The 56,540-nt window shown below is 66.1% G+C and carries 51 protein-coding genes and 1 tRNA gene (1 of these 52 only partly in view); 30 read left to right on the top strand and 22 right to left on the bottom strand.

The genetic code is table 11. The annotated features are described in order from the left end of the window. Positions 1 to 293, top strand: partial view of a hypothetical protein gene (locus tag J2X21_RS00785; protein ID WP_310323681.1) — the final stretch only. 322 nt of this gene lie to the left of the window's left edge; the window shows 293 of its 615 coding nt (coding positions 323-615); the start codon falls outside the window, past its left edge; it ends in the stop codon at positions 291 to 293. On the opposite strand, the gene J2X21_RS00790 is transcribed toward J2X21_RS00785, so the two are convergent. Continuing rightward, on the bottom strand, positions 290 to 1,360 hold the full coding sequence (locus J2X21_RS00790; RefSeq protein ID WP_310323684.1) for a nicotinate-nucleotide--dimethylbenzimidazole phosphoribosyltransferase: 1,071 nt from the start codon (positions 1,358 to 1,360) through the stop codon (positions 290 to 292). The two genes, J2X21_RS00785 and J2X21_RS00790, sit on opposite strands and share 4 nt — an antisense overlap. 33 nt (positions 1,361 to 1,393) lie before the next feature. Then, positions 1,394 to 2,914 (bottom strand): threonine ammonia-lyase, biosynthetic, encoded by a 1,521-nt coding sequence (gene ilvA / locus J2X21_RS00795; protein ID WP_310325405.1) that lies wholly within the window; start codon positions 2,912 to 2,914, stop codon positions 1,394 to 1,396. Between the two features lie 314 nt (positions 2,915 to 3,228). Between ilvA and J2X21_RS00800 the strand changes: the two genes are divergently transcribed. Beyond that, a complete protein-coding gene (locus tag J2X21_RS00800) occupies positions 3,229 to 3,660 on the top strand; it encodes an OsmC family protein (protein ID WP_310323686.1) in 432 nt (143 codons plus the stop codon). Between the two features lie 7 nt (positions 3,661 to 3,667). Here J2X21_RS00800 and coq7 read toward each other — a convergent pair whose 3' ends face one another. Continuing rightward, positions 3,668 to 4,330 carry a 2-polyprenyl-3-methyl-6-methoxy-1,4-benzoquinone monooxygenase gene (gene coq7, locus J2X21_RS00805; protein ID WP_310323689.1) on the bottom strand — a complete coding sequence of 221 codons (663 nt, stop codon included), beginning with the start codon at positions 4,328 to 4,330 and terminating at the stop codon, positions 3,668 to 3,670. A 202-nt stretch (positions 4,331 to 4,532) separates the two neighbouring features. Here coq7 and J2X21_RS00810 point away from each other — a divergent pair, with 202 nt between their 5' ends. The 6 genes from J2X21_RS00810 (at position 4,533) to J2X21_RS00835 (ending at position 10,841) form a co-directional block, all read left to right on the top strand. After that, positions 4,533 to 5,546 carry a porin gene (locus J2X21_RS00810; protein ID WP_310323691.1) on the top strand — a complete coding sequence of 338 codons (1,014 nt, stop codon included), beginning with the start codon at positions 4,533 to 4,535 and terminating at the stop codon, positions 5,544 to 5,546. 176 nt (positions 5,547 to 5,722) lie between these two features. Continuing rightward, on the top strand, positions 5,723 to 6,787 hold the full coding sequence (locus J2X21_RS00815; protein WP_310323694.1) for a porin: 1,065 nt from the start codon (positions 5,723 to 5,725) through the stop codon (positions 6,785 to 6,787). Positions 6,788 to 6,960: 173 nt separating this feature from the next. Continuing rightward, on the top strand, positions 6,961 to 7,938 hold the full coding sequence (locus tag J2X21_RS00820; protein ID WP_310325406.1) for an ABC transporter permease: 978 nt from the start codon (positions 6,961 to 6,963) through the stop codon (positions 7,936 to 7,938). 7 nt (positions 7,939 to 7,945) lie between these two features. Then, on the top strand, positions 7,946 to 8,869 hold the full coding sequence (locus tag J2X21_RS00825; protein ID WP_310323696.1) for an ABC transporter permease: 924 nt from the start codon (positions 7,946 to 7,948) through the stop codon (positions 8,867 to 8,869). Next, entirely contained in the window at positions 8,866 to 9,846 is a 981-nt protein-coding gene (locus J2X21_RS00830) for an ABC transporter ATP-binding protein (protein WP_310323697.1), read from the top strand. The genes J2X21_RS00825 and J2X21_RS00830 overlap by 4 nt, the downstream gene beginning before the upstream one ends. Next, on the top strand, positions 9,843 to 10,841 hold the full coding sequence (locus J2X21_RS00835) for an ABC transporter ATP-binding protein (RefSeq protein WP_310323698.1): 999 nt from the start codon (positions 9,843 to 9,845) through the stop codon (positions 10,839 to 10,841). Before J2X21_RS00830 ends, J2X21_RS00835 begins: the two co-directional genes overlap by 4 nt. Here the strand turns inward: J2X21_RS00835 and lptM are convergent. Beyond that, positions 10,838 to 10,987, bottom strand: coding sequence for an LPS translocon maturation chaperone LptM (lptM, locus tag J2X21_RS27150; protein WP_404666543.1), 150 nt, complete (start codon positions 10,985 to 10,987; stop codon positions 10,838 to 10,840). The genes J2X21_RS00835 and lptM overlap by 4 nt on opposite strands. Before the next feature lie 11 nt (positions 10,988 to 10,998). Between lptM and cyaY the strand changes: the two genes are divergently transcribed. After that, positions 10,999 to 11,331, top strand: a complete 333-nt coding sequence (gene cyaY, locus J2X21_RS00840) for an iron donor protein CyaY (protein WP_310323701.1) — start codon at positions 10,999 to 11,001, stop codon at positions 11,329 to 11,331. 9 nt (positions 11,332 to 11,340) lie between these two features. Here the strand turns inward: cyaY and J2X21_RS00845 are convergent, their stop codons facing one another. Then, on the bottom strand, positions 11,341 to 13,731 hold the full coding sequence (locus tag J2X21_RS00845; RefSeq protein ID WP_310323702.1) for a penicillin-binding protein 1A: 2,391 nt from the start codon (positions 13,729 to 13,731) through the stop codon (positions 11,341 to 11,343). Between the two features lie 284 nt (positions 13,732 to 14,015). Between J2X21_RS00845 and J2X21_RS00850 the strand changes: the two genes are divergently transcribed. From J2X21_RS00850 to J2X21_RS00905, 12 genes are all read left to right on the top strand, one after another. Continuing rightward, entirely contained in the window at positions 14,016 to 15,095 is a 1,080-nt protein-coding gene (locus tag J2X21_RS00850) for a pilus assembly protein PilM (protein ID WP_310323704.1), read from the top strand. After that, entirely contained in the window at positions 15,092 to 15,694 is a 603-nt protein-coding gene (locus tag J2X21_RS00855) for a PilN domain-containing protein (protein ID WP_310323706.1), read from the top strand. The genes J2X21_RS00850 and J2X21_RS00855 overlap by 4 nt, the downstream gene beginning before the upstream one ends. Positions 15,695 to 15,699: 5 nt before the next feature. Continuing rightward, positions 15,700 to 16,377, top strand: a complete 678-nt coding sequence (locus tag J2X21_RS00860; RefSeq protein WP_310323708.1) for a type IV pilus inner membrane component PilO — start codon at positions 15,700 to 15,702, stop codon at positions 16,375 to 16,377. Continuing rightward, positions 16,374 to 16,898, top strand: a complete 525-nt coding sequence (locus J2X21_RS00865) for a pilus assembly protein PilP (RefSeq protein WP_310323711.1) — start codon at positions 16,374 to 16,376, stop codon at positions 16,896 to 16,898. The genes J2X21_RS00860 and J2X21_RS00865 overlap by 4 nt, the downstream gene beginning before the upstream one ends. Then, entirely contained in the window at positions 16,895 to 19,090 is a 2,196-nt protein-coding gene (locus tag J2X21_RS00870) for a type IV pilus secretin PilQ (protein WP_310323713.1), read from the top strand. Before J2X21_RS00865 ends, J2X21_RS00870 begins: the two co-directional genes overlap by 4 nt. Positions 19,091 to 19,119: 29 nt before the next feature. After that, positions 19,120 to 21,525, top strand: coding sequence for an Ig-like domain-containing protein (locus J2X21_RS00875; protein ID WP_310323714.1), 2,406 nt, complete (start codon positions 19,120 to 19,122; stop codon positions 21,523 to 21,525). A gap of 34 nt (positions 21,526 to 21,559) precedes the next feature. Beyond that, the gene (locus J2X21_RS00880; RefSeq protein WP_404666567.1) at positions 21,560 to 22,114 is read left to right on the top strand and encodes a shikimate kinase; all 555 of its coding nucleotides are present in this window, start codon (positions 21,560 to 21,562) and stop codon (positions 22,112 to 22,114) included. A gap of 56 nt (positions 22,115 to 22,170) precedes the next feature. Next, a complete protein-coding gene (gene aroB, locus J2X21_RS00885) occupies positions 22,171 to 23,265 on the top strand; it encodes a 3-dehydroquinate synthase (protein WP_310323719.1) in 1,095 nt (364 codons plus the stop codon). Beyond that, positions 23,265 to 24,401, top strand: a complete 1,137-nt coding sequence (locus tag J2X21_RS00890) for a deoxyguanosinetriphosphate triphosphohydrolase (RefSeq protein ID WP_310323722.1) — start codon at positions 23,265 to 23,267, stop codon at positions 24,399 to 24,401. Before aroB ends, J2X21_RS00890 begins: the two co-directional genes overlap by 1 nt. A gap of 59 nt (positions 24,402 to 24,460) precedes the next feature. Then, positions 24,461 to 25,180, top strand: coding sequence for an REP-associated tyrosine transposase (locus tag J2X21_RS00895; RefSeq protein WP_310323724.1), 720 nt, complete (start codon positions 24,461 to 24,463; stop codon positions 25,178 to 25,180). Between the two features lie 134 nt (positions 25,181 to 25,314). Continuing rightward, positions 25,315 to 30,072 (top strand): glutamate synthase-related protein, encoded by a 4,758-nt coding sequence (locus J2X21_RS00900; protein WP_310323727.1) that lies wholly within the window; start codon positions 25,315 to 25,317, stop codon positions 30,070 to 30,072. A gap of 11 nt (positions 30,073 to 30,083) precedes the next feature. Continuing rightward, the gene (locus tag J2X21_RS00905; protein WP_310323730.1) at positions 30,084 to 31,559 is read left to right on the top strand and encodes a glutamate synthase subunit beta; all 1,476 of its coding nucleotides are present in this window, start codon (positions 30,084 to 30,086) and stop codon (positions 31,557 to 31,559) included. Positions 31,560 to 31,571: 12 nt separating this feature from the next. Here the strand turns inward: J2X21_RS00905 and J2X21_RS00910 are convergent, their stop codons facing one another. From J2X21_RS00910 to J2X21_RS00940, 7 genes are all read right to left on the bottom strand, one after another. After that, positions 31,572 to 32,006 (bottom strand): hypothetical protein, encoded by a 435-nt coding sequence (locus J2X21_RS00910; protein ID WP_310323732.1) that lies wholly within the window; start codon positions 32,004 to 32,006, stop codon positions 31,572 to 31,574. A gap of 212 nt (positions 32,007 to 32,218) precedes the next feature. Then, positions 32,219 to 36,457 carry a pilus assembly protein gene (locus tag J2X21_RS00915; protein ID WP_310323735.1) on the bottom strand — a complete coding sequence of 1,413 codons (4,239 nt, stop codon included), beginning with the start codon at positions 36,455 to 36,457 and terminating at the stop codon, positions 32,219 to 32,221. Between the two features lie 29 nt (positions 36,458 to 36,486). After that, on the bottom strand, positions 36,487 to 37,131 hold the full coding sequence (locus tag J2X21_RS00920) for a PilX N-terminal domain-containing pilus assembly protein (RefSeq protein WP_310323737.1): 645 nt from the start codon (positions 37,129 to 37,131) through the stop codon (positions 36,487 to 36,489). Then, positions 37,128 to 38,186, bottom strand: coding sequence for a PilW family protein (locus J2X21_RS00925; protein WP_310323740.1), 1,059 nt, complete (start codon positions 38,184 to 38,186; stop codon positions 37,128 to 37,130). Before J2X21_RS00925 ends, J2X21_RS00920 begins: the two co-directional genes overlap by 4 nt. Beyond that, entirely contained in the window at positions 38,183 to 38,671 is a 489-nt protein-coding gene (gene pilV, locus J2X21_RS00930; protein ID WP_310323744.1) for a type IV pilus modification protein PilV, read from the bottom strand. Before pilV ends, J2X21_RS00925 begins: the two co-directional genes overlap by 4 nt. Further along, the gene (locus tag J2X21_RS00935) at positions 38,671 to 39,294 is read right to left on the bottom strand and encodes a pilus assembly FimT family protein (protein ID WP_310323745.1); all 624 of its coding nucleotides are present in this window, start codon (positions 39,292 to 39,294) and stop codon (positions 38,671 to 38,673) included. The genes pilV and J2X21_RS00935 overlap by 1 nt, the downstream gene beginning before the upstream one ends. Next, positions 39,288 to 39,719 carry a type IV pilin protein gene (locus tag J2X21_RS00940; protein ID WP_310323748.1) on the bottom strand — a complete coding sequence of 144 codons (432 nt, stop codon included), beginning with the start codon at positions 39,717 to 39,719 and terminating at the stop codon, positions 39,288 to 39,290. The genes J2X21_RS00935 and J2X21_RS00940 overlap by 7 nt, the downstream gene beginning before the upstream one ends. 299 nt (positions 39,720 to 40,018) lie before the next feature. Here J2X21_RS00940 and J2X21_RS00945 point away from each other — a divergent pair, with 299 nt between their 5' ends. The 6 genes from J2X21_RS00945 (at position 40,019) to J2X21_RS00970 (ending at position 44,082) form a co-directional block, all read left to right on the top strand. Then, positions 40,019 to 40,834: an ABC transporter ATP-binding protein gene (locus J2X21_RS00945; RefSeq protein ID WP_310323751.1), complete on the top strand. Its 816-nt coding sequence runs from the start codon at positions 40,019 to 40,021 to the stop codon at positions 40,832 to 40,834. A 73-nt stretch (positions 40,835 to 40,907) separates the two neighbouring features. Beyond that, positions 40,908 to 41,684 (top strand): lipid asymmetry maintenance ABC transporter permease subunit MlaE, encoded by a 777-nt coding sequence (mlaE, locus tag J2X21_RS00950; RefSeq protein ID WP_310323753.1) that lies wholly within the window; start codon positions 40,908 to 40,910, stop codon positions 41,682 to 41,684. Between the two features lie 19 nt (positions 41,685 to 41,703). Continuing rightward, positions 41,704 to 42,198, top strand: a complete 495-nt coding sequence (mlaD, locus tag J2X21_RS00955; RefSeq protein WP_310323756.1) for an outer membrane lipid asymmetry maintenance protein MlaD — start codon at positions 41,704 to 41,706, stop codon at positions 42,196 to 42,198. After that, positions 42,198 to 43,073 (top strand): MlaA family lipoprotein, encoded by an 876-nt coding sequence (locus J2X21_RS00960; protein ID WP_310323757.1) that lies wholly within the window; start codon positions 42,198 to 42,200, stop codon positions 43,071 to 43,073. Before mlaD ends, J2X21_RS00960 begins: the two co-directional genes overlap by 1 nt. Positions 43,074 to 43,129: 56 nt before the next feature. After that, on the top strand, positions 43,130 to 43,765 hold the full coding sequence (locus J2X21_RS00965; protein ID WP_310323760.1) for an MlaC/ttg2D family ABC transporter substrate-binding protein: 636 nt from the start codon (positions 43,130 to 43,132) through the stop codon (positions 43,763 to 43,765). 2 nt (positions 43,766 to 43,767) lie between these two features. Further along, positions 43,768 to 44,082: an STAS domain-containing protein gene (locus J2X21_RS00970; RefSeq protein ID WP_310323762.1), complete on the top strand. Its 315-nt coding sequence runs from the start codon at positions 43,768 to 43,770 to the stop codon at positions 44,080 to 44,082. Between the two features lie 56 nt (positions 44,083 to 44,138). On the opposite strand, the gene J2X21_RS00975 is transcribed toward J2X21_RS00970, so the two are convergent. Both J2X21_RS00975 and zwf read right to left on the bottom strand, forming a co-directional pair. Continuing rightward, on the bottom strand, positions 44,139 to 44,999 hold the full coding sequence (locus tag J2X21_RS00975; protein ID WP_310325409.1) for a MurR/RpiR family transcriptional regulator: 861 nt from the start codon (positions 44,997 to 44,999) through the stop codon (positions 44,139 to 44,141). 2 nt (positions 45,000 to 45,001) lie between these two features. Then, on the bottom strand, positions 45,002 to 46,447 hold the full coding sequence (zwf, locus tag J2X21_RS00980) for a glucose-6-phosphate dehydrogenase (RefSeq protein WP_310323764.1): 1,446 nt from the start codon (positions 46,445 to 46,447) through the stop codon (positions 45,002 to 45,004). A 120-nt stretch (positions 46,448 to 46,567) separates the two neighbouring features. Here zwf and tal point away from each other — a divergent pair, with 120 nt between their 5' ends. The 3 genes from tal to J2X21_RS00995 are packed head-to-tail and all read left to right on the top strand — an operon-like array spanning position 46,568 to position 49,750. Continuing rightward, a complete protein-coding gene (tal, locus tag J2X21_RS00985) occupies positions 46,568 to 47,509 on the top strand; it encodes a transaldolase (protein WP_310323767.1) in 942 nt (313 codons plus the stop codon). Between the two features lies 1 nt (position 47,510). Further along, the gene (gene pgi, locus J2X21_RS00990; RefSeq protein WP_310323769.1) at positions 47,511 to 49,133 is read left to right on the top strand and encodes a glucose-6-phosphate isomerase; all 1,623 of its coding nucleotides are present in this window, start codon (positions 47,511 to 47,513) and stop codon (positions 49,131 to 49,133) included. Next, complete coding sequence (locus J2X21_RS00995; RefSeq protein ID WP_310323771.1) at positions 49,130 to 49,750, top strand: HAD family hydrolase; 621 nt, start codon at positions 49,130 to 49,132, stop codon at positions 49,748 to 49,750. The genes pgi and J2X21_RS00995 overlap by 4 nt, the downstream gene beginning before the upstream one ends. On the opposite strand, the gene J2X21_RS01000 is transcribed toward J2X21_RS00995, so the two are convergent. The 8 genes from J2X21_RS01000 to J2X21_RS01035 all read right to left on the bottom strand — a co-directional run bounded on the left by J2X21_RS01000 (position 49,740) and on the right by J2X21_RS01035 (position 56,536). Further along, positions 49,740 to 49,949 (bottom strand): DNA gyrase inhibitor YacG, encoded by a 210-nt coding sequence (locus J2X21_RS01000; RefSeq protein WP_310323773.1) that lies wholly within the window; start codon positions 49,947 to 49,949, stop codon positions 49,740 to 49,742. The genes J2X21_RS00995 and J2X21_RS01000 overlap by 11 nt on opposite strands. After that, positions 49,946 to 50,701, bottom strand: coding sequence for a cell division protein ZapD (zapD, locus tag J2X21_RS01005; protein ID WP_310323775.1), 756 nt, complete (start codon positions 50,699 to 50,701; stop codon positions 49,946 to 49,948). Before zapD ends, J2X21_RS01000 begins: the two co-directional genes overlap by 4 nt. Before the next feature lie 24 nt (positions 50,702 to 50,725). Continuing rightward, positions 50,726 to 51,331, bottom strand: coding sequence for a dephospho-CoA kinase (gene coaE, locus J2X21_RS01010; RefSeq protein ID WP_310323777.1), 606 nt, complete (start codon positions 51,329 to 51,331; stop codon positions 50,726 to 50,728). Positions 51,332 to 51,335: 4 nt separating this feature from the next. Then, on the bottom strand, positions 51,336 to 52,274 hold the full coding sequence (locus J2X21_RS01015) for a prepilin peptidase (RefSeq protein ID WP_310323779.1): 939 nt from the start codon (positions 52,272 to 52,274) through the stop codon (positions 51,336 to 51,338). Between the two features lie 91 nt (positions 52,275 to 52,365). Next, entirely contained in the window at positions 52,366 to 53,589 is a 1,224-nt protein-coding gene (locus tag J2X21_RS01020) for a type II secretion system F family protein (RefSeq protein WP_310323781.1), read from the bottom strand. Positions 53,590 to 53,608: 19 nt separating this feature from the next. Next, positions 53,609 to 55,276, bottom strand: coding sequence for a type IV-A pilus assembly ATPase PilB (gene pilB, locus J2X21_RS01025; RefSeq protein ID WP_310325412.1), 1,668 nt, complete (start codon positions 55,274 to 55,276; stop codon positions 53,609 to 53,611). A gap of 222 nt (positions 55,277 to 55,498) precedes the next feature. After that, a tRNA-Pro gene (locus J2X21_RS01030) sits at positions 55,499 to 55,575 on the bottom strand. A 31-nt stretch (positions 55,576 to 55,606) separates the two neighbouring features. Beyond that, positions 55,607 to 56,536, bottom strand: coding sequence for a polyprenyl synthetase family protein (locus J2X21_RS01035; protein ID WP_310325415.1), 930 nt, complete (start codon positions 56,534 to 56,536; stop codon positions 55,607 to 55,609). Between the last annotated feature and the right edge of the window lie 4 nt (positions 56,537 to 56,540).

Consider the following 56,540-nt stretch of genomic DNA (forward strand, 5'->3'; position numbering starts at 1 on the left):
CCGTCGTCGACGGTGAACTGCGCCTGCTGCGCGTCGATGCGCGCAGCGCCAGCCTGGGTCGCCTCGGTGAGGCGGCCAGCCAGGTGCTGGAGATCAGTGCGCCGGCCGCGCCGTCCACCGGATCGCTGCCGCCGGCTGCGCCGTCGCCGGTCATTCTGGGCGGCAACCCGCCGGGAACGACGCAAGGCGCGGTCCCGCCACAGCCGGTCGCGCTGCCGGGCTTGCCGCTGGCCGCCTCGGCGGCCGGCCCGCAGCGGCCCGAAGGCCCGCCGCCCGCGTATCAGTCGCGTTAGGCGCCCAGCGTCGGCACCTGGGCGCTGGCCGGCGGCCGCGCCAGTCGAGCCTCGGCGACCTCGTGCAGGTCCGTCAGCAGCGCTGCCGCGGCGCGGATCATGGGCCAGGCCAGTGCGGCACCGGTGCCGTCGGCGCTGTCCATGCCCAGTTCCAGCAGCGCTGACGCGTGGAACAGCGCCAGCGCTTCATCCAGGCCGCGATGCACGTGGCTGCGGCAGAACACCGCGTAGTCGGTGACCGGTGCGCAGATCAGCGACGCCAGCTTCAGCGCCGCGCAGGCAGCGATGCCGTCCACGATGATGAGGCTGCGCTTGCTGGCGGCGACCAGCATCGCGCCCACCATGACCGACAGCTCATGGCCGCCGAACGACGCCAGCAGGTCCATCGGGTCGCGCACGTCGCGATGCCGCGACTGCGCGCCGTGCAGCACGTCCAGCAGGTGCACCAGTTCGTCCTGGCGCATCGTGGGGCCGGAGACGACGAAGTCGCGCACGGGTTGGTCGGCCAGGCGCGACAACACCAGCGCCGCGCATTCGGCCGAACCCTGGCCCATGGCGGCGCAGGCCAGCACGTTGCCAGGCAGGTTGTCGGCGATCTCCATGCCCACGCGCACGCCGGCATGGGCTTGCTCCAGGCTCATCGCATGCGCGGTGCGGGAATTGCGCGTGCCGTGCGCGACCTTGCGCGCCAGCAAGCGGGCGTGTGGCGGCAGGTTGTCGGCCACGCCGCAGTCCACCACGGTCAGGTGCAGGCCTTGCAGCCGCGCGAACACGGAGACCGGCAGCTGCGCATGCAGCGCCATCTGCACCTGATCGCGCGTGGCGCGGCCCCATTGGGCGCCCACGCCGTCGACGACGATGCCGTGGTCGGCTGCGAACAGGCCCAGCACCGGATCGCGGAAGCGCGGTGTCAGGCTGTTTTGTACGAGGCCCAGGCGCACGGCCAGGGGTTCCAGTTCACCGAGACCGCCGGCGATGGCCGACCGGCGGTCGACGCGGTCGCGCAGGGCCTTTTCCAGCTCGGGATTGGCGGTGGGGGAGATCAGCGACTGTTGGGCGACGGTCATGGCGCAAGCGGTGACGGATGCCCGGATTTCAACTCAACCGAGGAACAAGCGGTAGACCGGATTGCTGGTTTCGTCCTCAAATGGGTAATTCAACCCTTCGAGGAATTTGCGCAGCGCGCCCGCATCGCCCTTGGGCACCTGGATGCCGACGAGGATGCGGCCATAGTCGGCACCCTGATTGCGGTAGTGGAACAGGCTGATGTTCCAGTCGGGGTGCATGCTGGACAGGAACTTCATCAGCGCGCCGGGCCGCTCGGGGAACACGAAGCGGTACAGCCGCTCGTTGCGCGCCAGCTCGCTGCGCCCGCCCACCATATGGCGCACGTGCTGCTTGGCCATCTCGTTGTGCGTCAGGTCCAGCGTCTCGAAGCCAGCCTTGGTGAAGGTGCGGGCCAGCTTGGCGGCTTCGTCCGGCTTGGAGATGGCGATGCCCACGAAGACATGGGCCACGTCGGCGTCGGCGATGCGGTAGTTGAACTCGGTGACGCTGCGCGGGCCCAGCAACTCGCAGAAGCGCTTGAAGCTGCCGCGCGCCTCGGGAATGGTCACCGCGAACAAGGCTTCGCGCTGCTCGCCGACCTCGGCGCGCTCGGCGACGAAGCGCAGGCGGTCGAAGTTCATGTTGGCGCCGCAGGTCACGGCCACCAGCGTCTGGCCCTTGGCGCCGGTCTTGGCGGCATACTGCTTGACGGCGGCGACACCCATCGCGCCGGAGGGCTCCAGGATGGAGCGCGTGTCCTCGAACACATCCTTGATGGCGGCGCAGACGGCGTCGGTGTCGACGACGATGAAGTCGTCCACCAGTTCGCGGGCGATGCGGAAGGTTTCCTCGCCGACCAGCTTCACCGCCGTGCCGTCCGCGAACAAGCCCACGTCGGTCAGCGTCACGCGCTTGCCGGCCTTGACCGAGCGCAGCATCGCGTCGGAATCGGTGGTCTGCACGCCGATGATCTTGATCTCGGGGCGCAATGCCTTGACGTAGGCCGCCACGCCGGAGATCAGGCCGCCGCCGCCGATGGCGACGAAGATGGCATCGATGGGGCCGGGATGCTGGCGCAGCAGTTCCATCGCGATGGTGCCCTGGCCGGCGATGACGTCGGGGTCGTCGAAGGGGTGGACGAAGGTCAGGCCCTGTGCCGCCTCGAGTTCCTTCGCATGGCCATAGGCGTCGGTGAAGCTTTCGCCCTGCAGCACCACCTCGCCGCCCAGCGCCTTGACGGCGTCGACCTTGACTTGGGGCGTCGTCACCGGCATCACGATGACGGACCGGCAGCCCAGCTTGCGCGCCGACAGCGCCACGCCCTGGGCATGGTTGCCGGCCGACGCGCAGATGACGCCGGCGGCGCGCTGCTCGGCGCTCAGGTGGGCCATCTTGTTGTAGGCGCCGCGCAGCTTGAAGCTGAACACGTCCTGCTCGTCCTCGCGCTTGAGCCAGACCTTGTTGCCCAGCCGCTTGGACAGCTTGGTGGCGTGCGTGAGGTCGGTCTCGCGTGCCACGTCATAGACCCGGGCGTTCAGGATGCGCTGCAGATAGCTGCTGCCGGGCGGCAGCATCGCGGGCACCTGGGCCGAGACTTCGGACGGCGCCTTGGCAGCGGGCGGGCGGCGGCGCGAGGGGGCGCTCATCGGGTCTCCATGGGGATGTGTTGCGGCGCCGCATGATAGGGGAGACCCCTCGTGCAACGCCGCCTTCCGCCTTCGGCGAAAAAAAACCCGAGCTCTTGCAAGCTCGGGTTGAATCCACCATGGAGGCGGTGGAGGAGACAATCGGTGCGAAAACGTTTTCGCGTAGCTGCAGTGTAGCGCCGAGTTATGCTGCGCTGCAATATATTTCTGTGAACGATTTGGAGGCTGGCCCCTAAATGACGATGGAATGCACTGTCAGCTGGCTCGGACCCGAAGGTCCCAGCGGCATGAGCTTCGTGGCGGAGACCGGCAGCGGCCATGTGCTGTCCATGGACGGCGCCCCCGATGGCGGTGGCCGCAACCTCGCGCCGCGGCCCATGGAAACCGTGCTGGCCGGCACCGGCGGCTGCACCGCATATGACGTGGTGCTGATCCTGAAGCGCGGTCGGCACGATGTGCGCGGCTGCAAGGTCACGCTGAAAGCCGAGCGGGCGACCAGCGATCCCAAGGTGTTCACCAGCATCCACTTCCATTTCATCGTCAGCGGCAAGGGGCTTAAGCCGGAGATCGTCGAGCGGGCCGTCACGCTGTCGCACGAGAAGTACTGCTCCGCCACGGCCATGCTGGCCAAGACTTCGGCCATCAGCACGTCCTTCGAGGTCGTGGAGGCCTGACTCCCAGCTAGATGCGGTGCGCCACGGTCGTCATGACCTTGGCCGCGGCCCGCATCAGGTCCTGCACAGGCCGGGGCAGCGGGTGTCCTCCCGCTGCCAGCGCGGCGTCCGCGTGCTCGGCTTCTTCCCGCTTCATCTGCGCGACGATGGCGCGTGAGGCGCCGTCGTGCACCGGCAGCCGGTCGAGATGAGTGGCCAGATGGGCTTCGACCTGGCGTTCGGTTTCGACGACGAAGCCCAGGCTCCATTTGTCGCCGGCCAGGCCGGCGAGGCTGCCCCATGCGAAGGCGCCGCCCCACCACAGTGGTGCGAGATGACTGGTGTGCGTGCCCAGTTCGGTGACGCGCTCGGCGGTCCAGGCGAGATGATCCAGTTCCTCCTGGGCGGCGTGCTCGAAATGGCTTCTCAGCTCGGGTGTGCGGCTGAATAGCGCCTGGGACTGGTACAGGGCCTGGGCGCAGATTTCGCCGACGTGGTTCACGCGCATCAGGGCGCCGGCTTCCCGAGATTCGGCTGGGCTCAGCTCGGCGCTTGCCATTCCTTTCGCGGGTGAGGGGCGTGTCGCGCGGATGGGCACAAACACCGTCCGCAGCCCGTTGTCGAGCGCAGTCAGCAATCGGTCGCCGAAACTCGTTGCTGCACGTTGCTGAGCGCTTGCTGGCGGATGCATTCAGTTAAGCCTTGTTTCGATGAAAGAATCATGACATTGGTCATGCCGTTGTGGAGGGGCAACGACAACGGAGAATTTCATATCCGTGAATTCCCGAAGGGGTCGAACCTGTAGTGGAATACGCGCACTTCCTCACGGGAGGTGAGTCGTCGATCCCCGTTTTGCGGGATCGCTGGCTCGGATGAATATCTAGGAGTATCGAATGAAGAAAGCTCTGATTGCCCTGGCCGTCCTCGGTCTGACCGGTGGCGCCGCCATGGCGCAATCCTCGGTGACGCTGTTCGGCATCGTGGATGCCAACCTGCGCTACACCAAGGCCAGCGGCCAAACGCTGAAGCAGCTGGGCACCGATGGCCTGAACAGCAGCCGCCTGGGCGTGCGTGGCACGGAAGACCTCGGCGGCGGCCTGAAGGCCGGTTTCTGGCTGGAAGCCGCGCTGAACCCCGATACCGGTACGGCCGATGCAACCCGCTTCTGGGGCCGCCGCGCCAGCGTCAGCCTGCTGGGCGACTTCGGTGAAGTGCGCCTGGGCCGTGGCAAGACCTCGACCCGCCTGCACATCGACGACTTCGACCCGTACTCGACGACCGGTCTGGGCGACGTGTCCAAGGTCTACTCGGTGCTGGGCAGCGGTTCGGACACGCTGAACCGTTCGGACAACATGGTCCAGTACTTCCTGCCGACCAACCTGGGTGGCTTCTACGGCTCGGTTGACGTCGCTGCTGGCGAAGGCGCCTCGGGCAAGAAGATGATGGGTGGCCGTGCCGGCTACAAGCAGGGGCCGCTGAATGCCGCCGTTGCTTACGAGACGACCACCGGCCTGGCCAACGACAAGTACAAGCAGTTCAGCGTCGGCGCGGCCTACGACTTCGGCGTCGTGCGTCCCTCGTTCAACTACAGCGAGAACAAGTTCCGCGCTGCCAAGCAGACGATCTACACGATCGCCGCGACCGCTCCGCTGGGCCAAGGCCAGATCCTGGCGTCCTACACGGACTCCAAGGCCAACACTGCCGCTGAAGCCATCAGCGGCGTGGGCGATGCCAAGCTGCTGGCCGTGGGCTATGTCTACAACGTGTCCAAGCGCACCGCGCTGTACACGACGGCTGCCCAGATCAAGAACAACAAGCTGGGCCGCTTCGCCGTCGCCGGCTCGCCGACCGTGGTCAACGGTGCGAAGTCCAGCGGCTTCGACGTGGGCGTCCGCCACAGCTTCTGATGATTTGCGGCGTCAGCCGCAGCGATTCAGCCAAGCCGCCTTCGGGCGGCTTTTTCTTTGCCTTTGTCCGGCGCGCGACAGGGGAATCGCTGTGGAAAAGGAACAACAGCTCTCGTCTTGTGGCTGGGTTGTTGGCTGAGAATGGCCCGGTTCACCATACTTCGCAGGAGACAACCTTGATCAAAAAAGCGACCCTGGCCGTTGCCGTTCTGGCCGCCAGCACCTCTGCAGCCTGGGCTCAATCCAGCGTGACCCTGTACGGCATCGTGGACGCCGCCGTGCGATACACCAGCAACGCTTCCGCTGGCACGTCGACCAAGCAACTGATTCCTGGCGGCATGTCGCAAAGCCGGCTGGGTGTGAACATCACCGAAGACATGGGTGGCGGCCTGAAGGCGCTGGCCAACATGGAACACCGCCTGAATTCCGACACCGGCACCGTTGCCGCCGCTGACTTCTGGCGCCAAGCCTGGGTGGGTATCCAGTCCAGCGAATTCGGCCAGATCCGCCTGGGCCGCCAGTACAACATCATGTTCGACATCTACACGTCGACCTACGCTTCCTTCCGCTACTCGCCGTACATCGAGGCGTACAAGCCCGAGATCGGCCTGTCGCTGGGCGCTCGCCAGGACAACATGGTCAAGTACCTGGCCGAATTCGGCCCGGTGCGTGGCGAGATCCAGGTCTCCGCCGGCGAAGGCAACTCGCAGAACAAGTCCATCGGCGGCATGCTGCGCTACGCGCAAGGCGAATGGGCCTTCGGCGGCGCCTACCTGCAGGTCACCGACACGCTGGGCAAGAAGGTCAAGGGCACGACCATCGGCGGCTCCTACACCAGCGGCCCGTGGTACGTGAACCTGTCGTGGGCTCAGAACAAGTTCGACGCGGGCGGTCTGCTGGGCGCGGCCTACACGTCTGGCCTGCTGGGCAACGTGCTGAACGCCGCCGCCAACGACGTCAAGAAGCGCGACATGATCTCCGTCGGCGCAACCTACCAGCTGACGCCTCAGCTGAACTTCGGTGCCCACTACTGGCGCGCCGACCAGACGCACTACACGCCGGCTCTGGCCAACGTGAAGAGCAAGGGCGACTACTTCGCCGGCGTCCTGGACTATGCATTCTCCAAGCGCACCGACGCCTACCTGGAAGTGGACTACACCAAGTTCAACGGTGCCGTTCGCTTCTCGAACACCGCTGCCAAGCGTGGCGGCGCGATGGTCGGTCTGCGTCACCGCTTCTGAGCGACGCCGGGCAGACGCCCGGATCGTCCGAACGGGCCGCGTCAGCGGCCCGTTTTTCTTTGGTGGCATCTGTCTTGCGTTAGGACTTTCCCGGGAGCCTGAGGCTGCCGGCTTTGGCCATGATCGCGCCTTCGTGCGGCGCAGAGGCGCGGCCGCAGTTCTGCGAAATCTACATGCTGGTTTTCATACTTCGTCGCCTCGCGCAGGCCTTGATCGTCATGTTGTCGGTGGCCTTCATCGCCTTCATGCTGTTTCAGTACGTGGGCGATCCGGTCAACAACCTGCTGGGCCAGGATGCCACGGAAGACCAGCGCATCGCGCTGCGCAAGGATCTGGGCCTGGACCAGCCCTTCCCGGTGCAGTTCGCCCGCTTCGTCGGCAATGCCGTGCAGGGCGAATTCGGCATCAGCCTGCGCCAGGGGCGCAAGGTGTCGTCGCTGATCGTCGAGCGTTTGCCGGCGACGCTGGAACTGGCCCTGGTCGCCGGTCTCATCGCGCTGTCGCTGGGCATCCCGCTAGGTGTCTATGCGGCGCTGCGGCGTGGCAAGGCCAGCGCGCAGATCCTGATGACCGGCACGCTGTTCGGCGTCAGCCTGCCCAACTTCGTCATTGGCATCGTGCTGATCTGGATCTTCGCGGTCGAGCTGAAATGGCTGCCCAGTTTCGGCCGCGGTGAGGTCGTGACCTTCGGGTCGTGGACCTCGGGCCTGCTGACGCGCGACGGCCTGCTGCACCTGATCCTGCCCGCGTTCACTCTGTCGGCCTTCCAGCTGACGCTGATCATGCGGCTGGTGCGTGCCGAGATGCTGGAGGTGCTGCGCACCGACTACATCCGCTTCGCCCGCGCCCGCGGCCTGACGGACCGCAGCGTCTACTTCGGCCATGCGCTGAAGAACACGCTGGTGCCGGTCATCACCATCACCGGCCTGCAACTGGGCTCGCTGATCGCCTTCGCCATCATCACCGAGCAGGTCTTCCAGTGGCCCGGCATGGGGCTGCTGTTCATCCAGGCCGTGCAGTTCGCCGACATCCCCGTGATGGCGGCCTATCTCTGTCTGATCTCGCTGATCTTCGTCGTCATCAACCTCGGCGTCGATCTGCTCTATTTCGCCGTCGATCCGCGCCTGCGCATCGAAGGCAAGGCGCACTGAGTCCCTCATGAGTTCCGCCTCCCCCTCGGCGCTGCGGCGCTTCTTCGACGGCGACGTCTGGCATTCCTTTCGCACCTCGCCGGTCGCGATGCTGGCTGCCTTCATCGCCTCCATCTTCCTGGTCTGCGCGCTGTTCGCCGAAGTGGTCGCGCCGCACAACCCCTTTGACCTGGCGACGCTGGAGTTGATGGATTCGCTGAAGCCGCCCGCGTGGGTGGAAGGCGGCGAGTCCAAGTACCAGTTGGGCACCGACGGCCAGGGCCGCGACATCCTGTCCGCGCTGATGTACGGAACGCGCATCTCGCTGCTGGTGGGCATCGCGTCTGTGCTGCTGTCCATCCTGATCGGCGTGGGCCTGGGCCTGCTGGCGGGCTTCGTCGGCGGCCGCGTGGATGCCTTCATCATGCGCATCTGCGATGTGATGCTGTCCTTCCCGTCCATCCTGGTCGCGCTGATGATCAGCGGCGTCGCCCGCAGCATGTTCCCGCATGCGCCCGACATGCTGGCCTTCATCGTGCTGGTGCTGGCCATCGCGCTGACCGGCTGGGTGCAGTACGCGCGCACCGTGCGCGGCTCCACGCTGGTGGAGCGCAACAAGGAGTATGTGCAGGCTGCGCGCGTCATCGGCGTGGGCTCGCTGCGCATCATGCGCCGCCACGTGTTGCCCAACGTGCTGGGGCCTGTGCTGGTGCTGGCCACCATCCAGGTCGCGTCGGCCATCATCACCGAGGCCACGCTGTCCTTCCTGGGTGTGGGCGTGCCGCCCACGAGTCCGTCGCTGGGCACGTTGATCCGCAATGGCAACGACTACCTGTTCTCGGGCGAGTGGTGGATCACCGCCTTCCCCAGCCTGACGCTGGTGCTCATCACCCTCAGCGTGAACCTGCTCGGCGACTGGCTGCGCGACGCCTTGAATCCCCGCCTGCGATGACTGCACCGTTGCTCGAAGTCAACCACCTGCGGGTGGAGTTCCCGACCCGCCGTGGCACGCTGCTGGCGCTGGACGACATCTCATTCGCCATCGCACCGGGCGAGATCCTGGGCGTTGTCGGCGAGTCCGGTGCCGGCAAGTCGCTGACCGGCGCGGCCATCATCGGCCTGCTGGACCCGCCGGGCCGCATCGCCGCCGGCGAGATCAAGCTGGCCGGCAAGCGCATCGACAACCTGCCCTATGACCAGATGCGCCGCGTGCGCGGCAAGGAGATCGGCGCGGTGTTCCAGGACCCGCTGACGTCGCTGAACCCGCTGTACACCGTGGGCCGCCAGCTGACCGAGACCGTCACGACTCACCTCGGCCTGTCGGCCGCACAGGCGCGCGCGCGGGCCATCGAGCTGTTGGCGTCCACCGGCATCCCGGCGCCGGAGGCGCGCGTGGACCACTATCCGCACCAGTTCTCCGGCGGCATGCGCCAGCGGGTGGTCATTGCGCTGGCGCTGGCGGCCAACCCCAAGCTCATCGTCGCCGACGAGCCGACGACGGCGCTGGATGTGTCCATCCAGGCGCAGATCATTGCGCTGTTGAAGAAAGTCTGCAAAGAGCAGGGCGCGGCCGTCATGCTCGTCACGCACGACATGGGCGTCATCGCCGAGACCTGCGATCGCGTGGCCGTCATGTACGCCGGCCGGGTGGCGGAGATCGGCCCGGTGGCCGACGTCATCCACCGTCCGGCCCATCCCTACACGGCGGGCTTGATGGGTTCCATTCCCGCGATGGACGTAGACCGCGAGCGCCTGCTGCAGATCGATGGCGCGATGCCGCGACTGACCGCCATTCCGCCCGGCTGCGCCTTCAACCCGCGCTGTGGCCGCGTGGCCGAACGCTGCCGCGTGGAGCGGCCTGAGCTTGCAGGCGTCGGCGCGACCAGCGCCGCCTGCTGGTTCCCCATCACTGAAGAGGTGCCGCGATGAGCCGGCCACTCGTGGAGGTCGCTGACCTCTCCAAGATCTTCGACGTGTCGCCGCCGTGGTTGAACCGCGTCGTCGAGCGCAAGCCCAGGGCCTTCGTGCATGCCGTGGACGGCGTGTCCTTCAACATCGAGCGTGGCAAGACGCTGGCGCTGGTGGGGGAGAGCGGCTGCGGCAAGAGCACCGTGGCGCGGCTGTTGGTGGGGCTGTACGGCACCACGCGCGGCGCGGTGAAGTTCGACGGCGAGGACATTTCGAAGACGCTGTCCGGCTCCGGTGCGCAGAAGCTGCGCCGGCGCATGCAGATGATCTTTCAGGACCCGTACGCGTCGCTGAACCCGCGCTGGAAGGTGCTGGACATCGTCGCCGAACCGCTGCGCGAGCATGGTCTGGTGAAGACCGACGCCGAGGCGACCCAACAGGTCGGACAACTGCTGGCGTCCGTGGGCCTGAACCCGGCCGATGCGCTGAAGTTCCCGCACCAGTTTTCGGGTGGCCAGCGCCAGCGCATCTCGATCGCGCGTGCGTTGGCGACGCAGCCGGAGTTCCTGGTCTGCGACGAGCCCACGTCGGCGCTGGACGTGTCGGTGCAGGCCCAGGTGCTCAACATCATGAAGGACTTGCAGCGCAAGCAAGGCCTGACCTATCTGTTCATCTCGCACAACCTGGCGGTCGTGCGCCACATGGCCGACCAGATTGGCGTCATGTACCTGGGCCGATTGGTAGAGGTGGCGGACAAGGGTGAACTGTTCGCACGGCCGCGTCACCCCTACACGCGCATGTTGCTGGATGCGATTCCCGACATCCACATGACCGGCCGCTCGCGCACGCCGGTGCAGGGTGAGGTGCCCAACCCGCTGAATCCGCCCAGTGGCTGCAGCTTCCACCCGCGCTGCCCGCTGGCCAACGAGCGCTGCAAGACGGAGCGGCCTGCGCTGCTGGAGATCGCCGGCGTCCGCGTGGCCTGCCACGCGGTGCAAGAGGGCAGGGCGGCCTAGCGCGCGGGCGAGGAGGCCGGTGCCGACGCGGCGTCGGCCGGCCTGGCCAGCGTCAGCGGTCCTTTTTGTCCACAACCCGCGAGGGCGGTAAGGGTGATGGCCAGGGCGATGATGTGCCCCCCTACACTGACGGCAGTTCTCTTCATTGCCGCAGTTTATGTCCCTGTCCGACGCCGACTACCACGCCAAGTCCCACGCGCTGCTCGCTCGCATCGAGGAGCAGATCGATGCCTGGCTGGACGATGACGTGGTCGACATCGACACGCACCGCACCGGCGGCCTGCTGGAGCTGAGCATGCCCGGCGGCAGCAAGATCGTCATCAACACGCAGCCGCCGCTGCAGGAGATCTGGCTGGCGGCGCGCTCGGGCGGCTACCACTTCAAGTGGGATGGTGCGCGGTGGGTGGACCGCGAAGGCCAGGAGTTCCTGGCGCGGCTCTCCAGCAGTGCCAGCGAGCAGTCCGGCCAGGCGCTGAGCTTCAGCGCCTGAAACTCAGGGTCAGCGTTTGAAGAGGTCCAGGATGGACTTCTTCTCGTCGTCGGTCGCGGCGCCCGGCACCGGCGGCTCCGCCGACAGCTCGCGCACGGCGTTGCCCGAGCTGAACTCCTCGTAGAACCATTCGCCGTTCACGTTGACGACGCCTTCCGGCGGCGTCATCTCGTCGACGGCCTTGTTCTTCAGCGCGAACTGCATGTACTCGATCCAGACCGGCAGGCTCAGGCCGCCGCCGGTTTCGCGGTCGCCCAGCTTGCGCGGCTGGTCGTAGCCTATCCAGACGACCGCGACCACCTCCTTCTGGTAGCCGGCGAACCAGGCGTCCATGGAGTCGTTGGTGGTGCCGGTCTTGCCGTAGATGTCGGGGCGCTTCAGCGTGGCCTGCGCCCGCGCAGCCGTGCCGCTGCGCGTGACCTCCTGCAGCAGGCTGCTCATCAGGAAGGCGTTACGGGCCTCGATGCCGCGGGATTCCTCGGCCAGCGCCACCGTCTGCGCCTGGTAGAGCAGTCGGCCGTTGTTGTCGGTGATGCGGGCGATCAGCTGCGGGTTCACGCGGTAGCCGCCGTTGGCGAACACCGCATAGCCCTGCGCCATCTGCATGGGCGTGACCGAGCCGGCGCCCAGCGCCATCGTCAGGTAGGCGGGGTGCTTCTCGGCCTCGAAGCCAAAGCGGGTGACCCACTCCTGCGCGTACTTCACGCCCACCGAGTGCAGCACGCGGATTGACACCATGTTCTTGGACTTGGCCAGTGCCGTGCGCAGCGGCATGGGCCCTTCGAACTTGCCGTCGTAGTTCTTCGGTTCCCAGGGCTGGCTGCCGGTCGTGCCGGCATCGAAGAACAGCGGTGCGTCGTTGACCACCGTGGTGGGCGTGAAGCCCTTCTCCAGCGCGGCCGAGTAGATGAAGGGCTTGAAGCTGGAACCCGGCTGGCGCCAGGCCTGCGTCACGTGATTGAACTTGTTCTTGTTGTAGTCAAAGCCACCCACCATCGCGCGCACCTGGCCGTTGCGCGGGTCCATGGACACGAACGCGCCCTCGACCTCGGGCAACTGCGTGATGGTCCACTCGTTGCCGTCCTTCTGCTTGGCGCCCTTGACGACGCGGATCACCGCGCCGCGGCGGATGCGGGTCTTGGGGTTGCCCTTGTCGGACAGCCCGGACGTGGCCGGTCGCAGGCCTTCGCCGGTGATGGTGATGGCGTCGCCGCTCTGCAGCACGGCGCTGACCTTCTTCGGGTCGGCGTCCAGCACGACAGCGGCCAACAATTCGTCGTTGGCCGGGTGGTCGGCAAGCGCCTCGGCGATGCGGGTGTCCAGCGCCTTGGCGTCGCCCGGCAGGTCGGCGTAGGCCTCGGGGCCGCGGTACACCTGCCGCTTCTCATAGTCCAGGATGCCGCGGCGCAGCGCTCGGTAGGCGGCGTTCTGCTCCGCGCTGTCCAGCGTCAGGTAGACATTGAGGCCGCGCGAGTAGGCCTCGTCACCGTACTGGTTGTAGATCAGCTGGCGGGCGGCCTCGGCCACGAACTCGGCATGCGACGCCGACTCGCTGACGCGGCGGATGCGCAGCTTCTCGGCCTTGGCCTCGTCCCGCTGCTCTTCCGTGATGTAGCCGGTCTCGTACATCCGCTCGATGATGTACTGCTGGCGGATGGTGGCGCGCTTGGGGTTGTTGATGGGGTTGTAGGCCGACGGCGCCTTGGGCAGACCGGCCAGCATCGCAGCCTCGGCGACGCTGATCTTGTCCAGCGGCTTGCCGAAGTAGACCTCGCTGGCCGCCGCGAAGCCGTGCGCGCGGTGGCCCAGGAAGATCTGGTTCATGTAGATCTCGAGGATCTTCTCCTTGGGCAGCGCGGCCTCGATCTTCAGCGCCAGCAGGATCTCGTAGATCTTGCGGGTGAAGGTCTTCTCCGTGGACAGGTAGAAGTTGCGGGCCACCTGCATCGTGATGGTGGACGCGCCCTGGCTGCGCGATTCGGTGACGTTGGCCAGCCCCGCGCGGATGATGCCCAGGTAGTCCACGCCGCCGTGCTGATAGAAGCGTGCGTCCTCGATGGCCAGCACGGCCTCCTGCATGACCTTGGGGATCTGCTGGATGGGCCGGTAGTTGCGCCGCTCCTCGCCGAACTCGCCCAGCAGCGCGCCGTCGCTGGAGAGCACGCGCATGGGCAGCTTGGGGCGGTAGTCGGTGAGGCCGCCGATGTCGGGCAGGTTGGGGTAGGCCAGCGCCAGGCCCAGCGCCAGCAGCAGCGCGACCGCGGCCACGCCCCCGGCAGCGATGCCCAGGCACCACAGCAGCACGCGTCCAAGCGTGCGGCCGAATCGGGAAGCGGGAGAGGAGCCGGCGGTTGCAGCGGCGTCGGCGCGGGATGCCGCGGATCGGGGCTTGTCGTTCATGAGCCGGCGAAGGGCGCGCCGCGGGCGCGAAGGTGCGAGGCGGCGGATTATAGGAAGGCGGAATGACTCCCCTTCTACGTCAGTCGGGTGTTGAAACAGTGTGTCAAACCACCGCTTCCCGGAGGTTTTTCAGGAGCTTGCAAGCTCGTTGATTCGTGTATGTTTAGCAACGTGGCGTTACCAGCTCGCGCCGGATTTCCGTTCGGTGTCAACGGCTTTGCTGCTAGCATTCAAGTAACTTATTAATAGTCCGATACGTAACTCGCGTGTCGGGGACAAAGGGCATGGGAATACTTGACGCACTTTCGGGTCGCAGGCACCCACCCCTGATTGGCCTGGATATCAGTTCCTCCAGCGTCAAGCTGGTGGAGCTGAGCCAAGACAAGAACGGCGAATACGTGCTCGAGCGTTTCGCCAGCGAGCCCTTCGAAAAGGGTTGGATCGCCGACGGGCAGATCGAGAAATTCGACGAAGTCGCTGACGCCGTGCGCCGTGTGGTGGCGCGCAGTGGCAGCCGCACACGCGACGCCGCGCTGGCCATGCCGCAGTCGGCCGTCATCACCAAGAAGATCATGTTGCCGGCCGGGCTGCGCGAGGAAGAACTCGAGTTGCAGGTCGAGGCCGAGGCCAACCAGTACATCCCGTTCTCGCTGGACGAGGTGAGCCTGGATTTCTGTGTCATCGGCCCCAGCCCTACGTCGGTGGGCGATGTGGAGGTGCTGATCGCTGCGTCGCGCAAGGACCGCGTGCAGGACCGCCAGGGCCTGGCCGAAGCGGCTGGCCTGCGGCCCGTCGTGCTGGACATCGAGTCGCATGCATCGCGCATGGCCATGAGCCGCCTGATCGCGGCGCTGCCCAACGAAGGCAAGGACGCGCTGGTCGCGCTGTTCGAGATCGGCGCCGACACCACCAGCCTGAAAGTCTTGCGCGACGACGAACTGCTGTATGACCGCGACCAGTCCTTTGGCGGCTCGCAGCTGACGCAACTCATTTCGCGCCAGTACGGCTTCTCCTTCGAGGAGGCCGAGCAGAAGAAGCTGTCCAACGAGTTGCCCGAGGACTACGAGACCAGCGTGTTGACGCCCTTCGTGGACAGCTTGTCGCAGGAAATCGGGCGCGCGCTGCAGTACTTCTTCACCAGCACGCCGCATCACAAGGTCCACTACGTGATGCTGGCCGGCGGCACGGCCACGCTGCCGGGCCTGAAGGAGCGGGTGACCGACCTGACGGGCTTTGCCTGCATGGTGGTCAATCCGTTCGAGAACATGGGCATGGGCGCCGCAGTTCGGGAGTCCAAGCTGCAACGTGAGGCGCCGTCCTACCTCACTGCCTGCGGCCTCGCGATGCGGAGGTTCTTCCAGTGATCCTGATCAACCTGCTGCCCTACCGCGAAGAGCGGCGCAAGCGGCGCAAGGCGGCATTCTTCGCCGGCCTGGGTTTGGCCGGCCTGGTGGGCGCGGGCATCGTCGTGGCGGGCTATCTGCTGTTGCAGTTCCTGACGGCCGAACAGCAATCGCGCAATCAGTACATCCAGGCCGAGATCAGCCGGCTTGAAGCCCAGATCTCGGACATCGCCAACCTGAAAGCCGAGATCGAGGCGTTGAAATCGCGCCAGCGCGCCGTCGAGGATCTGCAGACCGATCGGAACACGCCGGTGCACCTGCTCAACGACCTGGCGCAGTTGGCTCCGGAAGGCATCTATCTGATGAACATCCGGCAGGACAACAAGATAGTGACGGTCAGCGGCATCGCCCAGACCAACGAGCGCGTGTCGGAGTTCCTGCGCAACCTGTCGCGCAACTCCGAATGGCTGGAGAAGCCCGACCTCATCGAGGTCAAGCTCGCCAGCGTCAGCACCGCTTCACGTGAGCAGCGCCGATTGCTCGAGTTCTCCATGAAGGTGTCCATCAAGACGCCCGTCGTGGAGCCTGCGTCTGGCGCGTCAGCGCCCAAGAAGGGTTGATGGGCATGGCCAAGTTCGACCTGAATGCCTGGTTCGCGGAGGTCTCGGAGCAGTTCCAGGGCCTCAACCCCAAGGAGCCTGGTCAGTGGCCGCTGGCACCCAAGCTGGCATCGGCCTTTGGCGTGGCGGTAGCGGTTGTTGTCGCCGGCTATTTCTTCCTGCTGTCCGACGAGCAGGACAACCTGGAGGCTGAGCGCAATCGGGAGCCGGCCTTGCGATCTGACTACACGGCCAAGCTCGCGCAGGCGGTCAACCTGCCCGAACTGCGCAAGCAGAAGAGCCAGGTCGAGGAGTACGTGACCCAACTCGAAAAGCAGCTACCCGGCAAGGCGGAGATCGATTCGCTGCTGTCAGACATCAGCAGCGCCGGCGTCGGCCGCGGCCTGCAGTTCGAGCTGTTCCGTCCGGGCCAGGTGCTGGTGAAGGACTTTTATGCCGAGTTGCCCATCGCGTTGAAGGTCTCGGGCCGCTATCACGACATCGGCGCCTTTGCGGCCGACGTGTCCAACCTGTCTCGCATCGTGACGTTGCACAACCTCGTTGTGCAGGCGCCCACCGCTAGGGACGCCGGGGGCGTCCTCAGCATGGAGGCGACCGCGCGCACCTACCGCTATCTGGACCCGGCCGAGGTCGCTGAACAGAAGAAGGCGGCCAGCAAGTCCAAGACCGGAGTCAAGCCATGAAGCGGCTGCTGATTTCCATGGCGACCGTGTCCTTGCTGTCCGGCTGTGGCAGCGACATCGAGGAGTTGCGCCAGTGGATGGAGCAGCAGCGCAAGGAAGCCAAGCCCACGGTGACGCCGCTGCTGCCGCCCAAGAAGTTCCTGCCGCAGCCCTATGAGGCCAACGCCGGTGTTGATCCGTTCAGCACGCAGAAGCTCAGCGTCGCGATCCGTCAGGAAGCCGCGCAGCCGAACTCCCTGCTGACTGCCGAGATCAACCGCCGCAAGGAGCCACTCGAGGCTTACCCGCTGGACAACATGAACATGGTGGGCAGCTTGACCCGCGAAGGCCGGCGCTATGCCCTGCTGCGCGTGGACAACCTGCTCTACCAGGTCAAGGTCGGGGACTACCTCGGCCAGAACTTCGGTCGCATCACCAAGATCAATGAGACCGAGATCACGTTGCGGGAAGTCGTCCAGGACGCTGCGGGCGAGTGGATCGAGCGCACCAGTACCCTCCAGCTACAGGAGACGGGACGATGAAGACATTGCAGGAGAACAAGTCGATGGGTCGTAGCTGGTTGCTGGGATTCGCCTTCGTCGCTCTGTTGGGCGCGCCCGCGGCCTGGGCTCAGACCCAGATCAAGGCCATCAACACCGTGCAACAGGCCGGTGTGGATGTCGTGCGTGTCGAGTTGAGCGAGCCCCTGGCCGCGGTGCCCACGGGTTTCACCGTGCAGGCGCCGCCGCGCATCGCGATCGACCTGCCCGGCGTCGTGAACGGCATGGGGCGCAATCTGGTCGATATCAACCAAGGCAACCTGCGCTCGGCTGCCGTGGCGCAGGCGGGCGAGAGGTCGCGCCTGGTGTTGAACCTGCGCCAGGCCGCGAGCTACAGCGCCAGGCTGGAGGGCAATGCGTTGGTGCTCGTGCTGGCAAGCGGCGCGCCCGTTGCGCAATCGACCAACGAGCCGGTGCATTTCGCGCAGAGCCTGAACACGACATCACAAGCGCTGCGAGATATCGATTTCCGCCGCGGCGCGGATGGCGCGGGCCGCGTCATCGTCAACCTGCCCAGCAACCAGGTCGGCGTGGATATCCAGCAGCAGGGTCAAAGCCTGGTGGTGGAATTCCTGCGTTCCAGCCTGCCCGAGAACCTGCGCCGCAAGATCGACGTGACCGACTTCGGTACGCCGGTGCATCTGATCACGACGCAACAGGCGGGTGACCGCGTGCGCATGGTCGTCGAGCCCAAGGGCAACTGGGAGCACAGCGCCTACCAGAGCGACAACCAGTTCGTGCTGGAGGTGCGCCCGCAGAAGATCGATCCGAACAAGCTGACACAAGGTCCGGGTTTCAGCGGCGACAAGCTCTCGCTGAACTTCCAGAACATCGAAGTGCGTGCGCTGCTGCAGGTCATTGCTGACTTCACCAACTTCAACGTGGTCACCAGCGACACCGTGACGGGCAATGTCACGTTGCGCCTGAAGGACGTGCCTTGGGATCAGGCGCTGGACATCATCATGCAGGCGCGCGGCCTGGGGCTGAAGAAGTCCGGCAACGTGTTGTGGATCGCACCCAAGGAAGAGTTGGCTACCAAGGAGCGTTTGGACCTGGAAGCCAAGGCTGCGATCGCACAGTTGGAGCCGGTGCGCACGCAATCCTTCCAGCTCAACTATGTGAAGGCCGATGATCTGGCTCGCGGACTGACGGGCCAGAGCATCGGGTCAGCCAGCAGCAGCGGTGGTGGCGGCGGTGGTGGCAGCAATGCCAGCGGCACAGGTACGCGCATCCTGTCGCAGCGTGGCAGTGTGATTTCCGAATCGCGCACCAACCAGCTGTTTGTGTCCGACGTGCCGAGCAAGCTGGAAGAGATTCAGGCCATGATCGCCAAGATCGACGTGCCGGTCCGCCAAGTGCTGATCGAGGCGCGCATCGTCGAGGCCAACGATCGCTTCGGCCGCGCATTGGGCATCAAGCTGGGTGGCTACGACGCCCGTGGCCGCGCGGGCGGCATCCCGGGCTACAACGTCAGCGGAGACAACTACCTCACGATAGGCGGCAACTACAACGAAGTGGGCTGGCAGACGCGTCAGCTGGCGACGGACCCCGGCTTCAACAACACGCAATTCGTCAACCTGCCCGCCAACACGTCGTCCGACAGCTTTGCCGGCGCGGTCGCGCAGACCTTCGCCGTCTCTCTGTTCGGTGCCACGGCCAACCGCTTCCTGAATCTGGAACTGTCGGCGCTTGAATCCGACGGCAAGGGCAAGGTGGTGTCCAGCCCGCGTGTCATCACGGCCGACCAGGTCAAGGCGCTGATCGAGCAGGGCGAAGAGCTGCCCTACCAGGTCGCCACGGCCAGCGGCGCGACGTCCATCGCGTTCCGCAAGGCCAACCTGAAGCTGGAAGTCACGCCGCAGATCACGCCCGAGGGCAGTGTCATTCTCAGCGTGGACGTCAACAAGGACAGCCGCGGCACGCTGACGCCGCAGGGCTACGCGATCAACACCAAGCATGTCCAGACCCAGGTGCTGGTCGAGAACGGCGGCACGGTGGTTATCGGCGGCATCTACACCCAGGACGAGGGCGAGACCATCAACAAGGTGCCGGTGCTGGGCGACGTGCCCTTCGTCGGCAACCTCTTCAAGAACAAGACGCGCACAACCTCCAAGACGGAGTTGCTGATTTTCCTGACGCCCAAGGTCGTCAGCGAGCGGGCAGCGGTGCGTTGAGAGTCATAGAAATTTCCAGGAGTTCGAGCATGTTGCAGACCATCGTCACGCAGGGCTGGCGGCGTTTCGCCCAGGCCGTGCTGGGACTGGGCGTGGCCACGTTGGTGGGCTGCGGTGGGGGTGGCGGTAGCGCCGGCGATTGCACCTTCCAGTGTGATGGGGGGGGCAACACCGGCTTGGTCGATTTGGCCATTGCCGGCAATTCGACGCTGTCGAACTCCGGTACCGAAACCCTGACGCTGACGGTTACGGCGCTGAAGTCTGGCAACACCGCGTTGATCGGCGTGGCAACGCCCATCAATTTCGCCGTGGATGCCGGCGCGGTCATCACACCGGCAGGCACAGCGACCAATACCGCCGACGGCAAGCTGTCCGCTGTGGTCAGCCTCGTCAACAAGGCCAACCGCGCTGTCACCGTGACTGTCAACAGTGGCACCATCACGAAGACCTTCACGTTCAACGTGGTCGATAGCGTGTCCGGCGGCAAGGTGGCTGATGTCTCGTTGGTGGCAAGCAAGACCACGCTGCCCAACAACGGGTCCGAAACGATCACATTGACGGCGACGACGCTGGACGCCTCGCGCGTTGCTGCCGGCGGTGCTCCGCTGATCTTCTCGGTCGAAGATCCGTCGAGCTCAGCCCTCGTCACACCCGCAGGTGGTGCCACCACCACCAATGCCACGACCGGCCAGTTGGTGGCCACGCTGTCGCTGGGCAACAGCCCCGCCAACCGAACCATCAAAGTCAGCGCGACCAGCGGCACGGTGACCCGTTCGATCAGCGTGGACGTGGTCGACTCGACGGCCACGTCGCCCGTCGCGACGGACCTCAGCATTGCGCTGAACAAGGCGACGATAGGCAACTCGGGCAGCGAATCCGTCGAGGTGGTCGTCACCGCGGTCGACCGCAACCGAAATGCCGTCGCCGGCATCGACGTGAGCTTTACTGTTGACTCGAATGCGGTGCTGGTTGTCGGCAACGCCAAGACGGCTGCCGACGGCACGGCCAAGGCGAACGTGACCATCGGCGCAGACCGGTCCAACCGCGTCGTCACCGTGACGGCGCGCAGTGCGAGCTTTGTGCGCCAGGCGTCGTTCCGTGTCACCGGCGCCAAATTGGTGGCCACATTGCAACCAGCGACGCTGAAGGTGGGCGAGACGGGCCAGGTCCAGTACGCTCTGACCGACGTCAATGGCAATGCCATGGTGGGCGTGGCAATCACGGTGGCCGGCCCAGGTACTTCCGCTGCCGCCACCTGCCCTGGTGCAGCGGCCGGCGCCCCGCGCGTCACCGATGGCGGCGGCAGGTACCTCTACTGCTATGTGGCCGCGGGCTCTGGCCCCACGTTGGTCACTGCAGAGGCCGGCGGCGCTTCCCTGACGAGCACGGTGCAGATCGACGCCAAGCTGTCCGATGTGCCGGCATCCACCAACATCGCTTCTGCGACGTTTACGGTTGCGCCTTCGGTGGTCAGCGTGAACGCGGTCGGCTCCAAGGACAACCGTGCCGACTTGCGTCTGCTGTTCCTGACCGACAAGAGCCAGCCGATCCCGAACGTGCGAGTGCGTCTGGGTCTCGGCGAGAACTCGGCGGGTACTGATGGCGACATCAGCTCTGGCAAGGACGCCGTTGTTACCTCGGACGCGAACGGAGTGGCTGTGTCCAGCTTTGTGCCGGGCGTGCGCCCAAGCGCGACGGACCAGGTCAAGGTTTACGCGTGCTTCGCGAAGGATGACAGCGTGCCCACCATCGCAGCCTGCCCCGCCAGCCAGAAACGGGAGGTGGCATTGACGGTGGTGGAGCAGCCGGTGTCCATCTCTATCGGCACGGCCAACGAGATTGGCAACGGCGCCAACGGCCAAACCTACACCCAGTTGTTCACCGTGCTGGTCGTCGACACGGCGGGCAATCCCAAGTCCGACGTGCAACTGACGCCGTTGTTGGATCTGCCCAGCTATCAGAAGGGCGTCTGGATCTTTGATTCCGTCCTGCGTCAATGGGGCCAGATCATTCGGGCCGTCTGCCTGAATGAGGACAGTTCGGTGGACGGCTTCCGCAACGGCACCATCGAGACCTTCGGCGGCGTGTCCGAAGACCTGAACGGCAATGGCCAGCTTGACCCACGCAAGTCCGACGTGTCCATCACGCTGGTGGGCTCGACCAAGACGGACGCCAACGGCACGGCGCTGTTGCGCATCGAGTACCCGAAGAACTACGGCAGTTGGGTCGAGTACTCCATCCGCGTCAGCGCGTCGGGAGTGGTCAGCCCACCTGCTACCTTCGGTCGCATCGCCAACCCGGGAGACACGCTGCTGACGTTGAAGGGCAATCGTCAGGTCACCGGTGTGCCGGTGGATGCGGTCAAGGCTGAAGGCGAGCCGCCGTTCGTCAAGAGCCCCTATGGCATCGACAACTCCTGCTCCAGCCCCAACTGACGGCGTTGGCGGGACAGGACATAAACGTTCTGTCATCGCCCTCGTCGGCATGCCCGGCGGTGGAAAGTCCACCGTCGGCAAACAACTGGCACGCCAAATCGGCGTGCCTTTTGTCGATTCGGATCATGAGATCGAGCTGCGCATCGGCGGCAGCATCAAGCAGTTCTTCGACAGCCACGGTGAGGCGGCGTTCCGCGACCTCGAGACGGAGGTGATCGCCGAGCTTCTGGAGCGGCCCGGCGAGTGCGTGCTGGCAACCGGCGGTGGCGCCGTGCTGCGCGATCGCAACCGCGACATCCTGCATGCGCGGGCCACGGTGCTCTACCTGCGTTCCACGCCGGAAGACCTGTACCGGCGCTTGCGCCATGACACGACGCGCCCGCTGCTGCAGGTGCGCGATCCACTGGCCAAGCTACGCGAGCTGCACCAGCAGCGCGACCCGCTGTACCGGCGCTGCGCCCACTATGTGCTGGAGGGCGCGCGTGGGTCCGTGCATTCGCTGGTCAGCATGACCCTGACCCAGCTGGAGCTGGCGGGGCTCATCGACCCGTACCGCGTCGCCGCGACGGTAGGCGCCGAGCCGCACTGACGGCTGCCAAGTGGGCTTGCCGTCTGACGAAGGGGGCGGCTCTTACACTTGGCCGCATGCCCGCCACCGATACCGTTCGCATCCGCCTCCCTGACGACCGCAACTACGAGATCCGCATCGGGTCCGGCTTGTTGGATGCGCACGCCAGCTGGCAAGGCCTGCCCAAGGGCGGCGCGGCTGTCATCGTCAGCAACGAGACCATTGCGCCGCTGTATGCCCAGCGCCTGCGAGAGCAGCTGCTGTCGGTCTATGCCCGTGTCGATCTCGTCGTGCTCGCCGATGGCGAGCAGCACAAGGGCTGGGCCAGCCTCAACCAGATCTGCGACCACCTGCTGAGCGAGGCGCTGGACCGCAAGACGGTGCTGTTTGCGTTGGGCGGCGGTGTCATCGGCGACATGACCGGCTTTGCGGCGGCCATCTACATGCGTGGCGTCCCTTTCGTGCAGGTGCCTACCACCTTGCTGGCCCAGGTGGACTCGTCGGTCGGCGGCAAGACCGCCATCAACCATCCGCTGGGCAAGAACATGATCGGCGCGTTCTACCAGCCCGAGCGCGTCATCGCCGACCTGGACACGCTGGACAGCCTGCCCGACCGCGAGCTGCGGGCCGGCCTCGCCGAGATCATCAAGTACGGCCCCATCGCCGATGCCGGGTTCCTGGACTGGATAGAGACCAACCTTGACGCGCTGCTGGCACGCGACAAGGCGGCGCTGGCCCATGCAGTGCGGCGCAGTTGCGAGATCAAGGCCGATGTGGTCGGACAGGATGAACGAGAGCAGGGCCTGCGGGCCATCCTCAACTTCGGCCACACCATTGGCCATGCGATCGAAGCCGGCATGGGCTACGGCGAATGGTTGCACGGCGAGGCCGTGGCTTGCGGCATGGTGCTGGCGGCCGACCTGTCGCATCGCATGGGGTTGATGCCCGCCGACTTCGTCGAGCGCCTGCGCCGACTGGTCGAGAGGGCAGAGCTGCCGGTGCAGCCGCCGCGCCTGGGCGCCGAGCGCTATCTGCAGCTGATGCGCGTCGACAAGAAGGCCGAGGCGGGTGCTATCCGCTTCGTGCTCATCGAGGCGCTGGGCCGGGCCGGCCTGCATGCCGTGCCCGACGAGCGCATCGTCGAGACGCTGACCACGCACGGAGCGGCCTGATGCTGGCGGCGCGCCCGGCCTACGCTGCCGATCCGGCGCGCAGCCGCGGCCGCCGCTTGCCGGAGCCGGCCGCGCCCACGCGCAGCGAGTTCCAGCGTGATCGGGACCGCATCATCCACAGCACGGCGTTTCGCCGGCTGGTCTACAAGACGCAGGTCTTCCTGAACCATGAGGGCGACCTGTTCCGCACGCGGCTGACGCATTCGCTGGAGGTCGCGCAACTTGGCCGCTCCATCGCGCGCAGCCTGGGCCTGGACGAGGACCTGGTCGAGGCCGTCGCGCTGGCCCATGACCTGGGGCACACGCCCTTCGGTCATGCTGGTCAGGATGTGCTGGACGAGTGCATGAAAGCGCATGGCGGCTTTGAGCACAATCTGCAGTCGCTTCGCGTCGTCGACACGTTGGAGCAGCGCTACCCGGCCTTTGACGGGCTGAATCTCTGCTTCGAAACCCGCGAGGGCATCCTCAAGCACTGCTCGCGTCGCAATGCCGAGTTGATCGAGGCGGCCGAGCCGGGGGGCATCGCGACACGCTTTCTGCACGGCGGCCAGACCAGCCTCGAAGCCCAGCTCTGCAATCTCGCCGATGAGGTGGCCTACAACGCCCACGATGTCGACGACGGCGTACGCTCGGGCCTCATCGAGCTGGAGCAGTTGCTGGAGGTCGACCTGGTGCGCGAGCACTGGCGAGCGGCGCTGGATGCGCATCCCCATCTGGCCGGCAAGCGCCTGCTGTTCGAGACCATAAGGCGCATGCTGTCAGCGCAGGTCTACGACATCATCGATGCCACGCGAAGCGCGCTGGCGGACGCCGCCCCTGCAGATGCCGACGCGGTGCGGCGCAGCGACAAGCCCCAGCTGCGCTTCAGCGCGGACATGCGCACACGCAGCACAGCGCTCAAGCGCTTCCTGTTCGCCAACCTGTACCGCCATCCGCAGGTGCAGTCCACGCGCGCCAGGGCCGAGCAAGTCTTGCGCGACCTGTTCGCCACCTACTCCGGTGACCCCACCCAGATGCCCGCCGACTTCGCCGAGCGTGAGGACCGTGAACGGGCCTGCGCCGACTACATCGCCGGCATGACCGATCGATTTGCGATCCGCGAGCACCAGAGGCTGACAGGCAAGACCTTGTTCTGATTACAAAATGGGGTCGGAGTCGAATATGCTGGGGCCAGCTTCATGCCTCCGCGACCGCCATGGCCCGACTTCCTCGCCTCATCCTGCCCGATCAGCCCCACCATGTGATCCTGCGCGGCAACAACCGGCAGGCGATCTTCTACAGCGACCTTGACCGTGAGTACCTGCTGGCCACGTTGAAAGAGGTGGCGGCGCAGTACCGCATGGCCATCCATGCCTATGTGCTGATGGACAACCATCTGCATTTGCTGGTCACGCCGCCCAGTGCCGAGGCGTTGAGCCGCATGATGCAGTCGCTGGGACGGCGCTATGTGGGGTGGTTCAACGCGCGCCATCAGCGCAGCGGCACCTTGTGGGAAGGGCGGTTCCGCGCCGGGCTCATTGAAGGCGAGCGCCATCTGCTGGCTTGCATGCGCTACATCGAGCTGAACCCCGTGAGGGCCGGTCTGTGCAACGAGGCCGTTCAGTGGCCGTGGTCCAGTGCGGCACACCACCTGGGTTTGAGCCGCAGCGCGTTGATCACCGAGCATGAGATGTACTGGTCGCTGGGCAACACCCCCTTCGAACGCGAGCACGCCTACCGCGAGTTGCTGAATCAAGGCGTCTCGCGGCGGGAGCAGATGGAGTTCACCGATGCCGTGCTGCGTGGCCGCCCGCTGGGCAGCGAGAGCTTCCTGAAGCCGCTGGCCGTCGACCATCCAGCGGTCGTGGTGCAGCGGCCGCGTGGGCGTCCACGAAAGGCGCCCAATTTGGTGCAGAACAGTGAATCCGCTCCTTGATTTGAGTATGCCCCCAATTAATTTGCATCAAGTTGGTGATGCAATTTAATTTGACTCTGACCCCATTTTAATCAAGTTGCCGCGATTGTTGCGCTGCAGTACGCTTCCGGCCTGTTGTGATCCAGGAGGCCGCCATGAGCCATGCCGCGCAGATTCAGTCCGAAATTCAAGATCTGGCCGAGCATGGCCTGTATCGGTCATCCAACGAGAAGGACGCGTGCGGCCTGGGATTCGTGGCTCACATCAAGGGCCAGAAGGCGCACAACATCGTCCAGCAGGGTCTGAAGATCCTGGAGAACCTGGACCACCGGGGTGCCGTTGGCGCCGATGCGCTGATGGGCGACGGCGCCGGCATCCTGATCCAGATTCCGGACGAGTACTACCGCGAGGAAATGGCCAAGCAGGGCATCAACCTGCCGGCGCCCGGCGAGTACGGCGTGGGCATGATCTTCCTGCCCAAGGAAGCCGCCTCCCGCCTCGCCTGCGAACAGGAACTGGCCCGCGCGATCAAGGCCGAGGGCCAGGTCTTGATCGGCTGGCGCGACGTGCCGGTGGACCGCGACATGCCCATGTCGCCCACGGTGCGCGAGAAGGAGCCGGTGATCCGCCAGATTTTCATCGGCCGCGGCCCGGACACCATCGTCCCCGACGCGCTGGAACGCAAGCTTTACGTCATCCGCAAGACCGCCTCCAGCGCCATCCAGGCGCTCAAGCTCACGCACAGCCGCGAGTACTACGTGCCGTCGATGAGCTGCCGCACGGTCATCTACAAGGGCCTGCTGCTGGCCGATCAGGTCGGCAAGTACTACCAGGACCTGGCCGACCCGCGCGTCACGTCCGCCATCGCGCTGGTGCACCAGCGCTTCTCCACCAACACCTTCCCCGAGTGGCCGCTGGCCCACCCGTACCGCATGGTCTGCCACAACGGCGAGATCAACACGGTCAAGGGCAACTTCAACTGGATGCGCGCCCGCGAAGGCGTCATGAAGTCGCCGGTGCTGGGTGACGACTTGAAGAAGCTCTATCCCATCAGCTTCGAGCATCAGTCCGACACGGCCACCTTCGACAACGCCATCGAGCTGCTGACGATGAGCGGTTACCCGCTTGCGCATGCGGCCATGATGATGATCCCGGAAGCCTGGGAGCAGCACGAAGGCATGGACGAGCGCCGCCGCGCGTTCTACGAGTACCACGCCGCGATGATGGAGCCGTGGGACGGCCCCGCCGCGATGGCCTTCACCGACGGCCGCCAAGTCTGCGCCGCGCTGGACCGCAACGGCCTGCGCCCGGCCCGCTACTGCATCACCGATGACGACCTCGTCGTCATGGCCTCCGAGTCGGGCGTGCTGCCCATCCCGGAAAGCAAGATCGTCAAGAAGTGGCGCCTGCAGCCCGGCAAGATGTTCCTCATCGACCTGGAGCAGGGCCGCATCATCGATGACGAGGAACTGAAGAACCAGTTCGCCAACGCGCGGCCCTACCGCCAGTGGATCGAAAACGTCCGCGTCAAGCTGGACGACATCGCCGTTCCCGACGACGTGCGCCCGAGCTTCGCGACGCCGCTGCTGGAGCGCCAGCAAGCCTTCGGCACCACGCAGGAAGACATCAAGTTTCTGCTGGCGCCCATGGCCGCCAACGGCGAGGAGGGCATCGGCTCCATGGGCAACGACTCGCCGCTGGCGGTGCTGTCCAACAAGAACAAGCCGCTGTACAGCTACTTCAAGCAGCTGTTCGCCCAGGTCACGAACCCGCCGATCGACCCGATCCGCGAGAACATCGTGATGTCGCTCAATAGCTTCATCGGTCCCAAGCCCAACCTGCTGGACATCAACGCGGTCAATCCGCCGATGCGCCTGGAAGTCAGTCAGCCCGTGCTGGACTTCGACGACATGGCCCGCCTGCGCGGCATCGAGGCCCACACCGGCGGCAAGTTCAAGCCCAGCGAGCTGGACATCACCTACCCGCGCGAATGGGGCCGTGAAGGCGTCGAGGCACAGCTGGCCTCGCTGTGCGCCTCCGCCGTAGACGCGATCAAGACCGGCCACAACATCCTCATCATCACGGACCGCCACGTCAGCGCCGACCGCGTCGCGATTCCCGCGCTGCTGGCCCTGTCCGCCGTCCATCACCACCTGGTGCGTGAAGGTCTGCGCACGACGGCCGGCCTGGTCGTCGAGACCGGTAGCGCCCGTGAGGTGCACCATTTCGCCGTGCTGGCCGGCTACGGCGCCGAAGCCGTCCATCCGTATCTGGCGCTCGAGACGCTGGAAGCGATGAAGGACGAGCTGCCGGCCAAGCTGAGCGCCGAGCAAGCTCGCTACAACTACATCAAGGCCGTGGGCAAGGGTCTGTCCAAGATCATGTCCAAGATGGGCATCTCGACCTATATGTCCTATTGCGGTGCGCAGATCTTCGAGGCCATCGGCCTGAAGGCGGACTTCGTCGAGAAGTACTTCCGCGGCACGGCCACCCAGGTGGGCGGCATCGGCGTGTTCGAGGTGGCCGAGGAAGGCATCCGCATGCACGAAGGCGCCTTCGGCGACGACCCGTTGCTGGAGAGCATGCTGGACGCCGGCGGCGAGTACGCCTGGCGCACCCGCGGCGAAGACCACATGTGGACGCCCGACGCCATCGCCAAGCTGCAGCACAGCTCGCGCAGCGGCAAGTTCGAGACGTACAAGGAATACGCGCAGATCATCAACGACCAGAGCAAGCGCCACATGACGCTGCGCGGTCTGTTCGAGTTCAAGTTCGACCCCGCCAAGGCCGTGCCGCTGGAAGAGGTCGAGTCGGCCGCCGAGATCGTCAAGCGCTTCGCCACCGGCGCCATGTCGCTGGGCTCCATCTCCACCGAAGCCCACGCCACGCTGGCCGTCGCGATGAACCGCATCGGCGGCAAGAGCAACACGGGCGAGGGCGGCGAAGACCCGGCCCGCTACCGCAATGAGTTGAAGGGCATCAAGATCGTCGGCGGCAGCAAGGTCGGCGACGTGCTGGGCCACAAGATCATGGAGGCCGACTACGAGCTGCAAGAAGGCGACTCGCTGCGCTCCAAGATCAAGCAGGTCGCGTCGGGCCGCTTCGGTGTCACGACCGAATACCTAGTCAGCGCCGACCAGATCCAGATCAAGATGGCCCAGGGCGCCAAGCCCGGCGAGGGCGGCCAGCTGCCCGGCGGCAAGGTCTCCGAATACATCGGCTTCCTGCGCCACTCCGTGCCGGGCGTGGGCCTCATCAGCCCGCCGCCGCACCACGACATCTACTCCATCGAAGACCTGGCGCAGCTCATCCACGACCTGAAGAACGTCAACCCGCAGGCCGACGTGTCGGTCAAGCTGGTGTCGGAAGTGGGCGTGGGCACCATCGCCACCGGCGTGGCCAAGTGCAAGGCCGACCACATCGTCATCGCCGGCCACGACGGCGGCACGGGCGCCTCGCCCTGGTCGTCCATCAAGCACTGCGGCACGCCGTGGGAGCTGGGCCTGGCCGAGACGCAGCAGACGCTGGTCGTCAATCGCCTGCGCGGCCGTGTGCGCGTGCAGGCCGACGGCCAGATGAAGACCGGCCGCGACGTCGTCATCGGCGCGCTGCTGGGCGCCGACGAGTTCGGCTTCGCCACCGCGCCGCTGGTGGCCGAAGGCTGCATCATGATGCGCAAGTGCCACCTGAACACCTGCCCGGTGGGCGTGGCCACGCAGGACCCGGTGCTGCGCAAGAAGTTCACCGGCCGCCCCGAGCACGTCGTCAACTACTTCTTCTTCGTCGCTGAAGAGGCGCGCCAGATCATGGCCCAGCTCGGCGTGCGCAAATTCGACGAACTGATCGGCCGCAGCGACTGGCTGGATACCAAGAAGGCCATTTCGCACTGGAAGGCCAAGGGCCTGGAGTTCGGCCGCATCTTCCACCGCCCGAACGTGCCGGCCGACGTGGCCCGCATCCACAACGACGTGCAGGACCACGGCCTGGACCGCGCGCTCGACGTGAAGCTCATCGAGAAGTGCCTGCCCGCCTTCGACAAGGGCGAGAAGGTGCAGTTCATGCAGGAAGTGACCAACGTGCGCCGCTCGGTCGGTGCGCGCCTGTCCGGTGAGCTGATCCGCCGCAAGCCCGAGGGCCTGCCCGACCACACCATCTTCATCCAGATGGAAGGCACGGGCGGCCAGAGCTTCGGCGCCTTCCTGGCGCAGGGCATCACGTTCTATCTGATCGGTGACGCCAACGACTACACCGGCAAGGGCCTGTCGGGCGGCCGCATCGTCGTGCGCCCCAGCATCGACTTCCGCGGCGACGCGACGAAGAACATCATCGTCGGCAACACCGCGCTGATCGGCGCGACGCGCGGCGAGGCTTTCTACCGCGGCGTGGCGGGCGAGCGCTTCGCGGTGCGCCTGTCGGGTGCCACGGCGGTCGTCGAGGGCACGGGCGACCACGGCTGCGAGTACATGACCGGCGGCACCGTCGCCGTGCTGGGCAAGACCGGCCGCAACTTCGCCGCCGGCATGAGCGGTGGCATCGCCTACGTGTACGACGAGGACGGTCACTTCGCCAAGCGCTGCAACACCAGCATGGTCACGCTGGAGAAGCTGCAGACCGCGCAGGAGCAAGAGGCGCAAGTCGACAAGGCCATCTGGCACCGCGTCAAGGGTGTGGACGGCGTGGACCGCGAGGCCCAGACCGACGAAGCCATCCTGAAGAAGCTGCTGGAAGACCACCACCGCTGGACCGGCAGCCAGCGTGCGCGCGACATCCTCGACCACTGGGCCGAGGCGCGCACCAAGTTCATCAAGGTGTTCCCGAACGAATACCGCCGCGCGCTGGGCGAACTGAACGCCGCCAAGGAAACCGCACAAACCATCGCTCAGGCCAAGTCGCCTGTTGCGGCCAAGGTCTAAGGAGAAGAAGCATGGGGAAAGTCACCGGCTTCATGGAGTACGAGCGCCTGGAAGAGGGCTACGAGCCCGTCACCGCTCGCGTCAAGAACTACAAGGAATTCGTCATCGCGCTGAACGTTGACCAGGCCAAGCAGCAGGGTGCCCGCTGCATGGACTGCGGTACGCCGTTCTGCAACAACGGCTGCCCGGTCAACAACATCATTCCGGACTTCAACGACCTGGTCTACAAGGGCCGGCCGGAAGACTGGAAGAACGCGATCGCGGTGCTGCACAGCACCAACAACTTTCCCGAGTTCACCGGTCGCATCTGCCCCGCGCCCTGCGAGGCGGCCTGCACGCTGAACGTCAACGACGACGCGGTGGGCATCAAGTCCATCGAGCACGCCATCATCGACCGCGCCTGGGCCGAGGGCTGGGTCAAGGCCCAGCCGGCCAAGCTGCAGACGGGCAAGAAGGTCGCCATCGTCGGCGGTGGCCCCGCCGGCCTGGCGGCCGCGCAGCAGTTGGCGCGTGTGGGCCACAGCGTCACCGTGTTCGAAAAGAACGACCGCGTGGGCGGCCTGCTGCGCTACGGCATCCCGGACTTCAAGATGGAGAAGTCCCACATCGACCGTCGCGTCGAGCAGATGAAGGCCGAGGGCGTCGAGTTCCGCACCGGCGTGCTGGTCGCCGCGCTGCCCGAGGGTTCCAAGGTCACCAACTGGGCCAAGGAAACCATCTCCGCCGACGAGCTGAAGAGCCAGTTCGACGCCGTGCTGCTGACTGGCGGCGCCGAGCAGTCGCGCGACCTGCCCGTGCCGGGCCGCGACCTGGCTGGTGTGCACTTCGCGATGGAGTTCCTGCCGCAGCAGAACAAGGTCAACGCCGGTGACAAGCTGAAGAATCAGATCCGCGCCGACGGCAAGCACGTCGTCGTCATCGGCGGCGGCGACACCGGCAGCGACTGCGTCGGCACCAGCAACCGCCACGGCGCCAAGAGCGTCGTGCAGTTCGAGCTGATGCCCCAGCCGCCCGAAGTTGAAGACCGCCCGCTGACCTGGCCCTACTGGCCCATCAAGCTGCGCACCTCGTCCAGCCACGAAGAGGGCTGCGAGCGCGAGTTCGCCATCGCCACCAAGGAGTTCCTGGGCGAGAAGGGCAAGCTGACCGGCGTGAAGACCGTGCGCCTGCAATGGCAAGGCGGCAAGATGACCGAGGTCGAAGGCAGCGAGCAGATCCTGAAGGCCGACCTGGCCTTCCTGGCGATGGGCTTCGTGTCGCCGGTGGCCACCATCCTGGATGCCTTCGGCGTCGACAAGGATGCGCGCGGCAACGGCAAGGCCAGCACGGAAGGCGGCAACGCCTACAAGACCAACGTCGACAAGGTCTTCGCCGCCGGCGACATGCGCCGCGGCCAGAGCCTGGTGGTCTGGGCCATCCGCGAAGGCCGCCAAGCCGCTCGCGCGGTGGACGAATTCCTGATGGGCTCGACGACGCTGCCGCGCTGAGCGGCGCCGCGATCAGCGCGCGGGCAGGGCCTGCGCGCTGTCGTCCGGGTTGGTGAGACAGCGTGTCGGGCCGTCCGTGCGCCAAGACCAGGTCGGTGAGCGCTGCTCAGGCCTGAAGTCCAGCTGCAGGCAATGGTGGCGCTCGGCGTCGCCTGCTGCGGTGAACCGGGCGTCCGCCACGGCCCTGCGGCCCAGCTTCTCGAACGCCGCCGGGGCTTCGGCCGGCCACATGGCGGTGGCGATCTCCTGGATCTGTCCGGCGCTTCCGACGCTGACATGCACACGCACCTGGACGCCGCCATCGGGCAGGGCGGCATCCGGGAATGGGAGCTGCGGCGGAGCGTCGTCGAACGTGGGCGGTGTGCTGTCGGCTTCGGCGGCCCGCGGCAGTTCCGAGGCAGCGGGCTGAGGCGCGGCTGCAGCCGGCACGACGGCTTGCGCCTCCAATGCAGTCTCAGGCTCGGGAATGGCGGCGTGAACCGTTGGCGCTGGCGCCACCAGGTTGAAGCGGAGCAAAGTCTGCGGCCCAGCCGAAGCAGTCGGGGGCGCCTTGCCGCCGGACTTCACTGGCGGAGCCAGCAGCGCGGAGTGGCCGAGCACGGCAAGCAGCGCGCAGAAGACCACTGCTCTCGGCAGGGCCGGGCCGGTCGGCGAGGGGGTCAATCCTGCAGTAGATCCCGCCATGACACGCGGCGCGTGGGCTTGATGGTGGGGTCGAAAGGCAGGGGCAACTGCTTTTCCTCGCCGTTTTCCAGCGTGACGATGCCGGTGACCTTGCCGGTGGGATCCTTGACGGGCTCAAGCGTCGTCGAGCGTGCATCGGCAATCACCGTGGTTTGCGCCGCGCCGGTCCTGTAGTCGAAATAGTTGGCCCAGCTGGTGCCGCCAGGCTTGCACTGGCTGCTCGATCCAATCACGTTGGAAATCACCACGAGCGTACCGAGTACCAGCACGGGGTCACCGTAGACGCGCTCGCTGATGATCGGCAGGTCGACATACCAGCCGCCATCCGTGGCCAGGTTCACGGCATTGACGGACGTGGTGGTGCGGATGGGCTTGCCGGCCTCGCACCACCTGGTGCCCGACGCGCAAGTGCCGTTCACCAACGTCTGCTTGACAAAATTGCCGCTGGCACGCACTTCGCCGTGGCCGGTGGCGCCAAGATCATCCTTGATCGCATAAACGCTCTGCACAGTAGTGTCGCTGGAGTCGGTCTCACCCAGGAAGCGCCCTGTGGCGACGTAGACCATTGCCTTGCGATTGGCCTCGCCCAGTTCTGGCCGCGTCGTGACCGGCTGTGTCTGGTTGGACGCGTTCTTCAGCACTCCCAGCAACATGGCGTCATAACCGGCCACACCGACAGTGTTGTTGATATCGAACCGCCAAACGTTGCCCAGGTTGTCTCCCCCATAAACGCGCTCGATGGTGTTGTCCAGCGAGGACTTCTCGACCCAGCCACGGATCTGGCCCAGACCCGCTGGCGTCGCGGTGCTGCCCGCGCTGGTTGCGATGCCTACACCGCCACCTCCGCTGCTGATGCCGGCGATGGGCACGCCGGTGGCCGCGTTCAGCACGAACAGGCGGCCCTTGCCGTCGCCGGGGCTCACGTTGTTGTAGCCCGAAGGTACGACCACGACCCAGGTGCCGTCGCGCAACTTGCCGATTTCAGGCTTGCCGAAGGTCAGGCCCAGGTTGTCATTGGTGAACTCCCACATGGCCTTGGGTGCCGCCGGATCCGTGATGTCCAATGCGTAGTAGGCCCGCCCACCAGCGCCCAGGCCGCCCACCAGGATGGTGCGCCATTCGGTGCCTACCTTGACGTCCTGCACCAGTGGCGTGGCGTCGACGAAGTACTGGTGCTTGATGGCGTAGTCCTTGTCCGCCAGCTTGTAAAGATTGGGCAACACCGCTGTGGGCACATAGGCCCAGACTTCTTCCCCCGTGTCGGCATTGAAGGCGTGCAGCATGCCGTCATTGGCGCCGACATAGACCATGCCTTGTCGTGCGCGGCCATTGAAGTCGGCGTAGCCCTCATCCGCGTACTTCACCAACTGCTGCTTCACATAGACGGCTTCAGAGTTGACGATGTCGCCCAGCAGATGCACGCGCTGGCGGAAATACTTGGTGGCGTCGGTGCCCTCATTCGTCCGTACGCCGCGCAGGAAGCTGACCAGCGGTTCACCGGGGGCAGCATCCTGGTCCGTCGTCGACAGGCAGGTGGGCGGGCCGCTGCAGAACTGGCTCAGCGAGCGGCCCGTCGTCGTGATCCAGGTCTTCTCGAAGTAGGCCTTCTCGGTGGCGCTCATCTCCCCCCAGGCGAAAGGCTTCAGCTTGGTGGAAGAACTGGCCGAGAACATGAAGATGTTGCGCGAGGTCTTCGCATCAAGCAGCGGCCGCGCCTCCCACAGCGTCGTGTCCAACGTGCCCGTGTCGATGTTGATGGCCTTGGCGATGAGCTCACCGTGCCACTCCGCCGACTTGAACCGTGACAGGAACACGAAGTTATCGGTTGCGGTGATGTTGGGGTTGCTGGTGGCGGCCGCAGCGGCGGCGGCCACACGGCCGCCGATGGAGTTCAGTGCTGAGGACAGGCCTTCCTGCAGCGCCGTCGGACTGGCGGCGCTGAAATAGGTTCCGCCCCCGTTCACGGCGGCGTGCCACATGTCGTCCACAGCGGTCAGCGTGTTGCTGACGGGTATCGGCCAGTTGCACACGCCGCTGGTCTGCCAGCTGCAGACACCGGCACCGGGGTTCGCGGTCTCGCCGTTCTTCACCGCATTGAAGTCGGGGGCGCCGGCGCTGAGGTAGTTCTTCTGGAACTGCATGTAGCCCGACACACCCAGGCCCAGCGTGAAGGTCATCATCGTCTGCGCGCGGTTCAGCTCATCGTCGTTGCCGCAGACGTCGGCGCCCGTACCGCTGCCGCTGATGCAGGTGCCGCTTCCGCTGGTGCCGGTGCGCAGGTCGTTGTTCTTGTAGTAATAGGCCACGTCGGCCAACGTGTTGCTCGTGGCGTTGCCGTCCAGCATCGGCCGCTCGACGTCCGTGCCCGAGTCCAGGTCTCCGATGGCGGTGGAGCCATCCTTGCGGGTTGGCGTAGAGGTCTCGTTCCAGAACCCGTCGGTCGACAGGATCGCGACATTCTTCTGGCACGAGTACTGCATCGGATCCTTGACCGTCACGCCGTGCAGCGATGTGCCGTTGTAGGCGCCTGCAAACAGCCGGCCGGCCTTGGACAGCGCGGTGCGCAGCGGCGTCGAATTACCGGTTTCGGCGGCAAACAGCTTGGCGAACCAGTTCGAGCGCTGTGACGTCTCGAACGTTTCGAGGTTGAGGAGATCTCGGCCCGTGTTGTTGTTGATGCTCATGTAGCCCATGCGACGATTGGAACCAACGTCGTTGAACGCCAGCGAGGCCGCGGACTTCATGGTCTGCATGCGCGAGTGGTAGTAGGTCCACCAGTTCGCGAAGTTCGTCATTTCTTCGTCATAGGTGCAGGTGCTTCCCGCGCAGTCCTTGCGATTCGCGCCCTTCGGGAAGGTCTTGCCCGACATGATCTCAACGCGCTCGAAGCGGCCGGCGTAGGTGCCGGCCTCGGTGGTCACCGGCGCTGCGTAATCGCTGCCGAAAGGACCGGCGCCAGTGGTGGGGGTGAACGTGCAGGTCGAACCGGACACCGTGGTCAGCGTCGCGTAGCCGCCCGCGAGATCACCCGCGGAAACCGGGGCGGTAATCGTCAGCGTTCGGCTGCTTCGCGCGATCGTCCAGCCGGTGCCGGTCCTGAACTGGCTCGCGATGAAGCTTGCCAGCGTCGACGAGCTGTTAGTGCGGTCGGTGGCGCCGGTCAGCATCTCGACGCCGCCGATCTTCAGCGATCCGACGCCAGTGGTCCGGCTTCCGCTGCAACCGCTGACGGTCATGGTAAAGCTCATCGACGAGCCGCGACCAGGCGAACCGGCAACGCCTGCTGTGAAGAACTTGGTCGGAAAGCGAGCATGCCGGAACACATCGGTGCGCGTGGCCTGGCAGGCGTTGGCGACCGGCGATGCGGCACGGGCATTCGCGTCTGAATTGCACCAGCGCACGGGGGCCGGGATAGTGAACGCGCCGGCTGCTGCCGGACGGCAGTCGCGCAAGTCGACACTGGAGCAGTACTCTGCCGTGTGGATCCTGTAATAGTGCGGACCGAACGTGCGTGCCTCCGTGGTGGCGGCGTCAGGTGCGCCGGTGGCGACCCGTCCGCTGCCGGTGGCCTGCACCGCGCGGAATGTCGTGTAGGCCTTGCCCCCCACCGTGCCCGGCAGCACGTAGTTGTCGTTGCGCAGGCAGTCCGAATAGCTGGTGTCGGTGCACCATTCGGTGTCGGGGAACTGCGTCGTCAGATCAATCGTGTAGATGTTCTGAATGTTGTACGCGTCGTTGCGCACCAGGGTCCAGCCGCCCGTGGCGCCGCGAGTCTGGCTGGCCCACGAGGTGCCATCCGAACGCACCGGTGGCTTGTACAGCGTGTTGGGGTCGTATGCGAGGCCGTTGAAGCCATAGGCCAGGAACGGTGCTTGGCCGCGAGATGTGCCGAACGGCGGCGCACTCAAGTAGCAAGCCGCGGAGCTGTTGCCGTTGATGCAGCAGGTGTTGGCGAAGTTGCCGCTGTTGGTCGGTGTGGCACCTGTGCTGCGGCACAGCTTGGGGTCGGGGTCGCCGTCGCCGTTCACGTGATCGGGCAGGAAGTCAAAATTCATCGAGCCCGAGTCGTCGAGGATGAACAGCACGTTGGCCCGCACCGCGTCAGGGTTGGCAACGATCAGCGGATGCTGCGAGATGTCGGTCATCGCGGCGCTGGCGGGCAAGGCCAGTGGCGCCGCGAGCAACAGTGCAACGAGGTGGGTGGTGCGGAACATCATGTGATCCTCTTGCATGGAGGGCCCGGTCAAATGGAGACCACGGCCTGAATGAAGCTGGTGGCGTTGCGCGGCCCTTGCACGCGCACGGTGATGCGGTAATACACGGAAGTGGCAATTTCTAACTTTGGATCGGCGCCCTTGCTGCAGCCGTCGCACGTGAGCTCGTCCGGTGATGCCTCGCAATTGGCACCGTCAGGCCGGCCCTCAGCGCTGCAGAGGCGATGAATGGCAAAAGCCACGTTGTTGCCCGTGGCATCCGTGCCAAGGTCGTTGACGCGATTGCCGGCGACAAGCGTCTGCCAGAAGTTCTCCCAGCTTTGGCCTACGCCAGGTTCGGCGCGCGTGGCGCTGTAGTGGTAGGCGGCGGACCCGGCGCCTTTGACGGCATGCCTGTAGAGCACCTCCGACGGGATCGGCGCCGCACTGGCGGCTCCGCCAGGGGCGGGGACGGTGGCGCGTGCCTGCTGCTCCAACCAGGCGACCGCACGCTCCACTCCCACTTCGGCGGCCTGCACTGCAGATTGCTGGTAGGCAAGATTGCCGGCGACGCGGTTGCTGGCGAACACGCCACGCATCAGCCCAACTGCCGCCAATGACAGTGCCGCCAGCACGATGAGCGCCAACACGAGCACGAGGCCGCGCTGAGGGGGGCGGTGAAGATGTGTGTTCATGGGCATGGTGAAAACACCGGTTCGGAGGCGGCCGGGGCGTTGCGCAGCGGTACCGTGGTTTCGAAGGTCTTGTAGCGGTAGCGCTGCCAGTCGGCGCCCGGCGGTGTCAACGGCGCGGATGCGCCGCCCGACCAACTCGGAGCGCTGGCCGTCACGTCAGCGGTGTCCGGCTGGCGGCTGCGTGCCACGATGGCCAGGCGCACGCCCACGACGCGTTCCCAGCCGCAGCCCGCCGGCACGATGCCGGTGGGCGTGGTGGTGTCATAGGCATCGACAAAGCCATCCCGCGGCACGGTGGTGTCACGCGCGTACTCCGCGCGCAGGCCGACCACGCTATCAGCCACCTCGTTCCAGTTCGCTGCAGCGACACTGGCGCAGTTCTGTGCCGTGAAGTCGCATACGGTCAGCCGGTTGTTGCGCACGGCATAGGCCAGGAAGCGCGGCGCGCGGCCGAGGTTGTAGAGCACGCCGTTGGAGGAACCAGCGACGCCGAGGGCGACTGTGACGCTCGAAGGCGTGGGATCGCCGGCGACGCTGGTCAGCGTCAGATTGCAGGGCGCGGCCCGGGTCTGCGGCGTGGCGACCACTCGCTGGCCAGGGCGGTAGGAGAGCGAGCCGGGCACTACATAGGTAGCCGGGCCAGGCTGAGTGCCGATCAGTCCGCCCTCAGGCGATCCCCAGCCATCGCCATAAGAAATGACGATGGTGTCGGTGTTGTCGTCGCCTTCGGCCACGACGTCGGTGGGCGGGTTGATGATGACAGGCGCCAAGCTGCGAATGTTGCGGCCACCGCCCAGGTCCAACTGACACATCAGCAGTCGGGGCGACATCAGCCCCTGGCCGGCCTGGCGCAGTTCGCGCTGCAGCAGGCTCAGTGCGATGGCGCCCGTGGTCTGCGCGTCGTCGCCGCCGCTGGTCGTGCGGCGTTGACCTTCCGAGACACGGAATACCTGTGTCACGACCAGCACCGCCGCCATCGCGACGACGATGCCTACCAGCAGTTCGACCAGGCTGAAGCCGCGAACCCGCAACAAGGTGGAGTGCTGTGGCTTCATCGGATTTCGTTGGTCAGCACGATGTTGTGGGCGGGATCCGCGGCGGGCTCGCCAGGCGCCTTCCAGCGCATGGTGACCGTCACGCGGGTACTGGAGGACAACCCGGTGGCAGGTGCGCTGGCTCCGGCCACGATGGCATTGAGCGGTGCCAACTCGACCAACTCGACCGTCGGAGGGTAGGTGTCGGCACCGGGCAACTGCGTGATGACGCGAGACCTCCAAGCCAGGTAGTCGGCGCCACCACCGCCGCTGCTCTTGAAGCGCGTGTTCAGCGTCGCGTAGACATTGCTGGCCAGTCGCATCTGCCCCAGCAGTTCGTTGGCCAGCAGCGTGGCGTCCGCGCGGTACTTGGTATGGCCCGACTGCTTGGCTGCCGCGGCCTGCAGGCCCACCAGGCCCAGCACGCCCAGCGAGAAGATCAGGAGCGCGATCAGCACTTCGAGCAGCAGCACGCCGCGCTGGCGATGGCGAAATGAGGTCTTCATCAGCAGGCCTGCGGATCGCCGGCGGCGATGCTGGGGTTGCACATACGGACCTGTCCTGCGGGTGAAATGGCGACGCGCAGGCAGGTCACCTTGCCGCCGGCGGCGGCACAGGTGCCACCTCCGGAAGGCGTGATCTCGATATTGATGTTGGCAGCCGCCGCCGCGCCGCCAAGCGGCACCTGCCGCCCCAGGCCGTTGAACACGACCTCATCCGAATCAGAGACGACCTGGACATTTCCTCCGGCTTCGGACGCGGCACGGATCTGCAGGATGCTGGGCGCGACCGTATCGCTGGGAGCCGAGTTGCACTGGTTCACGACCGAGTCCGCATCGGCATCCGCATCCACGACGTCGACCACCCAGTTGGCCGCGCGGGCGTCACGCACGCAATCGGCGCCCAGCGAGGTCGTCAGCTGGAAGCGCACGCGCGTGTTGCGCGTGGTGGCTTCGCTCTTGGCGTACTGCAGTCCGGCGAGCAGGCTTTCAGCCGTGGCGCGTATGCGTGCGCCGGCGATCCACGGGCCGAAGTTGGGCGCCGCCACGGCCATGATGATGGCCATGATGACGACCGCCACCATGACCTCGATGAGGCCCACACCGCGTTGGACGGGTGAGGTCAGCACGTGCCGTCCTTCTTGGTGACCCAGCAGGTGCTGGAGCCCGTCCAGCCAGTGGGGGCGGTGGTGGTCTTGGCGCCGGCCTGGTTGACCGTGTAGGTGAAGCCCGTCATGGAACTCTTGCCCGTGGCGGCCAGCGTGAACCCGGTGGCCGTGGCGGATGTGCAGGCAAAGGTGAAGTACTTGCTGGTCTCGACGTCGTTTCTGCAGCCCGGCGCGTCGGCGTAGGTGCGGTTGTCCAGGAAGAACTGTTCAATCTGCACCTGCTTGGTTGCGAGTGCCGATGTGGCATCCGGGATGCGCCCGCGCGTCACGTACTGGGTGTATTGCGGCACGGCGACCGCCGCCAGGATGGCGACGATGGCCACGGCGATCATCAGCTCGATGAGCGTGAAGCCGTGGATGGCGTTGGGGCGGTGCAGGCGTCGCATGGTGGTATGGGCTGATCAGGTGCTGTGTATTTTGGTGTCGGGTCTCGCCGTGTGGTTACCGCTCGTCGCAGCGCCGCGAACGCTGGTCGCGGCTGGATCGCGATTCGTGAACTGGCTCACGGATGGCGATCCAGGGCGTGGTTTCAAGCGGTTGATGAAGGCAAGCACACGTAACAGCGCTGCTGGGTGCGGTCGACACCTGGCGGGCTTAGGGGGCATTGCTCAAAGCGTCGGCGGGCGACCTCGGTGTTTCCCCTATCATGCGCCCTTCGTTTTCCGCCTGGCTCTAGCCCGAACGCGTGACTTCCCTGGCCGCCTCACCCCCTCTGATCGAACTTCGCGACGTCAGCTGCGGCTATGGCGACCGCGTGATCCTCGATGGCGTCAACCTGAAGCTGGAGCGCGGCAAGGTGCTGGCGCTGATCGGCACGTCGGGCGGCGGCAAGACCACGGTGCTGCGCCTGCTGGGCCGCCAGCTGCGGCCGCTGTCGGGGCAGGTGTTGTTCGACGGCCAGGACCTGGCGCCGCTGGACCTGGCCGGCCTGTACGCCGTGCGCCGGCGCATGGGCATGCTGTTCCAGTTCGGCGCGTTGTTCACCGACCTGTCCGTGTTCGAGAACGTGGCCTTCCCGCTGCGCGAGCACACCGATCTGCCCGAGGCCATGATCCGCGACCTCGTGCTGATGAAGCTGAACGCGGTGGGCCTGCGCGGAGCGCGCGACCTGCTGCCTAGCGAGATCTCCGGCGGCATGGCGCGGCGGGTCGCGCTGGCGCGGGCCATTGCGCTGGATCCCGATCTGGTGCTGTACGACGAGCCCTTTGCCGGCCTGGATCCCATCTCTCTGGGCGTGGCCGCCCGGCTGATCCGTGACCTGAACGACGCGCTGGGGCTGACCAGCGTCATCGTGTCGCACGACCTGCACGAGACCTTCGCGATCGCCGACCACGTCGCGATGGTGGCCAACGGCCGCATCGTGGCCCAGGGCACGCCGGACGAACTGCGCCGCAGCGAGGATCCGCTGGTGCGTCAATTCGTCGGCGCCGAGGCCGATGGGCCCGTGCGCTTCCACCAGCCGGCCAAGCCTGTGGCCGAGGATTTCGGGGTGTCGCCATGAGCGCCGCACGGCCGTCCGAAGGCGCTCAGCTCCCGCTTGGCGGGACAGCGCGTAGCGCGAAGGGTGCATCATGATGGCGCTGGCCACCCGCATCGGCGCCGGCGTGCGCCTCAAACTGGCCGACATCGGCGCGGCGGCGCTGCTGTTCTTCAGCCTGCTGGCGCGCTCGCCCAAGGCGTTGGCGCGCTTCGTCCTCGTGCGCGAGCAGGTTTTCCACCTGGGCAACAAGTCGCTGTCCATCATTGGCGTGTCGGGCCTGTTCGTCGGCTTCGTGCTGGCGCTGCAGGGCTATTACACGCTGCAGCGCTATGGTTCCGCCGAGGCCGTGGGCCTGCTGGTGGCCTTGAGCCTGGTGCGCGAGCTGGGGCCGGTCGTCACGGCGCTGCTGTTCGCGGGCCGGGCCGGCACGTCGCTGACCGCCGAGATCGGTCTGATGAAGGCCGGCGAGCAGCTGACCGCGATGGAGATGATGGCGGTGGACCCGGTGCAGCGCGTGCTGGCGCCGCGCTTCTGGGGTGGTTTTATTGCCATGCCCTTACTTGCGGCAGTCTTCTCGGCGGTGGGCATCATCGGCGGCTGGCTGGTGGCCGTGCCGCTGATCGGTATCGACGCCGGCGCGTTCTGGTCGCAGATGCAGGGCGGCGTAGATGTGTTCAAGGACGTCGGCAACGGCGTCGTGAAGAGCCTGGCCTTCGGCGTGACGGTGACCTTCATCGCGCTGCTGCAAGGCTATGCCTGCCGGCCCACGCCCGAGGGCGTTTCTGCCGCCACCACACGTACCGTGGTGCTGTCGTCCCTGGCCGTGCTGGGCCTGGACTTCATGCTCACCGCGATGATGTTTTCGATTTGATTGGAGTCAGGGAGTACACATGCAAGCCTCTCGACATGACAGCTGGGTGGGCCTGTTCGTGCTGCTGGGCGGCGCGGCCTTGCTCTTCCTGGCGTTGAAGGCCGGGAATCTGCTCAGCCTCAATTTCGACGCGACCTACCAGGTCACGGCGCGGTTCGACAACATCGGAGGGCTCAAGCCCAATGCCGCGGTGAAGAGCGCGGGCGTGGTCGTAGGGCGGGTTGAGTCCATCGCCTTCGACGACAAAACCTTCCAGGCCAAGGTCGTCATCAACTTGAACAAGGCGACGCTGTTCCCCAAGGACAGCTCGGCCAAGATCCTGACGTCGGGCCTGCTGGGCGAGCAGTACATCGGCCTAGAGCCCGGCGCCGACGAGAAGAACCTGGCCGGCGGCGACATCATCCGCCAGACCCAGAGTGCCGTCGTGCTGGAGAACCTGATCGGTCAGTTCATCAACAGCAAGGCGGCCGACATGGGCAGCACCGCCGCGCCGGCCTCGGGAGGCAAGCCATGATGGCCCGCTGGATTCGCACGTTGGCGCTGTTGGCCCTGGTGGCGGGCCTGACCGGCTGCCAGACCGTCAAGGGCGTGGGCTCGCGGGTGGAGCGCGCCGTCGACAAGGTCATGGGCTCCAAGGGCCAGCGCATGGACCCGTGGGAGAACTGGAACCGCAAGGTCTTCGCGTTCAACGAGAAGCTGGACGAGCATGTGCTGAAGCCAGTCGCCACGGCCTATGCCGAACTGGTGCCGTCGCCGGTGCGCACCGGCATCGACAACTTCTTTGGCAACATCGGCGACGCGTGGTCGGCCGTGAACCTGGTGCTGCAGGGCCGTTTCAAATCCGGCGTGGAGCAGGGCATGCGCTTCGCCGTGAACTCGACGCTGGGCCTGGCCGGCGTGCTGGACATCGCCACCGAGGCCGGTCTGGAAAAGAACAGCCAGGACTTCGGCAAGACGCTGGGCCATTGGGGCATGGGCACAGGTGCTTACATCGTCTGGCCGGTGTTCGGCCCGTCGTCGGTGCGGGACTCGCTGGCGCTGCCGCTGGACTGGAAGGCCTCGCCTGCTGTCGTCTTCGACGATGGCAGCAAGAAGGTGTTCATCACGTCGCTGAACGTCATCAACACGCGAGCCAACTTCCTGCGTGCCGGCCAGATGCTGGAAGGCATTGCGCTGGACAAATACACCTTTTACCGGGATGCCTATCTTCAGCGCCGCGGCAGCTTCGATGATGACGACGAGGTCGAGGTGCTGGTGCCTGGCAATGGCGCCTCGGCGCCGGCGGGCGCCGCATCCGCGCCCGGCGATGCCGCCTCGGCACCGGAGGCTGCGGCGTCGGAGCCGACCGTGAAAAAGCCCGCTGATCCCGCTTCCGCGGCTTCGCGGTGAACCAAACCCGGGGCTGGCGCGTTGAGCGACGGTCCTAGTACGGAGAAAGAGATTCCATGACTCTGCTGACTTCCCTGCGCCGCCTGCTGACCGTGGCCACCTTGGGCCTGGGCCTCGTGCACGCCGCCCATGCGGCCGACGCCAGCGCGCCCGACCAACTGATCCGCGGCCTGTCGCTGGAGACCATCGAGGCCGTCAAGGCCGACAAGGACATCCAGGCCGGCAACATCAACAAGATCATTGCCCTGGTGGATGCCAAGGTGATGCCGCATGTGAACTTCCAGCGCATGACGGCGTCCGCCGTGGGCCGTTTCTGGCGCCAGGCCACCCCGGAGCAGCAGACCAAGCTGCAGGCCGAGTTCAAGACGCTGCTGGTGCGCACCTACGCCGGTGCGCTGACGCAGGTGAAGGACCAGACCATCGGCCTGAAGCCGCTGCGCGCGCAACCCACCGACACGGAAGTGGTCGTGCGCACCGAGATCCGCGGCAAGGGCGATCCCATCCAGCTGGACTACCGCCTGGAGAAGAGCGGCGCCGCCTGGAAGATCTATGACGTCAATGTGCTGGGCATCTGGCTGGCGGACCAGTACCGCAACAGCTTTGCCCAGGAGATCGGCGCCAACGGCATCGACGGCCTGATCAAGAGCCTGGCCGACAAGAACGCCAAGGCCGGCCTGCCCAGCAAGAGCTGATCTTGAGCGGCTTGAAGCTGCCCCAGCGGCTGCGAATGGACGGCGCGCGCGCCGCATGGGCGCAGATGTCACCGGCCCTGCGCGCCGAGGCGGCCCAGGTGCTGGCGGCGGCCGGGCGTGAGGTGCGGCTCTCCGCCGCCGGGTTGACCGACTTCGACTCGTCGGCGCTGAGCCTGCTGCTGTCGGCCGCGCGCCAGTGCCGCGAACAGGGCGCCGTGCTCAAGCTGGACGACGCGCCCGACAAGCTGCGTGAGCTGGCCCGCGTGTACGGCGTGGCCGAGTTGTTGTGGGGATCCAGCCCGGCTGCATCAGCCTGAATCACAAAAAGACAAAGCCCGCCGAAAGGCGGGCTTTGTTGTTTCCGGGGGCAGGTCTAGCCTGCGTAGCGCTTCGCGCGCAGGTTCTTCTTGATCTCCTGCAGCGCGGGCCGCAGGTGCGGGCCCAGCTTTAGCGCGACGCCGGTGGTCAGGATGTCCACGGCGATCAGGTGCAGCAGCCGCGACACCATGGGGCTGTAGCGGTCGAAGTCCTCGGGGTGGTCCACCGCCAGCAGGATCTGGCTGGGTCCCAGCGCCAGCTGCGCCAGCGGCGACGCGCTGGCCGTGATGATGATGATGGTCGCACCCTTCTTGCGGGCGATCTCGGCGGCGTCCAGCAGGTCGCGGCTGCGGCCCGAGTTGCTGATGATGACCGCGCAGTCGCCCGGCTGCAGCATCGTGGCGCTCATCAGCTGCACGTGGCCGTCGCTGGTGGCGACGGTGTTCACGCCCAGGCGGAAGAACTTGTGCTGCGCATCCTGCGCGACGATGCCCGAGTTGCCCACGCCGTAGAACTCGATGCGCTTGTTGTGGCGGGCCGAATCGGCCAACGCCTCGATGGCGCGCTCGAACGCATGGCTGGCGGCATCGTTCCGGTAGTGCAGCAGCGCCGCGACTGCGTTGTCAACGACCTTCACGATGATGTCCGAAGGCTTGTCGTCTTCGTCCACCGCGCGGTGCACGAAGGGCACGCCCTCGTTGACGCTGCCGGCCAGCTTCAGCTTGAAGTCGGCCAGGCCGTCGTAGCCGACGCTGCGGCAGAAGCGCACGACGGTGGGCTTGGACACATGGGCCCGGTCGGCCAGCTCGCTGACGGGCAGGCTGGCGAAGCTGCGCGCGTCGGCCAGCAGCAGCTTGGCGACGCGTTGCTCGGCCGGGGGGAGGGCGGGCAGGGCCGCCTTCACTCGCTCCAGGATGCTCATTGCTCTTCTGCCCAGCTGAAACCGTCTCGGGCCACCAGCGCGCTTGCGGCTGCGGGGCCCCAGGAGCCGGCGGAGTAGGGGCGCGGGCCGCTCGCGTCGGCGGCCCAGGCGTCCAGGATGGGCTCGACCCAGCGCCAGGCCTGCTCCTGCTCGTCGCTACGCACGAACAGGTTCAGGCGGCCGGCGATGGCGTCGAGCAGCAGGCGCTCGTAGGCGCCCACGCGCTGCGTGGCGAAGGCCTTGTCGAAGTCCAGGTCCAGGGACACCGGCGTCAGCTGCTCACCGGCGCCCGTGCCCTTCTGGGCCAGCAGTTGCAGCTCCAGGCCGTCCTCGGGCTGCAGCTTGATGACCAGCCGGTTGGCCTGGCCGCCGCCCGGGAAGATCTTGTGCGGCACGGGGCGGAAGTTGATGACGATCTGCGCGTCGCGCTCGGCCAGCCGCTTGCCGGTGCGCAGGTAGAACGGCACGCCGGCCCAGCGCCAGTTGTTGACCTCGGTGCGCAGCGCGACGAAGGTCTCGCAATGGCTGTCCGGCGGCACCTTGACCTCGTCCAGATAGCCCGGCACCGACACGCCCTCGACATTGCCGGCCCGGTACTGGCCGCGCACCACGTCGCGGCCCACGCTCTCGGGCGTGAAGGGCTTCAGCGAGCGCAGCACCTTGAGCTTCTCGTCGCGGATGGCGTCGGCGTCGTTGCTGGAGGGTGGCTCCATCGCGATCATCGTCAGCAGTTGCAGCGCATGGTTCTGGATCATGTCGCGCAGCGCGCCGGTGCCGTCGTAGAACGCGCCGCGCGTGCCCACGCCCAGGCGCTCGGCCAGCGTGATCTGGATGTTGGCGATGCTCTCGCGGCGCCACAGCGGCTCGAACAGCGCATTGCCGAAGCGCAGCGCCATCAGGTTCTGCACCGACGGCTTGCCCAGGTAGTGGTCGATGCGAAAGGCCTGGCTCTCGGCGAACACGCTGCGCACCGCGCGGTTGATCTCCTGCGCGCTGGCCAGGTCGTGGCCCAGCGGCTTCTCCAGCACCACGCGCACCTTGTCGTGGTTCAGGCCCACGGCGCCCAGCTGATGGCAGATGCCGGTGAACAGGTGCGGGCTGGTGGCGAGATACAGCACCACGGTGTCGGCGTTGCGCGCGTCCAGCCAGTCCTTCAACGTCTGGTAGCTGTCCGGCTTGGACAGGTCCATGCACAGGTAGTGGATCAGCGCGGCGAACTTCTCGAACTCCTCGTCGCTGGGGCGCTTGGCGCCATCCACCTCGCGGAAACGCTCCTTCAGCCACTCGCGGTAGCGTTCATCCGTCTGCTCGTCACGCGCGACGGCGAGAATTCGTCCGCCTTCGGGCAACTTGCCGTGCCGGAAGGCCTGGAAGAGCGCGGGCATCAGCTTGCGCCATGTCAGGTCGCCGGTACCGCCAAAGAACACGAGATCGAAGGACATCGGAAGCGTCTCCAGGCCAGGCCCACGCAGGGGGCGCTAACCGTTGTGTAACTAAGTTTCGTGAAATACTATGCAGCAGTTTCTTCGCGGGGTCAATCCGCGATCCGCATGAGGCAGTCCATGAACCAGCTCGACCAGCTCAAAGCCCTGACCACCGTCGTTGCCGACACCGGCAATTTCCTGCAGCTCGCGCAGTTCGCTCCGCGCGACGCGACGACCAACCCTTCGCTGATCCTGAAGGCCGTGCAGTCGCCTGACTACGCGCCGCTGCTGAAGGAGACCGTCGACGCCCACCGCGGCAAGCCGCTGGACGAGATCGTGGACCACGTGCTGGTGCGCTTCGGCCTGGAGATCCTGAAGGTCGTGCCGGGCCGGGTGTCCACCGAGGTCGATGCCCGCCTGTCCTTCGACAAGGCCGCCAGCCTGTCGCGCGCGCGCCGAATCATCGGCCTGTACGAAGCCGCCGGCATCTCGCGCGAGCGCGTGCTGATCAAGCTGGCCTCGACGTGGGAAGGCATCCAGGCCGCCGCCGAACTGGAGCGCGAAGGCATCCGCTGCAACCTCACGCTGCTGTTCGCGTTCGCGCAGGCCGTCGCCTGCGGCGAAGCCAAGGTGCAGCTGATCTCGCCTTTCGTGGGCCGCATCTACGACTGGTACAAGAAGGCTGCCGGCCCGAGCTGGGACGAGGCGGCACAGGCCGGCGTCAACGACCCGGGCGTGAAGTCCGTGACGCAGATCTACGCCTACTTCAAGCAGCACGGCATCAAGACCGAGGTCATGGGCGCGAGCTTCCGCAACATCGGCCAGATCCAGGCGCTGGCCGGCTGCGACCTGCTGACCATCAGCCCCGACCTGCTGGCGCAGCTGCAGGCGACGGACGCCAAGCTCGAGCGCGCGCTGGACCCGGCCAAGGCGCTGAATGTGCCCGCCATCCATCTGGACGAGGCGGCCTTCCGCTTCGCGCTGAACGAGGATGCGATGGCCACCGAGAAGCTGGCCGAGGGCATCCGCCTGTTCGCCGTCGACGCCGGCAAGCTGGACAAGCTGATCGAGGCCGCCTGACATGACGAGCCGCTGCGACCTCTCTCCCGTCTGGGCCGAACTGCAAGCCCACTACGCCGCGAGTGGTCGCGGCTTCGACATCCGCGACGCCTTCAAGACCGATGCGGGCCGCTTCGGTGCGCTGTCGTTCGAGGCGCCCGAGGTCTTCGCCGACCTGTCCAAGAACCGCATCGACGCGCCCACGCTGGCGCTGCTGCTGAAGCTGGCGCGCGACTGCGGGCTGGAAGCCCGCCGCGACGCGCTGCTGCGCGGTGACCCGGTCAACCACACGGAAGGCCGTGCGGTGCTGCACACGACGCTGCGCGCGCCGGCGGGCAGCGATGCGCCGTTCAACGCCGAGGTGCAGGCGTCGCTCGATGCGATGCTGGCCTTTGCCGACAGCGTGCGCCGCGGTGAGCGCGGCCAGATCACCGACGTGGTCCACATCGGCATCGGCGGCAGCGACCTGGGCCCGGCCATGGTCGTCCAGGCGCTGCAGGCCTTTGGTCGCCGTGACCTGAAGCTGCATTTCGTCTCCAACGTCGACGGGCACGACCTCGCGCCCGTGCTGGCCGGTCTGGACGCGAAGCACACGCTGTTCGTCATCGCGTCCAAGACCTTCACGACGCAGGAGACGCTGGCCAACGCGCAGGCCGCCAAGGCTTGGTTCCTGGCCGCCGGTGGCACCGATGTCGCGCGCCATTTCGTCGCGACCAGCAGCAACACGGCGGCCGCCGCGGCCTTCGGCATCGACACGGCCTTCGGCTTCTGGGACTGGGTGGGCGGCCGCTACTCGCTGTGGTCGGTCATCGGCCTGCCCATCGCCGTCGCCGTTGGCGCCGACAACTTCCGCGAACTGCTGGCCGGCGCGCATGCGATGGACCAGCATTTCGCGTCCGCTCCACTGGAGCAGAACCTGCCTGTGCTGCTGGGCCTGATCGACATCTGGTACCGCAATTTCCACGGCTTCACGAGCCGCAGCGTCGCGCCTTACCACCAGGGCCTGCGCCGCTTGCCGGCCTATCTGCAGCAGCTGGAGATGGAAAGCAACGGCAAGGGTGTGGACCTGGACGGCAACGCGTTGTCCATTGGCACGTCGCCCGTCGTGTGGGGCGAGGCCGGCACCAATGGCCAGCATGCCTACTTCCAGATGCTGCACCAGGGCACGGACGTGATTCCCGTCGAGTTCATCGCCGTGAAGCGCCCCAACCATGGCGCCAGCGGCGAGCTGGCCGAGAAACTGGCCGACCAGCACCGCAAGCTGCTGGCCAACTGCCTCGCTCAGAGCCAGGCGCTGATGCAGGGCAAGACGGCCGCCGAGGCGCTGACCGAGAAGGCGCCCACCGCCTCGGCGACGCTGGACCGCGACGTGCTGTCGCGCCACCGCAGCTTCCCGGGCAACCGCCCCAGCACGACGCTGGTGCTGGACGCGCTGACGCCGCGCTCGCTGGGCGCGCTGATCGCGCTGTACGAGCACCGCGTGTTCGTCACCGGCGCGCTGTGGGGCATCAACAGCTTCGACCAGTGGGGCGTGGAGCTGGGCAAGGCGCTGTGCAACCAGTTGCTGCCGCGGCTGGAGAGTGGCGACGCCGCGGGCCTGGATGGCTCCACGGCCGGCCTGTTGCAGCGCCTGACCGCCGCATGAAGATCGTCTTCGACTTCGGTGGCGTGGTGTTCCGCTGGCATCCCGCCAGCTTCCTCGCGCGCGTCCTGCCGCATCGCATCGAGACGCTGGAGCAGGGCGCCCAGGCGGCGGCGATGTTCTTCCAGCAGTACGGCGGCGACTGGGGCCTGTTCGACCAGGGCTTGATTGGCGCGAATGAGGTGGTGCGGCGCATCTCCGCCCGGACCGGCTGGTCGCGCGGCGAGGTGGAGACCGTCGTGCGTGCGGTGCCGGATGAGCTGATGCCTATTCCCGGTACCGTGGTGCTGATCCGCGACCTGAAGGCGGCGGGGCACACGCTGCACTTCCTGTCCAACATGCCCGAGCCTTACGCGGATCACTTGAGCCGGACCTACCCGCTGGAGGAGTGGTTCGAGTCCGGCCTGTTCTCGGGGCGCACGAAGCAGATCAAGCCGGGCGCCGAGATCTTCGCGATGGCCGAGCGGCGCTTCGAGGCCCAGCCTCAGGACCTGCTATTCCTGGACGACCATCCCGCCAACGTCGACGCGGCGCTGGCGCGGGACTGGCAGGCCTTCCTGTTCACCGATGCCGCGAGCGCGCGGCGCGAGCTGGTGTCGCGCCGGCTGCTCAATGCATGACTTCTCCGGGTCCGGATTCGTCCGGATCCTGCGGCGGCGTGGCCGGCACGCGGAAGGACTCGCTGGCCCAAGCGCCCAGGTCGATCTGGCGGCAGCGTTCGCTGCAGAACGGCCGCCAGCGGTTGCTGGGTGCGAACACGCTGTCGCCGCTGCACTGCGGGCAGCGCACGATGCGTTCCTTGGGCTTCGCCTCACTCATGCGCACAACGTCAATTCGAAGCCCGTGTCCTCGGCGGCCAGCTTGAGCCGGCCTTCTTCGTCCTGGCGCATCAGCCGGATGGACACCATCAGGCGATGGCCCGAGATCTCGGGGATGAGACCCAGGCTGGGGTCCAGCCGCATGCGCAGCAGCTGGTAGACGCGGCCGGCGGGCAGGCTCTGCTGGAACTGGCCCGCGGTTGCGGCGACCTTGTGCGGGCTGCCGGCATCGCGCAGCAGGCCCAGCAGCACCTGCAGGGCTTCGGCCAGCGGCATCAGCGACTGCGCCCAACTCATCAAGTCCTTGCGGCGGCGCACCGGCAGCAGTTGCTGCCAGTGGTAGTAGGCCGGCAGGTCGAACTCGCAGGTGCCGCCGGGGATGCTGATGCGGCTGCGTATGCTCATCAGCCAGTCGTTGCTGGTCAGCGCCACGCCGGTCTTGCCGCTCACCGCGTTCAGGCGCTGGAAGGCGCCGTCGATGCGGGCGACGACTTCGTCCAGCCGAGATTCGTCCAGGCCGGGGCTGCCGCGGTAGCTGTTGAACTGGGCCTTGTGCTTGTCCAGTTCCTTGAGCAGGTCGCTCTTCAGGTCAGCGCGTGACGCGACATCCAGGATCTCGAACAGCGTGACCAGCGCGAAGTGGTGATCCAGCGTGGTCTCGCGCGCCATCAGCGCGCCGAAGCGGTCGAACAGGTGTTCGAGGCGGAGCATCGTGCGGATGCTCTCGTTGAACGGATATTCGTACAGGACCAAAGGGTGCCTCGGGATGGACTGCGATCAGGGCGTGGCCATTGTTTCACAGCCCCAGGTAGCGGCCAGGCTACGAACGTTGTGTCTGAGGGTTTCCAGCGTCAGCCCCTCGTTGAAGATGACGGCGTCGGCCGCCGCCCGGCGGGCCTCGCGGCTGGCTTGGGCCGCGAGCGCGCCATCAACGCGTTCACGCGTCCAGCCCGGGCGCTGCAGCACTCGTTCTATCTGTGTCTCCGTGCGGCAGTCGACGACCAGCACGCGCGCGACGCGTGCACGCCAGCGGCCCGACTCGACGAGCAGCGGCACATCGAACACCACCAGGGCGGTGCTCGCGGCATCCGCTTGAGCCAGCGCCTCGGCGGTGATCAGCGGGTGCAGGATGGCTTCCAAGCGGCGCTTCGCATCGCTGTCGGAGAAGGCCAGTGCGCGCATGCGGTCGCGGTCCAGCGCGCCGTCCGCGGTGACGAAGTGGGAGCCGAACTGCTGGGCAATGGCCGGCATGGCCGCGCCGCCAGGCTGCGTCAGGCTGCGCGAGATCGCATCGGTGTCCACGATGGCCGCCCCGGCCTCCCGCAGAAAGCCCGCCACCGTGCTCTTGCCACTGCCGATGCCGCCGGTGAGGCCCACCCTCATCGGGTCATGCCCAGCCCAGCCAGCCCAGCACGGTCTGCTGGCCCGCGAACAGCACCACCAGGCCACCGCCGGCCAGGAAAGGGCCGAACGGGACGTAGCGGCCTTCGCGCAGGCTGGACGACAGCTTCATCAGCACACCCACGACGGCACCGACGGCGGACGCACCCAGGATGACCGGCAGCAGCATGGGCCAGCCCAGCCAGGCGCCCAGCGCAGCCAACAGCTTGAAGTCACCCGGCGCCATGCCGATCTGGCCGCGCAGGCGCTCGTACAGCCAGGCGACGGAGAACAGCGACAGGTAGCCGGCCACCGCGCCTATCAACGCTTTGTCCAGCGGGATGGTCCAGCCCATCAGCGCCGCGATGAGGCCGGCCCACAGCAGCGGCTGGTTGATGACGTCGGGCAGCAGCGTCGTGTCCCAGTCGATCATCGCCAGCGCGATCAGCGCGGCCACGAAACCGCACCACAGCAGCGTGGTCGGCTGGGCACCGAAGCGCCACGACAACGCCGCGAAGGCCAGGCCGGTTACGGCCTCAATGACGGGGTAGCGCGCGGAAATGGGGGCCTTGCAGGCGGCGCATTTGCCGCCCAGGCGCAGCCAGCCGATCAGTGGCAGGTTCTCGTGCCAGCGCAGTTGGTGGCCGCAATGCGGGCAGCGCGAGCGGGGGCGGGAGATGCTCAGCGGCGGCAGTTCCTCGATGCGCGTGCCGTAGGCGTCAACGTCCTTGGCCAGCTTCTCCGTCTGGGCCTGCGACCACTGCGCGACGCGGGCCATCGTGGGCGCGTCGATGAGCTGCGCGGCGGACTCGTGCAGCCATTGCCGTTCCAGCATCTGCGGCAGCCGGTGGATCACGACGTTCAGGAAGCTGCCGATGCACAGGCCCAGAACGCCCAACACCCAGGGCGAGAGCCAGAGGGACCAGTCGATGGAGGCTATGGGCATGGTGTAGGCGCGATGGGGCAGTAAGCGGCGCCGAATCTAACCGCTTTTGACGGTCAGGCCGCCGCGACGCGGGCGTCGCGGCACCAGTTCCTCACACGACCTGGCCCAACTTGAAGATGGGCAGGTACATCGCGACCACGATGCCGCCGATGAGGCCGCCCAGGAAGACGATGATGATGGGCTCCATCAGCGCCGACAGACCCTTCACAGCTTCGTCCACCTCGTCCTCATAGAACTCGGCCGCCTTGGCCAGCATGTGGTCCAGCGAGCCCGACTCTTCGCCAATGGAGGCCATCTGCAGCACCATGGTCGGGAAGATCCCGGTCGTCTGCATCGATGTGGTGAGTGCAGAGCCTGTGGATACGTCCCGTTGGATCTGCTCCGTGGCCTCTGCGAATACGGCATTGCCCGAGGCGCCGCCGACGGAGTCCAGTGCTTCAACCAATGGCACGCCGGCCGCGAACATCGTCGACAAAGTGCGCGTCCAGCGAGCCACGGCGGACTTGTACATCAGGGCCCCGAAGACAGGAATCTTCAGCAAGATGCGGTCCATGCGCTTTTGCATCTTCTCGGACCTCTTCCAGCTCTGGATGAAGAAGTAGACGCCGCCGCCCAGCGCGCCAAAGATGGCCCACCAGTACGCAACGAAGAATTCCGACATCGCGATGACCATCAAAGTCGGTGCGGGCAGGTCGGCGCCGAAGGACTGGAACACGTCCTTGAAAGCCGGCACGACGAAGATCATGATGACCGCGACGACGATGAAGGCGACGACCATGACCGCGATCGGGTAGGTCAGTGCAGACTTGATCTTGTTCTTGATCGCAACCGTCTTCTCCTGGTAAATGGCCAGGCGGTCCAGCAGCGCTTCCAGAATGCCACCTGCTTCGCCGGCTTCGACGAGGTTGCAGTACAGCGCGTCGAAGTACATCGGGTGCTTTCGGAAGGCCGAGGACAGGCTGGTGCCAGTCTCGACATCCTGCCGGATGTCGTTGAGCAGCCGGGTCAGCCGCGGATTGGTGCTGCCTCGGGCGACGATGTCGAAAGACTGCAGCAGAGGCACGCCGGCACGCATCATCGTGGCGATCTGCCGCGTGAAGACCGCGATGTCCTTCTGCTTGATCGATGACCCGCCGCTGGAGCGGCGCTTCTTGACCTTGTTGACGAGGATGCCCTGACGACGCAGCGTGGCGCTGACCATGGCTTCGCCACCCGCGCGCAGTTCGCCCTTGACGATCTTGCCGTTGCGGTCCTTGCCTTCCCACTCGAAGACAAAGTCCTTGACGCCTTTTGCTGCAGCGGTGGCCGTGGCCATGCGATCTCCTCGCGTCTACTTATTCGTTGGTGGCGGACAAGACTTCTTCCAGCGTCGTGACGCCGACTTTCACCTTGATAAGGCCAGACTGGCGCAGGTCACGCACGCCTTCCTTCCTGGCCTGCTCGGCGATGTCCATCGCCGTTCCCTCAGCGAGGATGATGCGCTGGATGTCTTCCGTGATGGGCATCACTTGGTAAAGGCCGACGCGGCCTCTGTAACCGTTTGTGCAATTGCTGCAACCGACGGCGCGATAAGGTTTCCAGCTGCCGTCGAAATCCTCTTCAACAAAGCCGGCCTTGATCAGTGCATCGCGAGGGTAGTCGGCCGGCTGCTTGCAGTTCTCGCACAGCCGACGCACCAGGCGCTGGGCCGTGATCAGCAACACGCTGGATGCGATATTGAACGGTGCCACGCCCATGTTCAGCAGACGCGTCAGCGTCTTGGGTGCGTCGTTGGTGTGCAGCGTGGACATGACCATGTGGCCGGTCTGCGCGGCCTTGATGGCGATGTCGGCGGTTTCCAGGTCGCGGATTTCACCGACCATGATGATGTCCGGATCCTGGCGCAGGAAGGATTTCAGCGCGGCCGAGAAGTTCAGCCCGGCCTTGTCGTTGACGTTGACCTGGTTGATGCCGGGCAGGTTGATTTCGGCCGGATCCTCGACCGTCGAAATGTTGACGCCGGGCTGATTCAGGATGTTCAGGCAGGTGTACAGCGACACCGTCTTGCCGGAGCCTGTCGGGCCCGTCACCAGCACCATGCCGTAAGGGCGGTAGATGGCAGCCAGCAGGCGGTCCTTCTCGATCTTCTCGTAGCCCAGCGCATCGATACCCAGCTTGGCCGAGGACGAATCCAGGATACGGATAACGATCTTTTCGCCGAACAGCGTGGGCAGCGTGCTGACGCGGAAGTCGATGGACTTGCTGCCGAACTTCAGCTTCATGCGTCCGTCTTGAGGGATGCGGCGCTCTGCGATGTCCAGCCGGGAGATGACCTTGATGCGCGATGACAGCTTGTCCTTGATCGCGATCGGCGGCTGGGTGATCTCGCGCAACTCACCGTCGACGCGGAACCGGACGCGATAGTGAAACTCGTAAGGCTCGAAGTGCAGGTCGGACGCGCGCAGGTTGATTGCATCCACCAGCATCTTCTGCAGGAAACGTACGACCGGCGCGTCCTCGACGTCGGCGAGCTCGGCGGCCTCCTGCTGTGGCGTCGCGTCTTCCTCGGCGATGTCGAAGTCAAAGTCGCCGCCGGCAATGCTCTCCAGCGTCTCGGACGCGGTGGCGCCACTGGCCGAGAGCAGCTTGGTCAGCTTGTCATGCTCGACGATGACCCACTCGGGTTGCAGTTGCGTCGCAAACTTGATGCGCTCTATAACCTCGAGATCGGTCGGGTCTGCGCCGCCAACAAACAGTCGGCTACCGCGCCTGGACAGCGCGACCACTTGATATTGCTGCGCCAGCTTCGCGTCGATGACGTTCTGCGGCATGCGCTGCGGGTCCATCGCCGACAGATCCAGCAGCGGCAGCGCCAGCGCGCTGGACAGCGTGTGCGCCAGATCGGCGGGCGACACCTGGCCGCTGGTGATCACCGCATTGACGAAACTGGTCTTCTTGTCGCGAGCCTGCTTGACCAGGTCTTCAGCGGCCTTGGGCTGAAGCTTGCCGGCATGCACAAGCATGCGCGCAACCCCGGAGAGTGCGGACTGGAGCGGCTCGACGAGCGTGGTTTCCACGTGCGGTATGTTGGCGACGACAGACGAAGTCCGTCGATTGTGCCAGTCATGTACACGCCCGGCGGCAAACGATTCCAAGGGATAACGGCAGGATGCCGGTCGCCAAGCGTGGCGTTTGACGCACTCCTTGCGTCGCAGTCGAAGAACCCTCGTCCCGAGGGGAAGACTTGGTCGGGGTGAGAGGATTCGAACCTCCGGCCTCTACGTCCCGAACGTAGCGCTCTACCAGGCTAAGCTACACCCCGATGTCTTCTGCTGTGCGTGACCCTGAGGATTTCAGGAATGTCGCTCAACCGACTGAATTGCGAATTCTAGCAGAGATTCTGTCCACATATTGCGAGGCAGCAGCTTGAGGCTGTCGCTGGCGTGCCGAGCCTCTGTGCGAGCCGCTTCGCGCGTGGACTCGAGGGCGCCGGTGGAGCGCACGATGGCGACGATTTCTTGCAGCTTCTCGAGTTCGCCCTCCTCGATGGCGTGACGCAACAGTGCGCGCTGATCAGGCGTCGCGCGCTCCATCGCGATCAGCAGCGGCAGTGTCGTCTTGCCTTCGCGCAAGTCGTCGCCAATGTTCTTGCCAAGTTCGTGGGTGTCGCCCTCGTAGTCCAGCACATCGTCGATGAGTTGGAAAGAAGTGCCCAGTGCGCGGCCATAGGCGGCACAAGCCTCTTCAACGTCCGGCGATGCGTTGGCCAGCACAGCGCCAAGACGCGCGCTGGCCTCGAACAGCTTGGCGGTCTTGAACCGGATGACGCGCAGATAGCTTTCGACTGTGATGTCCGGGTCGTGCATGTTCATCAACTGCAGGACCTCGCCCTCGGCGATCACATTGGTCGCCTCTGCCAGCACTTCCAGCACACGCATACGGTCAACCGAGACCATCATCTGGAAGGCGCGTGAATACAGAAAGTCGCCGACCAGCACGCTGGCCGCATTGCCGAACAACGCGTTGGCGGTGGGCTTGCCGCGGCGCAGCGACGACTCGTCAACGACGTCGTCGTGCAGCAGCGTGGCCGTGTGGATGAATTCGACAACGGCAGCCAGTTCGAAGCGGGCAGGCTGATCGAATCCCAGCGCATTTGCGAACAGCAGCACGAGCTTGGGCCGCATTCGCTTGCCGCCCGCATGGACGATGTAATGCGCGATCTGGTCGATCAGTGCGACATCGGAACTCAATCGTTTGGCGATGACGCCGTCGACCTGGGCCATTTCT

Origin of the sequence: Roseateles asaccharophilus (assembly GCF_031458115.1) — a bacterium.
In the GTDB taxonomy this organism is placed as follows: Bacteria; Pseudomonadota; Gammaproteobacteria; order Burkholderiales; family Burkholderiaceae_C; genus Pelomonas; species Pelomonas asaccharophilus_A.

Bases quoted from the DNA above. Each gene is read 5' to 3' on its own strand.
- J2X21_RS00790 (WP_310323684.1), bottom strand. From the start codon at position 1,360: ATGACCGTCGCCCAACAGTCGCTGATCTCCCCCACCGCCAATCCCGAG.
- ilvA (WP_310325405.1), bottom strand. From the start codon at position 2,914: ATGCTGCCGCCCGGCAGCAGCTATCTGCAGCGCATCCTGAACGCCCGG.
- J2X21_RS00800 (WP_310323686.1), top strand. From the start codon at position 3,229: ATGGAATGCACTGTCAGCTGGCTCGGACCCGAAGGTCCCAGCGGCATG.
- coq7 (WP_310323689.1), bottom strand. From the start codon at position 4,330: ATGCATCCGCCAGCAAGCGCTCAGCAACGTGCAGCAACGAGTTTCGGC.
- J2X21_RS00810 (WP_310323691.1), top strand. From the start codon at position 4,533: ATGAAGAAAGCTCTGATTGCCCTGGCCGTCCTCGGTCTGACCGGTGGC.
- J2X21_RS00820 (WP_310325406.1), top strand. From the start codon at position 6,961: ATGCTGGTTTTCATACTTCGTCGCCTCGCGCAGGCCTTGATCGTCATG.
- J2X21_RS00825 (WP_310323696.1), top strand. From the start codon at position 7,946: ATGAGTTCCGCCTCCCCCTCGGCGCTGCGGCGCTTCTTCGACGGCGAC.
- J2X21_RS00830 (WP_310323697.1), top strand. From the start codon at position 8,866: ATGACTGCACCGTTGCTCGAAGTCAACCACCTGCGGGTGGAGTTCCCG.
- J2X21_RS00835 (WP_310323698.1), top strand. From the start codon at position 9,843: ATGAGCCGGCCACTCGTGGAGGTCGCTGACCTCTCCAAGATCTTCGAC.
- lptM (WP_404666543.1), bottom strand. From the start codon at position 10,987: ATGAAGAGAACTGCCGTCAGTGTAGGGGGGCACATCATCGCCCTGGCC.
- cyaY (WP_310323701.1), top strand. From the start codon at position 10,999: ATGTCCCTGTCCGACGCCGACTACCACGCCAAGTCCCACGCGCTGCTC.
- J2X21_RS00845 (WP_310323702.1), bottom strand. From the start codon at position 13,731: ATGAACGACAAGCCCCGATCCGCGGCATCCCGCGCCGACGCCGCTGCA.
- J2X21_RS00850 (WP_310323704.1), top strand. From the start codon at position 14,016: ATGGGAATACTTGACGCACTTTCGGGTCGCAGGCACCCACCCCTGATT.
- J2X21_RS00860 (WP_310323708.1), top strand. From the start codon at position 15,700: ATGGCCAAGTTCGACCTGAATGCCTGGTTCGCGGAGGTCTCGGAGCAG.
- J2X21_RS00865 (WP_310323711.1), top strand. From the start codon at position 16,374: ATGAAGCGGCTGCTGATTTCCATGGCGACCGTGTCCTTGCTGTCCGGC.
- J2X21_RS00870 (WP_310323713.1), top strand. From the start codon at position 16,895: ATGAAGACATTGCAGGAGAACAAGTCGATGGGTCGTAGCTGGTTGCTG.
- J2X21_RS00875 (WP_310323714.1), top strand. From the start codon at position 19,120: ATGTTGCAGACCATCGTCACGCAGGGCTGGCGGCGTTTCGCCCAGGCC.
- aroB (WP_310323719.1), top strand. From the start codon at position 22,171: ATGCCCGCCACCGATACCGTTCGCATCCGCCTCCCTGACGACCGCAAC.
- J2X21_RS00890 (WP_310323722.1), top strand. From the start codon at position 23,265: ATGCTGGCGGCGCGCCCGGCCTACGCTGCCGATCCGGCGCGCAGCCGC.
- J2X21_RS00895 (WP_310323724.1), top strand. From the start codon at position 24,461: ATGGCCCGACTTCCTCGCCTCATCCTGCCCGATCAGCCCCACCATGTG.
- J2X21_RS00900 (WP_310323727.1), top strand. From the start codon at position 25,315: ATGAGCCATGCCGCGCAGATTCAGTCCGAAATTCAAGATCTGGCCGAG.
- J2X21_RS00905 (WP_310323730.1), top strand. From the start codon at position 30,084: ATGGGGAAAGTCACCGGCTTCATGGAGTACGAGCGCCTGGAAGAGGGC.
- J2X21_RS00915 (WP_310323735.1), bottom strand. From the start codon at position 36,457: ATGTTCCGCACCACCCACCTCGTTGCACTGTTGCTCGCGGCGCCACTG.
- J2X21_RS00920 (WP_310323737.1), bottom strand. From the start codon at position 37,131: ATGAACACACATCTTCACCGCCCCCCTCAGCGCGGCCTCGTGCTCGTG.
- J2X21_RS00925 (WP_310323740.1), bottom strand. From the start codon at position 38,186: ATGAAGCCACAGCACTCCACCTTGTTGCGGGTTCGCGGCTTCAGCCTG.
- pilV (WP_310323744.1), bottom strand. From the start codon at position 38,671: ATGAAGACCTCATTTCGCCATCGCCAGCGCGGCGTGCTGCTGCTCGAA.
- J2X21_RS00940 (WP_310323748.1), bottom strand. From the start codon at position 39,719: ATGCGACGCCTGCACCGCCCCAACGCCATCCACGGCTTCACGCTCATC.
- mlaE (WP_310323753.1), top strand. From the start codon at position 40,908: ATGGCGCTGGCCACCCGCATCGGCGCCGGCGTGCGCCTCAAACTGGCC.
- mlaD (WP_310323756.1), top strand. From the start codon at position 41,704: ATGCAAGCCTCTCGACATGACAGCTGGGTGGGCCTGTTCGTGCTGCTG.
- J2X21_RS00960 (WP_310323757.1), top strand. From the start codon at position 42,198: ATGGCCCGCTGGATTCGCACGTTGGCGCTGTTGGCCCTGGTGGCGGGC.
- J2X21_RS00965 (WP_310323760.1), top strand. From the start codon at position 43,130: ATGACTCTGCTGACTTCCCTGCGCCGCCTGCTGACCGTGGCCACCTTG.
- zwf (WP_310323764.1), bottom strand. From the start codon at position 46,447: ATGTCCTTCGATCTCGTGTTCTTTGGCGGTACCGGCGACCTGACATGG.
- tal (WP_310323767.1), top strand. From the start codon at position 46,568: ATGAACCAGCTCGACCAGCTCAAAGCCCTGACCACCGTCGTTGCCGAC.
- pgi (WP_310323769.1), top strand. From the start codon at position 47,511: ATGACGAGCCGCTGCGACCTCTCTCCCGTCTGGGCCGAACTGCAAGCC.
- J2X21_RS00995 (WP_310323771.1), top strand. From the start codon at position 49,130: ATGAAGATCGTCTTCGACTTCGGTGGCGTGGTGTTCCGCTGGCATCCC.
- J2X21_RS01000 (WP_310323773.1), bottom strand. From the start codon at position 49,949: ATGAGTGAGGCGAAGCCCAAGGAACGCATCGTGCGCTGCCCGCAGTGC.
- coaE (WP_310323777.1), bottom strand. From the start codon at position 51,331: ATGAGGGTGGGCCTCACCGGCGGCATCGGCAGTGGCAAGAGCACGGTG.
- J2X21_RS01015 (WP_310323779.1), bottom strand. From the start codon at position 52,274: ATGCCCATAGCCTCCATCGACTGGTCCCTCTGGCTCTCGCCCTGGGTG.
- J2X21_RS01020 (WP_310323781.1), bottom strand. From the start codon at position 53,589: ATGGCCACGGCCACCGCTGCAGCAAAAGGCGTCAAGGACTTTGTCTTC.
- pilB (WP_310325412.1), bottom strand. From the start codon at position 55,276: ATGCTTGTGCATGCCGGCAAGCTTCAGCCCAAGGCCGCTGAAGACCTG.
- J2X21_RS01035 (WP_310325415.1), bottom strand. From the start codon at position 56,536: ATGGCCCAGGTCGACGGCGTCATCGCCAAACGATTGAGTTCCGATGTC.